The following is a 57,671-nucleotide window of genomic DNA, read 5'->3' as shown; positions in this document are numbered from 1 at the left end:
CTTGACGAGCCATATTTGTTTTAAGATAGTCCGCAAAAATGACTTGGTCACTGACCCCTGCAATTTTTAAAATCAAGGCAGCCGCCACCCCGGTACGGTCTTTACCGGCAAAGCAATGAAAAACAGTCGGCTTCACATCGGTTACTAATGCCGTCAAGAACTGATGATATCCCCGTTTTGCTGAATCACTGACGACCATCTGTTCATACGTTTCTAACATGCCTTGGCGAACGTGGCCTTCCTGCGTCAACATTTCGCCCAAACTGGCATTGTTAGCCGTCGCATCGGCTAAAATATCGATCACCTGATAATCAGCCGTTTGCCAAACTTGCTCTGGCTGTTGCTGCCGCTCATCGGCACTACGAAAATCCACGACGCGTTTGATGTTCAACGTATCAGCTAAATAAGATGTCTGTTCTGCTGTAAGATCAACCAACTGACCACTACGATACAAAAGACCAGGTTTGATTTCACCACCAGCTATTGTGGGATAATGCCCTAAAGTTCGAAAATTCGTTAAGGTTACTGTCATGACCTTCAACTCCCTAAATTTAAATAAAACCCACCATTTATTGTGATTCTGGTACGTGCGCTAAATATTTTTGGTGCACGTTTGTCACTCTTTCGAGTCGGCTTTCATTTTAACCGTTTGATTCAGCACCTTAGCTTGATCAAAATATTGAGAATTCCAATAGCTGCGAATCCCCCAAGCATAAAAGAGCAGGGCGCCGATAATAATGACCACAAAATCCCACGGATAATGGATCCAGTTCAAGCCATTAAATTCCTTACTACCGATCCAAGAAACGATGGAAATAAAGACTAGGTAAATCAGTAACCAAGCACTCCCTTTGATTTGCTCCCAAGTGTGGGCCCAGCCGGTGCGCCATTCAAAGTATAGATAGAACGGAAACCCTAAGAAAATGACTAAAATGACTTCAATAGTCGTTGGCCATTTTGCCCAGTAAGTTGCTAACGATGCCAACACAAATGCCAATGGTGCCATAAAACTCAAATGTTCCGACTTAATCGGCCGCTTGAATTTTGGCGCCATCTTCCGCAAAGAAACCACTGTCGTGGGTCCGGTCAAATAAGCAATCAAGGTCGACGTGGAAATAACCGCTGCTAACGTCCCCCATGACCGGAACACGGAAACCATCGCCATACTTAAGATAGCATTAACCAACATTGCTACGCGAGGGGTGCCATATTTTTCGTTGACCTTGCCCACAAAATGCGGAATATGGTTATTTTCCTCCATGGCGAATAATGCCCGAGCTGTTGACGCTACAAAAGAGACCCCTGTCCCGAATGGTGAAACGAAGGCATCCATGTAAAGTAGGACTGACAACCAATGAATCCCTAGCAAAATAGCCAGATCCGCAAACGGTGAATTGAAGTTGATGTGATTCCAACCATGCGCCAACATGCTTGGCTTCAAGGCCGTCACAAAAGTACTTTGTAAGAGAATATATAAAATTGCACTGATGGTTAAAGAAATCACGATGCCCCGGCCAATATTTTTCTGGGGATTTTTAATTTCATTACCCATATTGATCACCGTTTGAAAGGCATTAAATGAAAAGATGATCCCTGATACCGAAGTGGCCGCAAAAATTGGTGCTGAGCCAAATGGCATAAAAGCATGGATCGAGCTCCCATAATTACTAGGATGAAAGCTAGCAATCGTTAACATGATAATCGTTAATAGCGGCACACCGATTTTGAAAACTGAAATAAAGCTGGTAAACCGCGTTAATAATGAAACTGACCAGTAATTTAATAATGTAAATACGATGATAAAACCAAAAACGACCAACAAACCAGCATTAGTGATCGTGCCGTTTGCTAAAAAAGCATGAGTAAATTTTGCCCAAGACCAAGGCCAGGAGCTCATGTATTGTACGGCAGCCACAGCTTCGATGGGGATCAAAGTGATCAATGACACCCAATTGGCCCAAGCCGCAATGAAGCCAAGCAGCGACCCATGTGTGTATTGTGCAAAGCGACTCATGCCCCCAGACTCGGGAAACATTGTGCCTAATTCAATGTAATTATAAGCAATTACACCGATGACGGCCGCCCCGATCACCCAAGAAATAATCGCGGCTGGCCCGGCAACAGCTGATGCTTCCCAGGATCCAAAGAGCCACCCTGAGCCAATTAATGAGCCTAAACCTAACATGACCAGTTGAAACAAACCTATCTTATTTTTACTGTTATCCATATAACCTCCACCACTTATCTAAGTTGTTCCTGTTGACATACATCCATTCATAATTATCTTACTATTATTGTTGTCAAAATATAAATAATTCACACCCTAAGTTTAAAATTAAATAGGTTTTATGGTAACAAACTATATAAATAAGTCAAATCAGCTTATTTGTCCGTTTAAATTCGCCTTTAAATATTATTGGTGTTAATATGTAAAAAAATAATAAACAATTTAAACCTTTTTCAAGGATGTAATTTACACTTTCAGTAAGTTAACATTAAAATGGAGGATCTAACTATGCCAATTTATGAAGATGATCCCATTTTACGTCAGATCAAAGCTTTTGCCCAAGGCCTGGGTTATATTTTAACAGCTGGTAAGGGTGGCAATTCAGAAACCGAAATTGTATTTCCCGGGCAACAAGATGATCATTTAACCTATCAAGAAACTTTGCAAAAATCATTAGCGCAACATCAGTATCAAGTCAGTATCGAAAAACTCTTTCGGGTACGTTACGCCATAAGTGAGGAAAACTTTTTAAAATTAGGTCTTTGGTACGCCCAGCAGCTCAACCTATTATCAGCAGCAGAATTAAAGCAAGGTAACTTTAGCAAACAAGATATTCAATCTCTGTTAGATCGATTGCAAGCTATTCAGGAACAATAAAGTTGATCAAAATTTTAAAAAAGCATCCAAAGTTGATCTCTGGATGCTTTTTAATATGTGTCATTTAACCTATTTCAAAGAAACATCTTCTGCGGTCATTTTATATCAAAATAAAGCCAATGTCAGGGATGCATAAGAAAAGGATTAATTTGTTGTGGGTGGAAAGCCTTTAAAAAGATGTTTCATGATGTCTTGATGATTACTGTACAAACCAAACAAGGTGATTGTTTGATGTTCGTGATCGACCTGATAAGCCATTAACTTGTATGTTTCCTTCATTATTTCGTCCATCGCCTTATCAAAGTCCTCAAATGGGCCTTTCTTAGCTTCTTTCACATCTTCCAGAAGCTTAAGTGCAGCAGTGAATCGATCATATGTCTCTATATCTACAACGGCATACTTACTATGACCATTTTTTGTAAGGAAAACTGGATTATTTGGTGTTACTTCGCTCAAGATTTTGTTGTAATTTCTCAATTCTGAAACGGGTTTGGCGAAATACCTACTTCGCCAGTTTTATGGCTGGTGCTGTAGTTTCGACTATGATTCAATGGCTAATCCAAGATTGCCCAGAATCACCAGCAGAAATGGGCAAGATCTTAAATCAGATGTTTGTTTTTTAATCTACCGACGGAGTGAGATAAGGATATTGTTTTTGGTGTACATTTAGGAAAATCGTTCATAACTCAAAAATGTGGCTGGGACAAAACTAACGTTTTGTTTTCAGCCACTATTTGTTCGTGAACAATTAAATTTTAAACGTGTTCTAAAAAGCAACACCCTCACCTAACAATGAATGACTCAAATGGAAAGCCCATCATTTTTCGCAATTTTTGTCAGTATTCAGGTGCTGAACGCCTTTTGTTATACTCTTTTTGACTATTCACTTATTGATGTTAAAGCTTTGGCACCAATATCGTTACGATAAATGAAGGGTGCTTTAATTTTTTCTTTCAAACTTGCATATAAATGTTGCCGGCAGGTTTGAATGTCTTTTTGGGTCGTCGTAAACATCAGCACGCGACCACCATGACTGACTAATTGACCATTCTGTGCTTGTACGCCAGCATAGGTCACGGTGATGTCCGCAGGCAGGTCTGTTAACTTTGGCAGCGGAATAGCCGCCATCGGCTTTTTAGGATATCCTGAAGCTGCTACCACAACGCCTAGCGTATAACCTGCTGCTGTCCATTGAATAACCGGTTGATGTCCTGCTAATAGTTCATGGATCAAAATATAAAAGTCACTTTTTAACTGGGGTAACAGCACTTGAGTCTCAGGATCACCCAAACGCATATTATATTCAATCACTTTGATCCCGGTCGTCGTCAACATTAACCCGGCATAAATCGTTCCAGTGATCGGCTGACCTTCAGCTTTCATGCCGGCAATTGTTGGCCGAATCACTTCATTTAAGGCACGTTCACTTAAATCGTCCGGCATCTGCGGTAAAGGACTATAAGCCCCCATGCCACCTGTATTTGGCCCTTTATCCCCGTCCAATAGCCGTTTATGATCTTGTGACAGCGGTAGCGGCACAAGATTATCATCATGCACAAAACACATAAATGAGAATTCTTGACCAATTAAGTAACTTTCAATAACAACTTGCTGTTGGGCATCCGCTTGATATAAAGCTGTCAATAAATCTCGAGCAGCCATAAATGTGTCCGCAATCGTCACACCTTTACCAGCCGCTAAACCATCTACTTTGATTACCAAAGGAAAAGTTTGCTTGCGGCAATAAGTTAAGGCGGCATCTAAATCCGTAAAGACAGCATAATCTGCTGTTGGAATATGGTATTTACGCATAAATGCTTTGGCAAAGGATTTGGAACTTTCTAATTGAGCTGCCGCTTGTGTAGGTCCAAAGATAGGTAACCGTTGAGCTTGAAAGGCATCCACGATTCCGGCACTTAAAGGTACTTCGGGCCCAACAAATGTGAGATCGATTGCTTGGTGTTGGGCAAACTGGATCAACCCAGGGAAATCCATTTCATCAATGGCAACCGTTTGGATACCATCATGGAGCATACCAGGATTACCAGGGGCACAGTAAACATCCGTCACCTGTTTACTTTTGAGAAACTGCTGACAAATTGCATGTTCACGACCACCGGCACCAATAACTAAGACTTTTGCCATGAGGGCCTCCTAATTAATGTTTGAAATGGCGCACGCCAGTAAATACCAAGGCCACACCTAATTCATCAGCTTTTTTGATAGAATCTTTATCTTTGATACTACCACCAGGCTCCACGATAGCTGTGATCCCATGGGCAGCAGCATAAGCGACACTATCGTCCATCGGGAAAAATGCGTCCGAAGCTAAGATGGCATCTTTGAAAGCTGGTTTGGTTTGCGCTTTTTCAATGGCAATTTTTACAGAGTCGATCCGATTTTGTTGTCCAGCGCCGACACCCAACGTTTGGTCTGCCGTGGTAACAACGATGGCATTGCTCTTCACATGTTTGACAACGGTTTGACCAAATTGCAAAGCTTTCATTTGGGCTTCTGTCGGCTGCTTCTTGCTGACAACTGTAAATTGATCAATCGTTTCATGAGTTTGATCGCCTTCCTGCACCAGAATACCACCCATGATCCCTGTGATTTCGCGATCAGCAGCAGCTTTTGGTTGGCTAAAGTCTACCGTCAGTAAGCGCAAATTCTTTTTCTTCGCTAAAATGGCAAAAGCTTCATCAGTATAGCTTGGGGCAATAATGATCTCTAAAAAGAGTTCGTGCATTTTAGCCGCTGTTTGCGCATCTACTTCTCGGTTCAAAGCGATGATCCCGCCAAAAATAGAAATTGGATCAGATTCATAAGCTTTATCCCAAGCTGATTCCAAATTGTCAGCTTCACCGATCCCGCAAGGATTCATATGTTTCAACGCAACCACTGCTGGCCGTTCTGTAAATTCAGCGATGATCTGCAAAGCAGCGTTCGCATCACGTAAATTATTGTAAGAAAGCGCCTTGCCGTGTAATTGTTTTGCGTGCACCATCGAATACGCTGGGGCCATTGGATCCGCATAAAACGCCGCTTTTTGATGACTATTTTCGCCATAGCGCATACTCTGCTGCTTATTATAGGTCAATGTCAATGTTTCTGGTTCAGGGTCAGTAGTAAAGTAGGCTGCAATCAAGGCATCATAAGCTGCTGTGTGTCGAAATACCTTGGCAGCTAATTGCTGCCGAAAAGCAGCGGATAAACTATCTTCGCGTAAAGCAGTGATGACCGCCTCATAATCTTGTGGATCGACCACGGGTACGACCGCTGCAAAATTCTTGGCAGCTGAGCGTAACATCGATGGCCCGCCAATATCAATATTCTCAATGGCTTGAGCTTGAGTGACCTCTGGTTTTTGAATGGTTTCTTTAAATGGATAGAGATTTACACAGACAAGATCAATCGGTTGAATGCCTTGTTCAGCTAACATCTGCATGTGTTCTGGGTTGTCACGTTTAGCTAGTAGGCCACCATGAACCGCTGGATGTAATGTTTTAACCCGACCATCTAACATCTCTGGAAAATGGGTCACTGCTTCAATATTAATGGCGGGAACGCCAGCATCACTCAAGATACGTAAAGTTCCGCCAGTGGAAATCAATTCATAATCTAAAGCAACGAGGGCTTTGGCAAAATCAACCAGACCAGTTTTATCAGAAACACTTAGTAAAGCTCTTTTCATGAGAATTAGACGACTCCTTCTGTAATCAATTCTTTAACAACACGAGGATACAATTGATGCTCAATTTGGTGAATGCGGTTTTCTAAAGTAGCTAAGGTATCCGTTGGGTCAATGCGTACCGTCTCTTGAGCGATGATCGGACCTGAATCAACCCCGGCGTCAATAAAATGAATCGTGACACCAGTTACTTTAACACCAGCTTTAAAGGCGTCTTCGATCCCATGAGCACCAGGAAAAGCTGGTAGTAAGGCTGGGTGAATATTCAAAATGTGGCCTTGATAAGCGTTCAACAAAGTTGGGCCAACAATCCGCATATACCCCGCCAACAAGATCAGATCGATATGGCGCTGCTTGAGCGCTTGTAACATTGCTGTCTCTGCTTGCGACTTGTCAGCATACTTCGTGAAATTTACATAAACACTAGGTACACCTAGTTCTTGACTACGCTGATGTACGGCAGCCTGTTTGCGATCATAGATCAATAACTCAATCGATACATCTGAGCGCCAATGCTGAAGCTGTTGCACCAAAGCCACAAAATTAGTCCCCGTTCCGGAAGCAAAAATAGCAATTTTTTTCGTCATATTTGGCTGCTCCCCGTGAAGATCACAGCTGCTTCTTGGCGGGGTACCACTTGTCCCAATTGATAGTAGGTTTCGCCTTGTGCTTGTAATATTGCTTCAACTTCAGCGCGCTGTGCCGGTTTGACCACTAACACTATACCAATGCCCAAATTGAAAGTTTGTAACATATCTTTAGCCGATAAGTGCCCTAGTTTTTGTAACCAGGTAAAAATTTTAGGTACCTGCCAAGCATCTTGGTCGATCTGGACGGCTAATTGATCTGGTAGGATTCGTGGCAAATTTTCCACCAAGCCACCACCCGTGATATGAGCCACACCAGTCAATAATTGCTGTTGCAATAACGGTTGTAACAGCCGGGCATATATTCGTGTCGGCGTTAATAAGGCCGTTGTGACATCAGTTCCTAGTTCAGGAATATCATCGGTTAACTTAAAGTTGTGATCTTTGAATAAAATCTGGCGCACTAAGGAATACCCATTGGAATGCAAGCCTGAACTCGGTAAGCCTAACAAAATATCACCAGCCACGACGTGCTCTGGCAGCAAGCGTTGTTCTTTCTCTACGATACCAGTGGCAAACCCCGCCAAATCGTAATGTTTAGGTGCATACATATCTGGCATTTCGGCTGTTTCGCCGCCAATTAAGCTTAAATCGCTCAATTCACAAGCCTTTTTAATTCCCTGAACGATAGCGGCAACTTGGTCGGGATCAACTTGATGAATGCCTAAATAGTCTAGGAAAAACAACGGCTTTGCCCCTTGAGCCACAATATCATTCACACACATTGCGACTAGATCCTGCCCGATGGTATGACAGTTATTCGCCGCAATTGCCACTAACAATTTGGTACCGACGCCGTCACTACCAGATACCAATACCGGTTCTTGGTAGCCACGAGGCAGCGCATAGAGGGAACCAAAACCACCCACACCAGCGAGTACATTGGCGTCTTGAGTCGAAGCGGTCATTTGCGCGATTTTAGCGACAGCAGCATCACCAGCAGCAATATTCACACCAGCAGCAGTATAGGCATCTTGGGTCATTAGGAAACCTCCTGTTTCAGTCGTTTCGGTGCTTTGACATGTAATCGTTGTAATTCTGCTTGTAATTCGGCTTCAAAGTCATAAAGCGGCGTTGGGTAGTCACCATTAAAATATGCCACACATAAGCCGCCATTCGGTGCAGTCGTCTTTAATCCTATCGCCTTGATCAAACTAGTCACGCTTAAAAAACCTAATGATTTAGAACCGAATGTTTGATTCATTTCTGGAATCGACTGATGGGCTGCGATCAAATCCTTGGTCGATTGAATGTCGATGCCATAATAACAAGGAAACTTCAAAGCCGGTGAAGCAATGCGTAAATGTACTTCTTTGGCACCTGCTTCAAGCAGCAGCCGCACAATATATTTACAAGTTGTGCCGCGAACAATCGAATCATCTACTAACACAACCCGCTTCCCCGCAACGACCCCACGAACAGCGGAAAGCTTCATCCGCACACTTCGTTCTCTTAGGTCTTGATTAGGTTGAATAAACGTCCGGGCAATATACTGATTTTTGACCAGACCCATTTCATAAGGAATTCCACTGGCTTCAGCATAGCCCCAAGCAGCCGATAAAGAAGAATTCGGCACACCGACCACAATATCAGCATCAGCTGGTTGCTCTTTAGCCAATAATCGGCCCATAGTTTTGCGCGCGTGGTGAACGTTGACCCCATGGATATCTGAATCTGGCCGGGCAAAGTAGATATATTCCATTGAACAAACGGCCAGTTGTGTTTCTTTCGTGTAATAATCGACCTTATAGCCCGTATCGTCAATAATAATTAGTTCGCCAGGTTGAATATCGCGAATAATTTTTGCATTTACTGAGTCTAACGCGCAACTTTCACTAGCCACGACGTATGCTCCAGCAGTCGTTTGCCCCAAGATCAGAGGCCGTAACCCATTGGGATCAACAGCCGCATAGAGCTTTTTCTCGGTCATCAACAGAAAAGCAAAACCGCCTTTAACCGTACGTAAGGATTCCTTCAACTGATCTAGAAAAGCCGTATGTGAGGAACGCCGAAGTAAATGAATCAAAATTTCCGTATCAGAAGTGGTATGAAAAATGGCGCCTTCATTCTCCAAATGTTCTTTTAGACTAAACGCATTAGTCAAATTGCCATTATGTGCTAAGGCCATGTCACCATTGGAAAATCGAAACATTAAAGGCTGAATATTATCAAAATTTTTACCGCCAGCAGTCGTATAGCGCACATGCCCGATCGCTGCCCGGCCCGTCAGTTTTGCTAAGTTTTTAGGATCATTGAATACCTGGCTCAACAACCCTAGGCCCTTGTAATTGAGCAGTGTGCCTTGATCATTAGACGTAATGCCCGCACCCTCTTGGCCTCGATGCTGTAGGCTATGCAGCCCGTAGTAAGTAATATTACTGGCATTATCGGCACCCCAAATACCGAAAACGCCACATTCTTCATTTAAACTTCTTACTTCAGCAGACATGGCAAACTCCCTTCAAAAATCCCTTTAGCTTTAGGTAAATCGATAGTAGCTGTTTGGCTGTCTCCAGCAATGGTTACTTTTGTTCCACGTGAAACGTGACCAATTAGTTCAGCCTGTTTGACTTGAGCTTCGAAAGCTAGCCGCTGCTTAGGATCTACCGTCACAACAAAGCGTGACTGTGTTTCAGCAAACAGCCAAGCAAATGGGTGTTGCCAAGTGAGTTCAAGCCCCAATTCAGTTTTAGCCGCAAAGCAGCTTTCCAATAACGCCGTCATCAAGCCACCTTTAGAGACATCATGGGCGCTTTGGATCAAACCGGTTTTAATCGCTGCTAAAACAGTAGCTTGTATGTCCTGTTCATAAGCAAGGTCAAATGGGAATAGCTTACCGCTAATGGCGCCGGCCTGTAATTTTTGGATTTCTGAGCCATTGAAATCGTCCTTAGTTTGACCGATCACATAAACGAGATCATCTGCTTTTTTGAAATCGATCGTTGTAATGTGCTCTAAATCTTCGATCAAGCCCACCATACCCACAACTGGCGTTGGGTAGATTGCTTCACCGTTGGTTTCGTTATAAAGTGAAACATTCCCAGAAATCACAGGGGTCTTGAGCATTTCACAAGCTGCCGACATACCAGCAGCTGCCTCAGCAAGCTCATAAAAATGATCAGGCTTTTCAGGATTGCCAAAATTCAAGCAGTCTGTAATTGCCAAAGGCTGGCCGCCAGTGGCCACAATATTACGTGCCGCCTCACTTACAGCAATCGCTCCGCCAACTTTAGGGTCTAAATAGAGATAACGCGCATTGCCATCCATCGTCATTGCTAAAGCTTTACGGGTACCACGAATCCGTAGCGCGGCTGCATCGCCGCCTGGTTTGACCACTGTATTGGTTTTTACTTGAGAATCATAAGTTTCATAAATCGCCCGTTTAGATGCAATCGTTGCTTGGCCGAGTAACTGATAGACCGTTTCAGCAAAATCTTGGATCTCCGGTTGGAATTGAGTAGTTGTCGGATTTTGTAAATGTGCCGGTAACGTCTTTTCCCGCTCATAAACAGGGGCATCATCCACCAACGCAGTCACTGGCACATCCGTTACTAAATGACCTTGATGATATAGCTGATACTGTTTACTTTCGGTGACATAACCGATCTTGACGGCATCTAATTCATATTTAGCAAAGACATCAAAAATTTCTTGTTCATAACCCTTGCGCACGCATAAAAGCATCCGTTCTTGAGACTCAGATAACATCATTTCATAAGGCGTCATGTTAGGTTCACGTGTTGGCACCTGATCTAGATTTAAAATCATCCCTGTCCCAGCCTTAGAAGCCATCTCCGCTGAAGATGATACCAGCCCCGCAGCCCCCATATCTTGAATCCCTACCAAAGCTGCTTGATGCTGCCGGATCACTTCTAAACAAGCATCCATCAATAATTTCTCCATGAATGGATCGCCGACTTGGACGGCTGAACGATCACTTTCGTTGTCATCGCTGAATTCTTCTGAAGCAAACGTTGCTCCATGAATGCCATCACGACCAGTTTTAGCGCCAACATAGATAATACTGTTTTCTTCACCGCGCGCTTGACCCACTTGCATATCGGCTTGATTCAAAATACCAACACACATTGCATTCACTAAAGGATTGGCCGTATAAGAAGCGTCAAAGGTCGTTTCACCGCCAACTGTAGGAATCCCAATACAGTTACCATAGTCAGCAATCCCTTTGACTACTTCTGAAACCAAATATTTCGTCCGTGGATCATTCAACTCACCAAATCGCAAACTATCCAAAATAGCGATGGGCTGAGCACCCATAGAGAAAATATCGCGAATGATCCCGCCGACACCTGTTGCTGCACCCTCATAAGGCTCCACGGCTGACGGATGATTATGACTTTCCGCTTTGAAGACAACTGCTTGACCGTCACCAATATCAACGATACCCGCCCCTTCGCCAGGGCCCTGCAACACTTGTGGGCCAGTTGTGGGGAATTGTTTCAAAACCGGCTTTGAATTCTTATAAGAACAATGCTCACTCCACATTACCGCAAACAAACCAGTCTCCGTATAATTTGGTAAGCGATCTAATAACCGACAAGCACGTGTGTACTCCTCAGTCGTCATACCCCAGGATTGATATAATTTCGTTGCTTGAATTTCTTTTGCCGTTGGCTCAGTCATCGTTGATTCGATCATAACCGGACTCCTTTAATTGAATTCACTCAAATTTGCTGTCTATTGCAACAAAGAACTTAATAAACGCTGCCCGTCAGTATTGCCTAAGATAGCTTCCACCGCACGCTCTGGGTGAGGCATCATCCCTAAAACATTGCCACGTTCATTGCAGATCCCTGCAATATCAGCCACACTACCATTGGGATTATCTTGATAGCGAAAAACGATTTGATGATTTGCTTCTAACTGTGCCAACGTTTCTGCATCACAGTAATAGTTACCTTCGCCATGAGCCACAGGTAACGTGATCACCTCATCTTTTTCAAAACGGTTCGAAAAAGGCGTGTTAGGATTAGCCACTGTCAATTGAACATCTTTACAAATAAAAGCTAAATCCTTATTCTCATGCAATGCTCCTGGTAATAAGCCAGCTTCCGTTAAAATCTGAAAGCCATTACAAACGCCCAAAACTAAGCCGCCGTTATTGGCAAAATCAATGATTGCCGGCATAATCGGTGCAAACCGGGCAATGGCCCCCGTTCGTAAATAATCGCCGTAGGAAAATCCACCTGGAATCAAAACCGCATCAATGTCATTTAATTGAGTAGCTGTATGCGGTACATAGGTCACTTCAGCTTGTAATTGGTCTTGCACGGCATAATACATATCCGCATCACAATTAGAACCAGGGAAAACGATCACTGCAAAACGCATTAGGCCATCTCCACTTCTTCGATTTCGTAACGATAGGTTTCCATATTGACGTTGACTAACAATTGGTCACATAAGGCTTTCACAACGGCATCAACATCTTTCGTATCTGCCGCAAGCTGCAATTCAAAATATTTGCCCATGGTGACATTTTCAACTTGTGAATAGTCCATCCGATGTAGAGCCGCTTTGATGCTCTCGCCCTTGGGATCAAGAATCGAAGGTTTATAAGTCACATAGATTTTAGCTAAGTACATTGGCATTTTGCTCCTTATCTTCAATACGATGTAAGACTTCCTGATAGGCTGGGATCATATCCCCTAACCCCTTGCGAAAAATATCTTTATCTAAGGACTGCTGGGTTTTTTTATCCAACAAGCGCATATTATCTGGGGACAGCTCATCAGCCAAAAGGATCTCTCCTGAACTAGTCAAACCAAATTCCAGTTTGAAATCCACTAGTGTGATCCCCAATTGATCGAATAATTGTTTCAAAACTTGATTAACTAATAGGGCTTTGGTTTTCAAAGCTTCAATTTGTGCTTCAGTGGCAATCTCCAACGCCAAGATCTGCGCATCGTTGATAAAGGGATCATCTAACGCATCACTTTTGTAATAAAATTCCACGATAGGCCGATTAAATTGCATTAGGTGCGGTACCGCGAATTTGGTTTCGAAATGCCCAGAAGCCAAGTTACGCAAAACTACTTCTAAGGGAATCATTTTAACTTTATGTAGCAATTGTTCTGTCGCTGAAACCTGCTTAATGAAGTGTGAGGCAACCCCGTTGGCCTTTAAATAATTGAATAAATGACTCGTGATCTGATTATTCAACGTCCCTTTATGGGCCACATTGACCTTCTTTTTGCCATTTAGCGCCGTGGCTTGATCCTTATAGACCGCTAAAATAACCTCAGGATCTTCAGTGGCATAGATTTTTTTAGCTTTACCTTCATATAGTAATTCTGTCTTAGTCAACGTTTGGCACTCCTTTATCTTGTTTTTCAAATGCTAAAGCAGCTGTGATCAAGGGACTGAGTTCTGGCCCTAGAATCGTCACATGACCTAGTTTGCGTTGCGGCCGAATCTCTGCTTTGCCGTAGTCATGAAAATGCCACTCTGGGTGCTGTGGTAATTGCTGCCGGGCAAGACTTAACTCTTCACCCAACAGATTAAACATTACAGCTGGTTGTATTTGCCGAATTTCTGGAATCGGCAACCCACAAATACTGCGAATGTGGGCTTCAAATTGAGAAACATTGCAGGCTTCAATACTATAATGACCAGAATTATGGGGCCGTGGCGCGAGTTCGTTGACTACCAGTTGATTGGCTTCAGTCACGAAAAATTCGATACCTAAAACACCGCGCAGCTCTAACCCTTTGGCAATCGTGGTGGCCGCTTGAACCACTTGCTGCACGATCTCAGATGATACGCGGGCAGGGACAATGCTGCGATGCAAAATGTGAGCCGAATGCTGATTTTCTGAAAGCGGAAAAACACGAACGTTCCCTGTTACTGTACGGGTCACCATAACTGAGACCTCTTTAGTAAAATCTAACCGCGCTTCTAAAATACAAGGTGTTTGGGTATACAGTTCCTGGGCAGCTGCATAATCACGAGCTGTATTAATATCAACTTGACCATGCCCATCATAGCCGCCACTCGTTGTTTTCAAAATTGCGGGCAAACCAACAGACCTGACAGCCGCTTCAAAACTATGGTCATCATTCACAGCCGCAAAGGCAACCGTGGGTAACTGATGTTGGCGTAAAAAATTCTTTTCATTTAACCGGTCAGATGTAATAGCTAATAGGTCAACACCTTGGGGCAATTGTCGGCTTGAAAGTGACTTAAGAGTTGTCGTAGCAACATTTTCAAACTCATAAGTCAAGACATCACAACGCTGGATCAGTTCATCCATAGCAGCTTGGTCTTCATAGGCAGCCACGATTTGAAAGTCGCTGACTTGAGCTGCGGGTGCATCTGGTGTTGGATCCAGAATGCCCACTTTGTAGCCCATACTTTTAGCACTTAAAGCCAGCATTTGACCAAGTTGACCGCCACCGATAATTCCAATGGTAGCAGGCGGTAAAATCACATCATTATTCAACAAGCTGCTCACTGCTTTCTACTGAGGATTGATGTTGGGTCTGACGAAATTCAAGTAGGCGCTGGGTAAGAGCTGTATCCGTCACACTTAAAATTGAGGCAGCCAATAGCGCTGCATTGCGGGCGCCTGCCGAACCGATCGCTACGGTTGCGACTGGCACACCTGCCGGCATTTGTACGATGGACAGCAACGAATCCAGGCCATTTAATGTTCGTGTTTTTATTGGTACCCCGATCACTGGCAACGTAGTCTTTGCCGCGATCATCCCGGGTAAATGTGCCGCACCCCCAGCACCGGCAATAATCACTTTAAGCCCATTATCACGAGCCTTATCCGCAAAATCCATCATTTCATCGGGCATTCGGTGGGCTGAGATAACTTGCTTAGAAAATGGCACACCAAGTTCAGTTAATTGTTCGGCTGCCAATTTCATCGTATCCCAGTCAGACTTTGATCCCATCACAATTGCAACAGATACCACCATCACGACCTCTTTTCTAATGTTTGTGTTTTCAGTCTAAAGGTCAACTTAATAATTGTCAATAGTTTTTACAAACATTATTACATTAATTTAATTATAATGTTCGTGTTTTGTTAAAATACCCGATTATCGCTATACTTTAAGCATCATTACTGTCCTACATAAATCCACGATCCCCTCAGGAGGAAAAATATGAGAACAATTTTAATTGCCGACGACAACGCTGACCTCCGCTTATTGGTCAAAAAGCAGCTATCTGAGCAGGGTTATACCGTCTTGACAGCCAATGATGGCGCCCAAGCCGTTCAAGTTGGCACGCAAGAACCGATCGATATGGCTATTCTAGATGTTATGATGCCAAAAAAAGATGGCTTCGCTGTCACCAAAGTCATCCGCACGCAAAAAAAGGAACTGCCTATTTTAATTTTGACCGCTAAAAGTGATATTTTTGATAAACAGCAAGGTTATGAAGCTGGGGCTGATGACTATTTAACGAAACCCTTTGATATCCGTGAATTACTATTTAAAATGCAGGCTCTTTTCCGCCGTTACCAAGGTGATACCCAAACAAAGCTTACCGTGGGCGACTTGGTTTTAGATATCAATAACTACAGTCTGACCAAGGGAGATCAAGAGTTGTTCTTGCCCCGTAAAGAGTTTGAAGTGTTAGAAAGTTTAGCGCAACATCCCAATCAGATTTTTAACCGGGATCAATTACTGACTAACATTTGGGGGGCAGATTACGAAGGCTCTGACCGTACCGTAGATGTCCATATCAAACGGCTGCGCGATCATCTTGCCGATGATCAAACTGTGCGTATCGTTACTGTTAGAGGCTTAGGTTATCGCCTCGAGGTGCAGGGATGAGCATATTTAAACGCAGTCTTTCCCACAAAGTTATTATGTGGACCTGTCTCATTTTGATTTTTAGTTTTGGCATTGGTTTCTTGGTAGCCAATCAATACTATCATCACGTCCTAAAGCCCAAAAATGATGCTAAAATAACTGCCATCGCTAAAAATGTCCAACGCTTTTATAACCACCTTCCTAAAAATGAAGGTCCGAATTATCTTAAAAGTGTTGCCAAAACTGGTTATGATTTAGCTGTTTATACGAACAAAGCCCAGCCCCACTATTACGGTGAACCCTTTCGCATTGCTCAGCTTAATGCCAGTGCCCGTGAACAAGTCCAATCTGGTCATGTTTATCATGGGATTCGTCAGTATGACCACGGCCCACTCATCACCGGCTTTTTTGCCAATGATATCCATAATACGATCGGTGTTCCTTTAAAAAATAAGCAAGCCCTCTTCATTCGACCTAATGCCAATGCCCAGTTTGGTGAACTCCGCGGCTATCTTGTGTTGATCGGTGTGATCAGCAGTCTTCTAGGCCTTTTCCTATTGATCATCGTGGCTGAACGGCGACTAGTTCATCCGCTCAAGCAACTGACACAGGCAACCAGTCACATTGCTAGCGGCGACTTTCAAGTTCATTTGGCCGACCATGGCAGCGATGAAATTGGTCAATTAACCACTAGTTTCAAAACTATGACACAGCAATTAGCGCAAGTAGAGCGCAGCCGTAATGAATTTGTGGCTAATGTCTCCCACGACTTACAATCCCCTCTAGCCGCTTTAAATGGCTACGCTGACCAGTTGGCCGATGCGAAAATCAGTCCCCAGCAGAAAGCACAAGCTGTTGAAATCATCCGCTCTGAAACCAAACGGCTCTCAGCTTTAACGAAAAACCTCCTATTGTTAGCAACTCTAGATCAAGAAGCTACTTTGGACTTTCAGCAAGCCATTGAGCTAGATCAGCAACTACGTGAAGTTATTCGAACCTTTTCCTATCAATTAGATGAAAAAGATCTTTTCGTGGATGCCCGCTTAAAAAAGGCGACGATCACGGGTAATCAGGATTTACTATTTCAAGTTTGGCAGAATCTGCTGACTAACGCGATCCGTTACGCGCCAGCTGCGAGTGACATTGTCGTTCAATTAACGACGACCGCCAATGCAATTGCTGTGGCGATCACCAACTTTGGCCCCCCAATCTCAGCCAATGAGCAACAAAAGATCTTTGACCGCTTTTATCAATCGGATCAATCCCGCGCGGCTCGCAATCATAGTGGCCTAGGGCTCGCCATCGCCTATAAAGTCATTCAGCTCCATCATGGCCAATTAATTGTCTCCAGCACAAAAGCTGCCGGGACCACCTTTACGGTGAAATTTCCGCAAAAGTGACAACTTGTAACATTTCGTTCATATTCAGTTAACATTCCCCCGTTATATTAGAATCATCGAAGGCCAAGCGAAAACGTGAACTAAGCATGGCACAAACCAACCAGTCAAACGCAGCTTGGTTATCATTGGATTCAATATATAGGGGGAATTGTTATGTTTCTTGCTTTAAGAGAATTAAAACAACAAAAATTAAGATATGGTCTCGTGGGTTTAATTATCTTTTTGATCATTTTCTTGGTACTCTTCATTACCGGATTGGCTAATGGGCTGACCAACGACACCACTTCCGCATTAGAAAAAAGCCCGGCCGAAACCTTTGTTTTACAAAAGGGCTCTGAAAATCGACTTAACCGATCTAAAATTTCAACGGCTGATGCCAAGAAAATTCAGGATCAAGTCGGTGGTACCGCAATGAACGTCCAACAAACCACCGTCCAAACTAAAAATAATGCTGATAAGAAAACGGACGTGGCCTACTTTGCTATGAATGCCAACAGCAGCTTTGTACCTACAGCCACCAATGGCAAAACTTTAAGCAATCAAAAAAACGGCATCATCGTCAGCGATAAATTAAAGGAAAACGGCTATAAAGTCGGCAGTGTCCTCAAAGATAGTATTTCTGGTAAGAACATGAAAATTATTGGTTTCGTTAATAATCTTTCCTACGCCCATACGCCGGTAGTCTACATGTCCACTAAGCTCTACCAAACAATCAGTCCGCAAATGGCCCAAGGTTTGACTTACAATACAGTCGCCACTAAAAGTAATGCCAGCAATCTAGACTTGACTGGCTTTACCAAGTCAGCTAAAGCAACGATTATCGACAACATTCCGGGACATTCTGCTGAAAGTGGCTCTTTGACCATGATGATCACGTTCTTATATGTCATCTCCATCGTGGTTCTAGCGGTCTTCTTCTATGTCATTACCATTCAAAAACTAAGAGAGTTCGGCACGTTAAAAGCCATCGGGACATCAACCAGTTACCTCGCTCGGAACTTGATCTATGAAATTGGTCTGATCACACTTGGCGCCATTGCCATCGGTAGTCTCGTTATCTTCGGCCTCAGTTACGTCATGCCAAGTGGGATGCCATTCATCATGGGTGGCTCAACCATCGCCTTCACGGCCGGTATCTTTATCGTTGTCGCCGTCATCAGTTCACTTGTATCCCTTGTTAAAATTGCCAAAGTTGATCCCGTCAGTGCCATTGGAGGTAACGCCTAATGAAAACAATGAATCAAGATATTCAAACTACAAATAGCTTAAGCATGAACCATGTCATCAAATATTATCAAGATGGTCAAAGTAAAATTGAAGTCTTAAAAGATGTCAGTCTTTCCGTCAAACCAGGTGAATTTGCTGCAATCGTTGGCCCTAGCGGTGCTGGTAAGAGTACCTTGCTTTCCATCGCCGGTGCACTCCTGACCCCATCCGAAGGGCGAATTACCCTTGCTGGTCAAGAAGTGACCGAACTTAGTGCCAAAGCACGAACCCAATTACGGCAAAAAGAAATTGGCTTTATTTTTCAAAACTCCGAGTTGATCCCCTACTTGACAGTCGAAGATCAGCTCCGTTACGTCACTAAGCTGGCTAAACTTAAGGTCAGTGATCAAGATATTGTCAACCTCTTAGATCACTTGGGCTTACGTCATCGCCTAGACAACCTGCCTGGCCAACTATCTGGTGGTGAACGCCAACGGGTTGCCATCGCCCGGGCCTTCATCAATGATCCCGCCATCATTTTGGCTGACGAACCTACCGCTAGTCTAGACTCTACGCGCGGTCGACAAGTCGTTGAAATGCTCGCCCAAGAGACCCATACCAATCATAAAGCTGCAATCATGGTGACCCATGATGAACGCGTGTTGGATCTAGTTGACAAAATCTATGAAATCGAAGACGGCAAGTTGACGTTAAGATAGATAGGTTATGGTCAAATATAAAAAAACAGCTAACATGAAACGAACAATCATTTTGTGTTAGCTGTTTTTAGTTTTAAACGATGCGTTTTCCTTTGATGACCTACGCACGTGACAACATTATTGTGTTGACTTAATAATTTGCCATTCAACCTCGCCTTTATACTGCCCTAGTTTTTGTGAAGCCTTTTGTGCTCTCAATTGAAAATCCCCTGGTTGTATTTGTGAGGTGAAGTCATAATCCTGATAGGCATTATCGCTGCTATCGGTTTGTCCTGTTGGCCGCGTCAAAACAAAACCATTCGTGATAGGCACAAAATCACCACCATGATTTTTGATGAACATAATATCACCAGTATCGGCCTGCAAATGCTGGCCATTATTACTCATATTATTATCTTTATACTGAACGTTCAGGGCAAATGTCGGGGTTGGTTCATCACTCTTGACAACCAATGCACCGGCTGTTTTTTCATTCGAATAGGCTGTCTGTGACCCCACAACATGCTTCCCAAAATCAATTAGGCTTGGGACTTGCGTGATCGATGTCGTAGTGTAATACAGCCGCAAGCGCGCAGACTGATCTGGGTAGGTGGAAGCGTCAGTTAAATAATCCCCTGAAAAAGTCGCATCATTCCAGAAATACTTCCCCACATCTGGATCTGTGTTCCGATTAAACACCCAGTCACTCGTAGGTAAGGCTCGCTCAATATATCTAAAGGCTACATATTGACCCGGCTTAACACTAACGTCCGAACCAAGATTCAAATTAACCCCTTTTGGATCAGCGGCACTATAAGAGACCATCGGCACTGGCTGCCAAGCATCAGGGTCAATATGGCTATCATTTTGGATTTGGTACTGTGCAGAAACCGATAATTGGGCATTCAAGAAGTTCATTAATTGTGAATTGCTTTGCGAACCCGTTGCTATTTCTAGACCACCTGTTTGATTCAAATGCTTGGTATTATTTTCGTCTGTCTGGATCCCCACATTTGTATATTGTGTTAAATCACCGGTCACTTGCGCTTGTAAAAGATAACGGACAGGTACTTCGCCCGCATTCAAATCGCTTAGTGCTTGTAAAATAGTCCACTTGCTGTCATCACTTTCTGGACTTGAAGGATTATTACCGGTATAAACTTGATTTTGCTGTTTAACATTCGTGAACGATCCAATCGGAATCGAAACTTGTGCTTTCGCAGTGTTGGTTGTCACTTGAACCCCATTGATCGTGGCTGTTGCTTGATTTTCAATTGTCTTGTAACTTTTACCATTAATCGTTGTTGTTGGTAACGTACGCCAATCATCGTTACTAATATTTAGTTTTCCGGGAATAACCAAGGTATACAATTGGTTATAGAATGATGCTTGACTCACATCTTTGGCCGTCGCCGTAATTTGATTCTGCTGCACGCTAATATTGAACAAGTTTGAAACATTTTGTCCATCGACCGACTCAACTTTTACACCGCTAGGATCAACTGTGACATAATTAGGTACTGAGTCTTTGAGGCTATAATCACTGTAATAACCACTATTATTCTCAAAGGGAACCGTCTGCTTCACTTGAAAAATAGGGGTATTCGTCAGCGGTGTGTCATTTGTTAGACCAACTGCTACTGGATCAGGTGTGGCAATATTTGTTAAAGCAGAAGATTCGAAGTTGATTCCGGCTGCAGTGTTACCTCCAGTGTCTTTTCCAACCGATTCATAACCATATTGAAAATCAGGCTGATTCGAGTAAGTGACGGTCATTTTGGTTTCATCACCATCAGAACCACCCTTTAGATCACCTGAAAATCCGGTTGGATCCATACTATTGTCAAAGAATATGTGATAGCCATTATTAGCATCTGAACCGGATTGTTTTAAATAAAAAAGTTTATCGATATAACGCTTATTAATCAATAATTTCTTCAAATTATTGATCGTTCCAAAATTCCAATAACCGGAGATAGTTAGTGGCTTCCCACTATCATCATAGTAAGCAACATCACTATTAATGCGCCACTTAGTAGAAAAATTATGGATCCGTAAAGATAAGAAACTTGTCCCATCGACCCCAATGCCACCTGCGCGGGATGGATCAGCTGTATCGGTATTACAAATCACATGTGCTTTAATTGTAACGTTCTTACCATTATAAAGACCAACATTGGTATAGGTTACAGTTGCCCCAAAAGTGGTCACACTATTATTTGCTGGCCTGATCAGCAACATTTTCCCTTTTTGGCCGCCATAGCCATCATCACCTGTATAAGATACATTTGAATTTGCATCAGCCACATAGGAAACTTTGGTACTGCTGGTATATATCGGCCGAAAATAATGATCTTTGTCAATAAACGTACCTTCCCCTATTTTAGATAACCCCTGTGACCCAGGATATTGGTCGATCGTCGCTGGGGCTGCAGCCGCTAAAAGCATTACTTTATTTGATAATACTGAATTTAAATCAGACGTTTGCAGCATTTGTTGGTGGTTTGTCTGACTGTTATTGAGTTTATCAAGAATATTGGTTGGGATATCTGCAGATGTCGCGGCCTGAACGCGTGTACTAGAACCTAGTAGAATTAATAAGAAAAATATGATAACAGCAAATAAGCCCACACTTGTTACGCGTATACTACCCTTTAAAGTATTCATAATCTATTCCCCCAAAAGAATATCTTCAAATAAACTAACCGCTAGATAATTTCAACTCATTCTAAATTTATGTGATAAACCGATAGATATAACTATATTTATTTTAAACCAATTTATGAGTACTTATGTTCAATATAGCAACGAAATTATTACTAATATTGAGTTTTCTGGAGAATTGGTTTTTTATTCTTACTGCGGAACATTCCTATAATTGTGCTTTTAAAAATTACCACCTATTGGCAAGTAGAAATTTCTACGATGCTATAAGTCAATATTTCCCATTGTTTAATAAATTTTAGGTAAAAAAATAAGGTGCCGGTAGACTGACATCCACCAACACCAAAAAGTATAGAACTTCATTTAGTAAGCCCCATCAGAAGACAAGACCGCATAAAATGTTTTAAAAAATATTTTCAAATCAAATGCAAAGCTATAATCATTAATATAAATCAGATCTAATTCCACCATTTGTTTGAAGCTCAATTTGTTTCGCCCAGAAACTTGCCATAAGCCCGTGCATCCCGGTTTAACTTGGAGTCTTTTCATATCTATCAAGCTATAATTCCTTACCTCACGAACTAAAGGCGGTCTTGGCCCAATAAAAGACATATCACCCTTCAACACATTCCATAATTGGGGTAATTCATCCAAGCTATACTCCCTAATGAAATGACCAACGTGGGTTACCCTAGGGTCATGTTTCATTTTAAACATGGCACCGTCAACTTCATTATACTTAATTAATTTCTTAATTTTTTTATCTGCCCCAACAACCATGCTGCGAAACTTATACATATTAAATCGTTGCCGCTTAAAACCAACACGAACCTGTGTATAAATCACTGGACTTTTAGGATCTTCAATTTTTATAAGCACTGCAATAATTAGAAAAACAGGCGATAGGATGGTTAATCCTGTAACTGCAATAGCGATATCAAAAATCCGTTTCCCAATCCTACGATAAAATTGATGCTCCAATTCAGTGTAACTGGTATCTTTGTCAAAATTCACGTCCCTTTGCATCTCAATCCTCCCCAAAGTACTATCAAGTAATTAAAATGTTGCTTTACAAAGTAGTTATTAACCAGTTAACTAGTTCATTTTCTTCCTTAACACCTAAACAAAACTACCTTATTTTAACATTTAAATAAATATTGTGAAACTTAAGCAGCCACTAATGATCCAAAAGTCTTATAATACAGATTATACACAAAAAACAAGCTGAGAGAATCCATATTTTGATAATTTTCTTTTATTTATATCAGCATAAGGTTGGATGCAAGACAGTATTAAAGTACTTTACAATCGATTAATTTACCCACTGAAAGCTGTTAAAAAATCTCACAACAATCATGATTCAAACTTACGGTGCTTCTTATTAAAAAAGTTAACCGTACTGACAAGTCCTAAGAAAGTCCAAGAAGCCACTGAAACAGCCGTACACAGTCGCTCCCAAGAGGAGTCGATATACTTTAAAACAACTTTAGTTCTTTTGTCAGCTGATTTGAACTGGATAGTTCCGCGATTAGAAATATTTTCTTTATTAATTTTTTTGTGGTTAATAAGAACCTGGTCATTATGTATGTAGACCAAGGGTAAATCTATATAAGTTCCAATCTTATTTCCACTCAAAATATATTCAATCTTGTTTGGAGAAACCTTTCTTTCCTTTTCAAATACACTAACATATTTATGATTTATAACTACTTTATTATCCATAATACTAGGACCATATGAAACTGCTGCGTTAGGAAAATAGTCTAAAGTTGAACCATTCCAATAACCAAAAATATTTTCAAAATTTTTATCTGTTAGTCTATACTTTATTGGTAAAATACGTCTACTCTGTTCAAAATTTGACAATTTGGAATAAGGCTTGACTTTACTTTTATTTGCACTTAATTGGTTAAATTCACTTCTTTGCTTCAAAATAGATCGTCCATGCACCATAGTCACACAAACGGGAACAAAAACTAGACAAGTGATTGAAACAAGGGTTAATAGTGGGTACTGCTTTCCCTTATTAATACGTTGTATCAACATCACACCTAGTAGTGATGCATAAGAAGCAACAAAAACTGTTGAAATACCTAATAACCGATATGGAAATTGTAGAAACCCAATTGGCGTACTATTAAATAGCCCCCACGGTACTAATGAAGTTGTCAAAACGACAAGCAAAGCACCCACGATATAAATAAACCGCTCTTTTACGGAAACGTATTTAATAAAAATCCACCCAAAAAGAACAACAAGCATCAATACCGGCCCAATAATTGCCCAATCAGCAGCATCTACTTGTGCAAACTTATTTCCGTAATAAAACGAATAGGTAAATGCCCTTTCTATCGACTCATATGGTCCTTTTATTAGTACAAGGCCCTTAAATGGCATATGTAGATCATTCAAATGTCTTTGTTCAAGCATTGGTCCCCAGAAAATCATACTTAAAGATATATTTAGTAACACGGACCAAAATAAACGCTTAAACCTTTGAAATTTATCTTGAATTTTCCAAAATAGCATAATAAATAACAGAGCCAAAATAACTATTAGAATAGCAAATGTCAATACATGTGTAAATAATACCAATGAAACAGAGATACTAAGTAGCTTCCAATAATGCTTATCTCCCCATAATAATTCATAAAAACTAAAAAATACTAATGGTAACCAAGTTAGACACAATGCTTCTCCTAAGACGAACTGGTCAAACATATCATGAAATCGGTAGGCACTAAATACATATATGACAGAAAATATAATTGCCCGAACTTTGTTACTTGAAAATTTCACCATTGCATAATATGACGTGATGAATGTTAAAACTGTGTACAAATAAATACCTGCATAATAAGCAGACACACCGCCAGGAATTATAAACCTGAGTAATGCAAATGGATAAGTTCCAATCCATGGATAGAAAAAATTAACACTCCCTCCTACCTGCCTAAAAGTAAATGTGCTGATTCTTGGTATAATAACGCCCCTTCTTAAATCTTGATACAATTCCTCAATACGCCCCAAATGAAATGGCAGATCTCCACCATAAGCATTCAGAGCATGCGTTTTTACAAATGGATATAAATATATAAGGGACAAAATACACCAAAAGGATAATAAGAGAAAATAATATATAATCTTGTGTTTATTGATGTTACTTCCAATGCTAGCTAATTTAAAATTCAATTAATGTTTTCCTCCCAATAACTACGTAATAGTCTTTCGAATATTGTTTTTAATTATAAACTTCTGCTTTACCTTTTTCTCTATTTTAATTTGTTCAATAGGTTCTGAATCGTCATTTAATAGCTTTTATTAAGTGTCATTGATATTTAATAATAATTTAATTAAAAGCGTTGTTTTGATATCCCGTTTTTCTAACATTGCACTGCATATAAACGATTGATAAAATTAAGATATACAATCATAAATATAAGCATCTTACGAGGTAAATAATTATGACTTTTTATGACATTCAAAATAATAGCAATACCAATGGTACAGCACTTTTCCAAGAAATCGTCCTCAAAACGAGTAGTAATGGAAAACCCTTTGCCAGCGGTTTTTTAGTGACTAAAGAAAAACGCATTCCCTTTAAAATCTGGGATGCATCAGATACTGCGCTAACTTTCAATAACAAAGTTGTCGACTTCAATGGGAAACGTAGTGACTACAATGATACCGTTCAATTCACCATTGATGAAAATAGCCTTAGTTTAAGTGATAATCAGAATTTAGCAGACTTTCTCCCTAGCTCCTATTGGGATATCACAACTTTAAAAAAAGATATCCGTTATTTTGTAGAAAAAATCACTGATCCGGATTACAACAAAATCGTCAACGATTTGTACAAAGAAGTCGCCCAAGATATTCCTGATCCCCTATTTGATATGCCTGCAGCAATTAAGATGCACCATGCCTTTATTGGTGGACTGTATACCCATGCCATATCAATGTGTTTCGCCGCTGAAGGCATTTTAAAGAATACAATTTATAAAACTGATATTAACGAGAGTCTGCTTTACGCTGGGATCTTGTTACATGACCTTGGCAAAGCTTATGCTTATACTAATAGTACAGATCATGAGGAAAGCAAGGCTGGGAATTTATTAGAGCACATTGCTATTATAGACGGTTTAATCGTCAGCGAAGGCATTCAAACATTTGGCTTAAGTTATGGCGAACTACTTAAAAATGAAAAGTTCCTACTACTTCGGCATCTTGTTTTGTCACATCATGGCCGTTTGGAATGGGGCGCTGCAATTAAACCAGCAACACCAGAAGCTACATTACTACATCAGCTGGATCTAATGGACTCACGTATGGAAATTATGCGTGAGGTTTATGATGACCAAGAAAGCGGAAGCTTTAGTGACAAAGTGTTTGGTTTGGATGGGACTAGGTTGTATAAAAACAGATCTAGTGAAGTGTAAAATAACTCTGCTACTTAAAAGTTAATCCCAGATTATTCACTGTATGTATATAAAAAGCGCTACTCGTTAAACCGCGCCGTTGTTTTTCATTATAGTGCTTCCCCTAAAGGGTGAAACACAGGTTTCCTAAAATGTTACGATTTAAGTGTCCATACCACATCACAAAACAAAGAGGGAAACACTATGAGTAGCTTTCAACGGACGGCCTTAAATTTTAAATCAAAAATTATTCTGAACTCGAGTAGTCAATTCTCATCATTTGGTAATTTCACTAATAAAGCTCGGACGATTCTCAGCACATTAGCAAGACCATGATCCATGATCAATTTAAGTCGGGGACACCCAGGATTAAAATTACTTTTCCGAATTTTAAATAATGTTCAAAACCTATGACTCGATCTTAAAAAATTATCCAGTGAGGGCTTATATAGCTTACCCTAAAATCCCAACCGATATGATTTATTTTAATTTCTATAAATTATGCGTTATTTATTTTGAAAAATAATTTTAATTTATCATTCAAAGCTAAAAAATAGACCAATTTCGGAGAAGTCTCAACTATTTTGTCTACCTCATGCCACCCATGAATAATTCAGGTTATTGCATCTACATAATATTATCTATGAATACCCTGAGATTCAAAGAAATTATTTAATTAATTTGAATGCTTTCTTGAGCATATATATAAAAAGTAAATTATCTTGATTAAGTATTCTTAATATTTTATCAAAAGTAGACGAACTCACTTGACTAATCAATCCCCATAATCTTTCACAGAGAAAATCTGATTTCCACCTTGATGAATGATTTTCTTTAAGTAATAAATTCAACTTCTGAATTATTAATAGCCTTGATTGTCTTTGTTTCGCATTTCGATTGCTTACCGTCATAATTGAGTTTGCTCGCATTCTATGTATTAAGTAATCATGCTCCAAAAATCCGATTAACTGACAGTTAATCAACAATTCGGGTGTAAACAATTCATCCTCATTTAAAATATTAGGCATGAATTGAATATCATTTTCGGTTAGAACTTCTCTTTTAATAAAGAAAAACCAAGGTGGTATTCTAGCTTGTCTAGAAAAAAGTTCGCAAAAACTCTTTGAATCATAGATTTTATTTGCTTTAAATAAAGTATTTTTAAAATATTCTGTTTGATCTCCCACACTTGCTTTAACACTCATATCTTCATAGTACAATTTACAATTAAAGTGAACAACATCAAGGTTATTCGCTTCAGCAAAGTTAAAACAGTCATCTAACATATGATCAATTAATACGTCATCTGAATCAAAAAAGTAAATATATTTTCCCCGTGCAATTTTTAACCCTGTATTTCTTGCAACAGACGGTCCTTCGTTTTGCTGACGTATTAATTGTGCATAGTCAAGATTATGAATTTTCCTCTGAATTATCTGAACAGTCTGGTCTGTACTACCATCGTCAACAAAGATTACTTCTTTATTTTGAAAATTTTGAGCTTTCAAACTATCGATGGCTTCACTAATGTATGAACTTACATTATAGCAAGGTACAATAATTGAAACATCTATCATTTTCCCCTCCAAATATACTAACATTAGATATATAACTATATATTAATCTAGAATTTCATTTTTATCTCTACTAATTCATTAAAGATGGTGTGATATGGTAACGTCGCACCATAGTTATTAATATATATTTGTTGAATAAATATTGCAATATACATTATGATGAACAGAAAACTCATAGATATATAATTTGATTTACTATCAACTTTTCTAAGCAAATTGGGTATTAATACCATTTGAATTGGCATAAACATCCAAATAATTCTTGCAGAGAGAGGTATTTGAGCGGATGTTATACAAACTAGCAGTGCTAAAGCTTCTAAATAGAATGACACGATATCTAAGCGAGATAGTGCTCTTAACTTACTTTGTCTTGACAAGACGATAACCGAAAAAATATAAACAATGGCGTTGCAAATTAAAAATACTGTTGTCAACTTACCCGTATCAAACCCTGAATTAAAATAGCCCACATATAGGTTTAAAGCGCTCAAAGTATAAAAAGTTAGTTTTCGAATCACATAAGCCAATGGTAGTGCACTAACCAATAACAACGATGTTAATTTCGGTTTAAATTTAAGATAGGTAATTAAATAAATTGGCACAAAAATCACTGCCGATTTATGAAAACCACACGCAACTATAACCCAAAATAAATATATAAATAGGCGCCGTTGAACTATATATTTTATGGCATACAAAAACACACAAATTGCTATTGACTGCCGCATCATGTTTAAGGACGTATTATAAAAAGTGATCGTAATAAATATGAACACACCCCATGCAATCGAGGTGGAATTGTCATCAACAAATTTCAGTATAAAAACTAGTAAAATCAAGTGAGTGAATACATAGAGCCATTGATAGTTATGTAGTATAACAACTGAAAAATAAGCAATAACTCGATACAATGGTTCAAATCCAGTGTTATCACCCGATAACATTCTTGGTATCTGATCGTTGATATATGACTGATAGTCTGTTCCAACGTTAAAACGAATGGCAGCCGGGATAAGTAAAATTAAGAATATAATTAATAATAATAATAATTGACCTGCTTTTCTGCTAGTATCCGTGGTTTGTATAATAGAACCATCATTAATATTCATCGTTTCTTTTCTTTGGCTGTCTATGATCATACCTAAAAATGTGGCTGAAATTAACATTATGATATATATCACCTTAACACCTCCTTATGTTCGAAATAATTTATAGTAAACATTATTTACGATTCGAAATGGCAGAAACCCTAACTTTAATAGTATCAGGGACAGTTTATTTGTTTTACTGAAGTAACTGTCTTTCATTAAGATTTTCCCATTTCGAAACAATTTATTCTTTAGTTCGTTGATAATCTCCGAGTATTTTGAAAAGTTATTTAACAATGCAATGTGCCCGAGGCTATTGATATATATTTCTGCTAAACGCCGATTGCCACCTTGAATTAGTCCCGGAAATCTATGACAAACGTCCGCAACCATCTTTTCTTCTCCAACAATTAAATCTAGTCTTTTTTCAGAGAATGGCTGCCGTACAATCGAATCATCTCGTTTTAAATAAATATACTTTGCAGTAAAGCCTACAACAATGGCATTTGCCGCAAGGATCAATTTATGCGTTACATACTCATCTTCAAATTCAACTTGAGCAGGATAACTGTATTTTTTGAACAAAGCTGTTCTTATTAATTTGCTATGTGCTGATATATCTATATTTAAAAGCTCATTTTTAAACATTTTGTCGAAGAATTTTTTTGAACTTAAAATTTCTTCATTCCAATCTCGACTTACATCAATCGTACGTTTCTTATATACGATTCTATCTGGACAGGCACCGATATCATATTTACCATTTTGGGTTAGGCCAACTAGATATTGAACATAGTCTACCGTTACATAATCATCTGCATCAATGAAAGCAATATACTCACCGGAAGCTGTTGCTACCCCAAGATTTCTCGTCTTGGCCCTACCTTCATTTTCTTTTGTAACAACTTTTATCCTTGAATCTTTTTCTTGATATTCTCGAATGATAGCTAACGAGTTATCGCTAGAGCCATCATCAATTAGAAGTATTTCAAGATTAGTGTAAGTTTGGCAAATTATAGACTCCACACACTTCTTTAAGTAAGCTTCCATATTATAAATAATTACTATAACGCTAATTTTAGGATTCATCGTTATCACCAATATACATGAAATGATTATTTAACAAAGTACTGTAAAATGTGACTTCTTTTGTTTGTGCTATGTAGGCCTTTAAATCAAGCTTAAAAATGGTTGTTCCCGTACGTTCAACTCGTTGAAATTTTTCTCTTGAAAAAACATCATTCCCATGGACCATAAAGAAATTATAAAATTCATTATTTGATTTAACACTATTGAGTAGATTTTGAATCGTTGGTTGTGTTTCACAACCTATTTCTATAAAATAATCAATTAAAAAATAATCTATCATCTCTTCATTTTGGTGCCAATAATTAAGAAACGCATGCAATAATAGATAGGCAAGTGGATTGTGAGCTTGTGTTCCCATGAAAAAAGCAGTCCACCTACCATTTGGAATAAAATAACCATTATTATAGCCACTTGTTTTAATAGTAAAGAAAGCTTCATTTTCAATTTTCTTTGGAATGTTAGTCGTAAAAATCGTGCTGTCTGCCCACAAACCACCATAATGGTACAGTAAATATGCACGACATATATCCGAAAAGTGTGTAATTGTTATTTGACCATTATCTAACTTTTCCCAAATATAGCTAGGTAAATCAAATACATAATCATGGACATTTTCTGAAGTAATAATTACAAATCGCCAGTTATTTTTACGACAACATCGAGCTATAGAATCAAAACAAGCTTGAGATAAATCAGGTATGTTATCTGTGCCTTGCCACCACATTGACCAAACAGTGAATCTTTTATCAGAGTTTAAAGGTTCATCAGGAATATAAGTGGGTACATACTCCTTTAAGTTATCTAATATTACCTTATCTCTTTTTTTAAAAATATGCGACTTACTATTTGCAAAGCGATTAGGTACTCGTGATATAAATAAAGATAACATTTGATAAAAAATAATTTTTGTTGGAATACGTCCAATATTGTTAAGATTTCTCGATGCCATTCGACTAATTTTTTTTATTGTGAAAACGACTTTATTCATTTACTAGGCTCTCCTCAAAAAATCAGCTATTCGTTTAGGCCCTAGCCAAATAAAATCTGCCAAATGGTAATATCCTTTTATATACAACATCGATATATAATATTTCAGTTTATTAGAAGTTCCCTTATGCCGGTACATAACCACTCGCCAATTTGGAAACTTTTTCGTAAGATCCGTAATGAAAAATTCTATGATTGTATTTCTTGATTTTCTATCTCTTACTGTTGTAAATCTTCTCAATATAGAATTAACAATATAATGTTCAATATAGAGATTTTCTACTTCATTTAGTTTTTCCTTTAATATCCCTAACTCATCCATTCGTGCGTAGACATGATCACACATAGGTTTAATATCAAAAAACCTAGCAAAGTCTTTTGTATGAGTTTGGGAATTTTGATTTTTCGAATGATAATAATATAAATCCTCATCTAGATATGCTACATGTTGTGCTTTTGCCATCACTATTGGGATAGTTCCTAAATCCTCATACCAATAATTTTCTAAAAAGCGTTCGTTTTTCCATAACTTTTTACGATAAATCTTGTTTACAGAAGATGTCGAAGCTGTGTCTAATGTCGTTCCCCATTTTGTAGATCTCGAACCTTTATCAGTCACATTCACAATGTTGAAAACCACTACATCCACGTCATTTTCGACAATTGCAGTGACACTTGATTTCACAAAGTCTTCTCGAACATAATCGTCACCATCTACAAAAAGAACGTAGTCTCCTCTAGCTTTGTCGAGTCCAATATTTCGAGCGTGAGCTTGTCCATGGTTTTCAGATTCAAGAACAAGTATGAAATTAGATAAATCAGTTACTTCATTTTTTAAAATCTGACGTGAATTATCGGTAGATCCATCATCAACTATAATAACTTCATAGTTTGAATAATTTTGATTTTTCAAAGAAGTAATACACTGCTGCAAATAAGGTTGCACATTATAAACTGGTACAATAATAGATACTACCGGCTCTTTCATCAATTTTGTCTTATTTTTCATACATCAACGCTGCCTAAATTTCCGTAGTAGAAACTTACCGCCCTTTTTCACCCAATTCTGGTGCTCCATAAACATATACTGGCACTCTGTATAATTCTGGTTTGTGGTGTAAAGCCAAACATCTAATAAAAGTTCACTAATAAATCCAAAAACGCGTTGCTCATAAGGGGAATAGTTTGAAATATCAACTTGTGCTTCCACCCTTGCTAAAACATCAAAGAGCCAGTAAGAGTAGGCTTCAAACTGCGGTCGCTTCATCACAAACATATTGAACATGTGGGCTGAACGTGCCTGCATTTGCTGATCATAGGCTGCGAGATAACGTGGGTAGTCTTTTTCAATGACCTGCCGTGTTACCGCTAACGGTGTACTATGATGTGCATGCACATAGTGAGACTGGTTGGTCTCAATATAATAGTGTCGTTTATTAGGTACAATGATATCGTGACCATGCAATAATTGATTTAAAGACCCTTGTGTTAAAATACTTTGAAACTTGTTTTGCGTTGCCCGCTTTGCACTTGGATCACGAAAGTAGCGTCGATAATGGACTAATCCAACTGCATCTACGTTATCAAGATTATGCCAAGCCCAATACTGCGCGGTCAATTCATTATAAAATGGATTTTTCAAAGAAATATTGGCCCCTGTATCATCACCGAGATAGGGTAATGTTACTTGATCACTTTCATGAAGCGCCTTACCCACAAAAATCGGAAGATAAAGTTCTTTATCTTCCGGCATTTGGTATTGTTTGTGGGCGGCTACTAAAATTTTGACATTCACTTTGGACACTCCTAAATTCACCAACTCATTGAAACAATAACGATGTTCTATGACGATGTTGATGTTCAATAATTACGTAGTTACAATCAACTATAATATTGGCTTTTTAAAAAACCAAAATTTCTTTTGCTGTCGAATTCGATAAATATCTGGAGAAAAAATACTTTCGCCATTTATAATTCTGACTGCATTTTCTTGATATTTAGCAGCTAATTTCCCACCAAATTGCTTCAACTTCTTAAAAGCTTCAGTCATTTTATAATTTCTACCTCGTAAGTTATGGGCATCTGAAGCGAAAACAAACCCCAAGTTTGCTCTAACAATCTTTTCTGTGAATCGCTGTATTTTTTTACCAAAGACACCCACAAAACTACTTGCTGTTAATTGGGTAAGACACCCCAGAGAAACTAGCTCATACAGTTGATCAGGATTCTCTAAAAGTCCACGATTTCGTTCAGGATGAACGATCACTGGCACAATCTCTCGGGCCAATAATTCATCAACCATTTTTACCGTATAATCTGGCACAGAATCATGCGGTAATTCTAACATCAAATAATGGTGATTTGCGTCAGCAAAAAGAATATCTTCACGGTCAATCGCTGTCAATAAGTCCCCTGTCAAATGAACTTCTTGCCCTGGAAACAATTTTAACGGAACATTAGCTTGATTTAAAGCTTTCTGCAACTTATTTGTCAACTGACGTACATCTTTGGGATGATTCATGTAAATCCCATTCATATGATGCGGCGTCACGAGAACATATTTGATTCCCTGAGAAACAGCAACTCTAGCTAACGCGATTGAATCTGCTAGCGTTTTAGCGCCATCATCAACACCGGGCAAAATATGACAGTGCAGATCCACAAGTATCATTTGTCACTAGTCCCGTAATAGCCCCCATAATAATCACCGTAATAACTATCTCCAGTATCAGCGACCCGATTCATAACGACACCTAAAATTTGGGCGTGCACATTCTCTAAAGCTTCTTTAGCGTGAACCACAGCACTTTTATTTGCTCTACCTTGAGGGATGACAATAATTGTCCCATCGGTCTTGGTGCTTAAAATCTGAGCGTCGGTCACCGAGCCGACTGGTGGGGCATCGAAAATGATAAAGTCAAAGTTCTTCTTTAAGTCCGCGATCACTTGATTCATTTTTTTGGTATTCAGTAACTCTGACGGATTTGGTGGAATAGGTCCTGAGGGCATCACATATAAATTATCTACCTGGGTGCTATGTAATGTTTCCGTATAATCAAAGGGGCCTGAGGACATTAATAATGTGGTTAATCCGTGCATATTGGATACATTAAAAGTACGATGCACTGTTGGCCGCCTTAAATCAGCATCCACTAACAATGTATTTTGGCCTTGATTGGCCCAAGTAACAGCCAAGTTTGCACTGACCGTTGACTTACCCTCTGACATCTCTGCGGAAGTTACCATAATCGCATCAATGTCGCGATCTACCTGTGAAAATTGCACATTGGTGCGAATCGTACGAAATTGTTCAGCAATCGTTGATTTAGGATCATCGATCGTTATTAATTGAACACCAACACTTTGTGCCGGGCTATCTTTATGTTTCTTATTCAAATCTACACCGCCCTTTATTCCTTAACTCGTTTATCCTTGGATCCAGCCTTATGATCAGTAGGTATACTAGCTTCCGGCTTATAGCTTTTAACCGTATCAGGAATTTCAAAGACAATCCCCAAGTTTGGTAATTTCAATGTATCCGTAATAAAGGCGGTATCCTTAACCGTCTTATCAAAATACTCTCGCAGAAAAGCTAATAAAACACCTAAAATCACACCAATAATTAAGCCAACACCGATATTTTCTTTTATTGCTGGCGAAACTGGGTTCGTATTCGGTGTCGCACGAGAAATAATTGTTACATTGTTAACGCGCATAATTTTATTAATTTTATGCCGAAAAACAGTCACTGTTTCATTGGCAATATCAGAGGCCAGATAAGGATTCGCAGAAGTAACATTTACAGAAAACACCTGTGAGTCTCTTTTACTGGACACGTTGATCATAGATCCCAGTTCACCCGCACTACCATGAAAATCATTTTTCTTATGTAAATTAGTAGCTACGTCATTCAAAATAATTGGGTTGGTAATAATATCCTTATAAGTACTGATCATTTGAATATCAGCTTGAGCCTGGTTCAATTGAGCATTGGCGTCATCACTATATTTCCGATTAACAAGCACTTCTGAAGAAGCAATATACTTTGGTGTAATCAAAAAGTGCGTTCCCAATCCTGCAATGAGCCCACCTAACAGGGTAAAAATAACGATTATTTTTATGCGTTTCCTAAGGATGCCTAATATTTGTTCTACATTGATCACTGTGTCTATCATGCTGCCTAAGATACCTCACTTCTATGAATTCTATTTTTTCGTCGTACTTCACTGATCACAATGCAACCCAAACCAAACGCCAAACTGATGAGTCCACTAATGATAAAGATCCAGACAAATGTATGTAAATAAGTGGTCACTAAGCGATACAGCCCTTTAGTACCGATGCCTAAGCGGTCGATCACTTGACTGCCCAATAGCATGTATGGCGCAATGATCAGCATTAGCCCATTGCCCGTCAGACAATAAGATAGATAACGCCACATGCGGTGAGCCAGTTTGACTTGTTTCTTTAACACAGAACCTAACACCAAGCAAAGAAGTAATGTTCCTAATAAACCAAGTAATACATACTGCTTAATGGCTTGAACATTTTTTCCAATTTGAATGAGGTAAGGGACCTGAACACTTTGGGCATATTGATCTACGGATTTATTGACATACTGTTCAACAGCATGTCTTGTTGTTTGATTCAGTGGCAAATGCTTCATACGGGCATAAGCATAAACTTGAGTGCGTAACTGTTTTTTAATATGGGTGGCCTCTAATTTAATACCCGCACCTGCATAAGCACGATCGATGAACGTATTAATGTCCTGTTGAACATTATACTTGCTGGGCACACTTTTGAGAACCTTTTTCGGAATACCTGAGCCAGCACCTAAATTTGAGATGTTTTGATGGGCTTCTGATGTTACAGCTGACACATAACCAGAATGAACTACTTGTTGATGCATAAATTTAGGATTGAGCAAGGTAAATTGAACGATAGTCAGGACACTAAATGTGAATAAAAAGAACGTCAAGACGAAGGCTAAGATTCCCTCCCCTAGATGTCGTAAGGTTCGCTGCATTTTTTAACGCCGCCTACATTTTAATGATTGGTCCAGATTGCAAAGAACCATAGACCACTAACCGATCTGGCGTCAAACCTACCATATTGATCGGATAACATGTATACAAAATTAGTTTCGGCTGCCGACCACTTAAGTCAAAGGCCTGCGCATCATTGTATTTAGCCACTAACTTTTTAGTAACGCCATAAGTATATACGCCATAACTGGTCCGAACCACGATCTGTTGGCCAACTTGCACCTGATTTAGGTTGTGCATCGCCGTGACATTATGTCCAGCAACCAAAGTCGTACCACGTTCGCCGGGAAAGCGACTGCCATTATACATACCCACGCCCTTGGCTAATTGCTGCTCACCATCGCCAAAGTACAGGGGTTGTTCTAGCCCAACCGCTGGAATCGTCAGTTGGCCAAACTGATCCCCATAAGTAGGTAACTTTAGGTGATCCATTTTTAACGTTTGCTGCTGATTTGCTGTGACCAATTTTAAGGACTTCGTGGTTTTTTCAGCACTAAATTTAGGCGGTCGATCCAATGTGATCAGATGCACCGTATTATGTACGAAATCCAAAATTGGTCTAGCCGCTAAGAAGAACACGCCATAACCAATAACTAAAAACAGTAATGGCATATAGAAATAAGCCATTATCCTTTTAGCATGTTGCATTAAGCATCAACTCGCTGATTCTTTCTAATTAACCCGTAACCCAATCCGGCAACAGCCAAAATGGCTAAGAAACTAATTATAGAAATAAGATAGTCATTGCCCGTTTGTTTGACAATAGTGCCCGTGCCGTTACTGCCATTGGGAGATGCTGGTTGGTAGACCACATTACCCGCACGATCAGTTAATGTCGGCATTAAACTACCATCAGTTCCGTTAGTCCCGTTAACACCATTGGCACCAGTTTCTCCGGCAACGCCATTAGTCCCATTCTTACCATTCGTGCCATTACTACCGTTAGTGCCATCAGCACCAGGTGTGCCATTGGCTGCATTACCAGCGGTATCATTTGGAGTATCCGCACCTGTACCCGTAGTATCATTACTACTATTGCCCGCGGTACCTTGGTTGAACATTACGGATAAGCCTAATGCTCGGGCTGCTTTATAGACAATGTTACGGATCTGCGTCTTTTGATCAGCACTCAGTTTTTCAACAGCTTGCGTATAAGTTCTAGCATCGGGTGCTGCACTTTCAACAATGCCACGTACTTCGTTGATCGCATTATTGGCAATGTTAGCTTGATCTTGCGTTACTGTGGTTTTACCACTGTTCACGTAATTTCTAACTTGGTTCAAATCAGAATCATTGACCTTCAACTTACCACCATTCGCACCATTTTCTAAATTCTTGATAATCGACTGGCCCGCGCTATTACTGGCTGCCGATACTTGCCCATTCAGTAACCCAAAACTAATGCAAGCAACTACCGCCAGCACAAAACCCATCATAAATCTCTTCATATTCCATCCTCCCATATTTATAGACTTATAACTAATAATAGCAAAATAAGAAATTTAAATACACCAGATATGAAAAAGAATCCTATTTCAATTTAGAACTAGGATTCTTGAGTCGCATGATTTCTATTTAATTTAACTGATTTGATGCACTTTCAGCTTCAGCGGCTCTACGCCTATTGCCTGCCAAGCATTAATAATCGCCTCATAAGCTTTCTGCGTCTGGTCTACTAGGGCAATACCACAATCGCCCCCACCAGCACCAGATGTTTTAGCCGCGCCCTGATGTGTCTCGGCAATATCACACATCTGTTTCAAAAGCCGAGTTTCAATAGCCACATGACTCATCTTACCTAGTTGCTGTAATATTTGTCGATTCGCTCTAATTTGCTGCTGAATCAAACCAAGGTCATTCGTTTCGAACCCGACAATTAACTGTTCCACACAACGCTTTGAATTTGTAAGAAACTGTTGGTAAAGTTCTGGTTTTGAAGCTGTCGCAACTGTGATTTTATCGACCAACCGTGAAGTAGAGGCTGGCGACCCCGTCCAACCAATTAAGAGCTTTAAATTCGCTGGCGGTGTCAACATTTTAACGGACAGTCCCGGCCAATCCATCTTTAGCAAAGCCGTTAATGTTGCTTCGTTACGCTTGATCCGCAACCAATCTTGATTAAAGGAACGATAAGCGATCCAACCACCATAAACACTGGCAGCGATATCACCCAGCGAGCCATTGCCTTGTACATCCAAATGAGCGATAGCCGCTAATTTATAAATTGCATCTTTGTCTAAATTTAGCTGATAGAACTGGCTGATTGCTTTGATTGTCCCCACTGTAACTGCGGCGGAACTACCCAAACCATATTTTCGACCGTCTTGAGCATCTAATTCAGAATTAATTTTTAAATTAAAAATCTTTAGGGTCTTGCCCATTTCTAAAGCATATTGCTCCGTGATTCGAATGGCTGAAAGAATATAATGAAAAGGATTGTCACGATTATCAAATACCATCTCGTCCCCATCGCGCCGCCACAGTAGGGAGTTCTCTTGATATTGCTTTGATTCGATACTGCCAACTTCGCGGCTTTCTGCGATCGTTACAGTCACAAATTGATCCAACGCAACGATCACTGCGGGATACCCTGGTTCTACCACTGCATATTCACCGGCAATATAAAGTTTGCCTGGCGCTTGGATTGTAATCAAACAAAAACCTTCTTCAAAGAATTAATGACTTAATCAAACACCATCATATTCTATCAATTTTAATGATTACCATGCAACTTTTATTCAAGAGCGCGAGAAAGGGTGGTCAGCGACTGAGCACTAACAAGAATGGCGATAAATGGTGTACTTCCCATTTGAGACATTTGATGTTAGGTGAAGTCGTTAAGTCGTTACCCTTACGAGCGCGTTTAGAGCGTGAGTGAAGTTGTTTAGCTTTGGAGCACTAACCCGAATTGTGCCGATGAAGTGCTAGCTTCAGCAAACAATTAGGGTTAGGTGACAAAGTTAGCTTTACGAGCGCGTTTAGAGCGCGAGTGGGTCCGATTTATTCCGGAGCAGCAACCTAGATTTACGTAATGGGTAAATTTTTCCACACAAAAAGGACCAAAACAAAATGCAGCTTGTTTCAATCCTCTCAATCAAATTTAGACAATACTTTTAAATTCTAAAGTGGCCAACGTCCCTTTTTGAACATCGTACTTAAGTTTGCATCTTCAAATAAAGATTTATCAACGACGGCGCGCTTCAAGACTTTAGCCATGAAACCCTTATATTTGCGTTGCTTAGCGCCAACTTGGGCAATGCCGTCTGCCCCACCTAAAGAAGCAACTGTACCGATCGACTCATAGGTAAAGGGTTCCAAAGCACCGCCTTGAATAGCAGAAGCAATATTTTTAGCGGCTAAGTTACCTTCCCGAGTAGAAATCTGTGCCGTTGTTGGATAAGGTCGATTGCTGCTTGGATCCATTGCTGCAGAAACATCACCAACAATAAAGACTTCCGGATGTTCCTTTAAATTCAATTTATCCGTTACAACGACTCGGTTCCGTCTTTGTTCAAAGCCAGATTCAGCAATCACGTCACTCCCAGAAACACCGACAGTCCAAATAATCGTGTTACCGTAGACCCGCTTTTCACTTTCACCATCGCCATAAACCACTGCATTTGGTTCGATTTTCGTGATCTTAGTCCCCGTCATCATATTGATGCCGTGATCTTGTAAGTATTCCATCGCATAATTAGCTAGTGACTCATCAAACATTGGTAAAATCCGTGTTGCCATTTCCATAGAAGTCACTTGAATATCTGGCGTATTATATTTTGCTTGTAATTTTGGCACTGTGTGTGTCAATTCACCAAGCAACTCGATGCCAGTAAAACCGGCACCAGCCACAATAATACTCAAATCTTTGCGATCTTGCGATTTCGCATAGTTAGCCACATGTGCCTCGATCGTTTCAAAGATCTTTTCAGCTGAAGGAATATCTTCCAATGGCAATGCATTTTCATCTGCACCAGGTAGACCAAAACTTTCTGAACGGAACCCTAATGCAACAACCACATAATCATAGGCTATGGTATCATGATCCACAAAATCAACTGTTTTAGCATCAACATTGACCTTTTTGACTTCAGCTTGAACAAAATTCACAGACTTAGGTAAAATGCTGCGAATATCAAACGTAATTTTATCGGCTGGCATCGTTCCAGCAGCCACTTCGTGCAATTGTGTTTTTTCGGCATGGATCGTATTCTTATCTACCAACGTGATCGTTGTATTTTGGGGTGCAAACTTGCTCAACGTCTTGGCAGCCCGAATACCAGCATACCCCGCACCTAAAATTAATACATCAGTCATTTTATTACACATCCTAGTTCTTAATTTTATTCCTTACTTAATTATAGCAATTAAGCTTATTTTCACAAAGTATCAGCTCATAAAGCGTACCAAATTACCTGTTAATTTCAAAGTAAAATGGTCTATAATGAGAGTATTTTAATGGAAAGAAGGCCGATCATGGCATACATTGGTATCATAATTTTAATTTTAACGACAACCACGCTCTTAGCCCAGCTAGCTCAGCGTATCAACGTACCGAGCGTGATCGGTCAATTATTAGCCGGGATTCTCCTCGGTCCCGCAGTTTTAAATTTGATTCAGCCAACTAATTTAATTCAGACCTTTGCTGAAATCGGCGTGATCATTTTAATGTTTGTCGCCGGCTTAGAGAGCGACTTACAGCAATTATTCAAATTTTTAAAACCTGCCTTATCAGTTGCCATCATTGGAGTGATTTTTCCCGTTGTTTTGATGGGTTTAGCCAATCACTTTTTTGGTTTCACAGCAAAAGAATCATTACTAGTGGGCGTTGTTTTTTCAGCTACTTCTGTCAGTATTTCCGTTGATGTTTTGAAAGAGTACAAGGCGCTCAATACCAATGAAGGTGCAACAATCTTGGGTGCGGCCGTTGCCGATGATATTATCGGTGTTCTCTTATTAAGTATGACCATTGCCATTATGGGCGGTGCTGGAAAAAATGCTGATCAACCGCTCTGGTTTATTTTATTACTTAGCTTAGCTTTTTTTGTCGGTGTTGTATGCCTTGTCCGCTATTTAGCGCCATTACTGATGACTTTGAGTCTGCGCATGAGTGTGAATTCCGCCCCGATCATTACCGCTTTAATTATTTGCCTGGGAACGGCTTTCTTAGCTCAAATTGTTGGTTTAAGTGATGTGATCGGTGCCTTTTTTGCTGGCGTCGCCGTTGCCCAAACTGATGCTAAAAAAGAAATTGATGCTAAAATTGAACCTATTGGTTATGGACTATTCATCCCCTTCTTTTTTGTAAGTATTGGCCTCAATATGCAGCTTGACTTAACCTGGAAAACCGGGCTTTATATTATCTTATTGACTATATTAGCTATCCTAACCAAACTCTACGGCTGTGGCTTAGGCGCACATCTAACTGGCTTTGACCATAATAGCAGTTTAATGATCGGAGCCGGTATGATTTCGCGCGGGGAAATGGCTTTGATCACGGCGCAAATCGGCCAACAGGCACACTTAATTCCTGAAGCTTATTATTCCGCATTGATCATCGTGATCTTATTAACCACCCTGATCTCACCCATGGTTATTAAACACTATCTTAACTTAAAAGAGTGTGACAAAAGGCGATTAACGACCGAGCACTAACAAGAATCACGATAAATGGTGGTTTTGCCATTTGAGGGATTCGTCGTTAGGTGAGGGCGTTGCCTTTGGAACACGTTTAAGAAATAGATGACAAAAGGCGGTTAACGACCGAGCACTAACAAAGAGGTATAAAAAAATCCTTGATTATCATTTCAAGGATTTTTTTATATAATTTATAATTTACTTTTGATCCCACACGTTATATAAAATGTTGGTTTGTTCGCGGTCAGGGCCAACAGAGAAAGTGGCAACGGGAACACCTACCAACTCTTCGATACGTTTGACATAGTTACGCGCATTTTCTGGCAAATCAGCTAATGTTTTAGCACCAGTGATATCTTCATCCCAACCCGGTAATTCTTCATAGATTGGTTTGCATTGTGCTAATTCTTTCAAACTAGCTGGATAATGATAAATCTCTTCACCATTACGCTCATAGGCTTTACAAATTTTAACTGTTTTGAGTCCTGTTAAAACATCGATCGAATTCAAACATAGATCTGTAATACCAGCCACACGCTTAGAATGCCGTAAAACGACAGTATCAAACCAGCCAATTCGCCGAGGCCGCTTAGTCACAGTCCCATACTCATGTCCAGCATCACGGATATAATCGCCCTCTGCATTCAACTGTTCTGTTGGGAAGGGTCCATCACCAACACGAGAAGTGTAAGCTTTGGCAACGCCAACGACACGATCAATTTTAGAAGCGCCAACACCACTACCAATAGTTACCCCACCGGCAGGATTGGAAGATGTTACAAATGGATATGTCCCTTGGTCAATATCTAACATGACACCTTGAGCACCTTCAAACAAAACATTTTGCTGTTTGTCAATGGCATCGTTTAGTACAACCGATGTATCTGTCACATAAGACTTGATTTGTTGCCCATAGTCATAATATTCCTCTAAGATTTCGTCATAGTCTAATGGCTCGGCATCATACATTTTAACGAACTCTTTATTTTTTTCGGCCACATTGAATTTTAAGCGTTCTGCAAAAATCTCTTTATCCAATAAGTCCGCGATTCGAATGCCAACTCGAGCTGCTTTGTCCATATAAGCTGGTCCAATGCCGCGGTTCGTGGTCCCAATCTTTTGGTCACCCTTACTAGCCTCTTGTAAACGATCCAATTCAATATGATATGGCAAAATCACATGGGCACGATCAGAAATACGTAAATTTTTACCTTCAATACCCTGTTGTTTCAAACGTGCAAGTTCTTCGACGATGGATTTAGGATTCACGACTACACCATTACCAATGACGCTCAGCTTATCTGAGTACAAAATACCTGAAGGGATCAACCGCAATTTATAAGTTTGACCCTCAGATTTAATGGTATGCCCAGCGTTATCGCCACCTTGATAGCGCGCGATTACATTAGCGTCTTCACTTAAGAAATCCGTGATCTTCCCTTTACCCTCATCGCCCCATTGTGTTCCTACCACAACAACAGATGTCATATGTACACCTCATTTAGATTTTAGATAGATAATTGACACATACAAAGTATATTCTACCAACTTTTACAACACAAATAAAGCAGAGCGTGACAAAGGGTGGTCAGCTTCGGAGCACTAACGGAAATCGCGCAGACATGGCGATAGCCATTCCAGAGATTTAACGTTAGGTGACGAAGTTACCCTTTGGAACGCGTTTAAATCCAGAGTGCGAGTATCATCGGGTAGTTTTCGAGCATCAACCTAGAATGATACAGTGGGTGCATTTCCCACAAATCATTCGTAGTTGTGGGATGAAATTGGTCCACGAGCGCATTTAAAGCGCGAGTGAAGCTGGTCAGCTTTGGAGCTCTAACCCGAATGACACAAAAAACCGATCAACCGCTAAATCCTGACAAGAAACATTAGGTAAAAGCGCTGATCGCTCCATATTTTATTCATTATGATGCCTGAACTCGGCCTCTAACAAATAACTATTCAAATAATCAAAAGCAATTTCTAAACAATCTTCTAAACGGATGGTCACTGTACTAGGTGCCGGCTGCTCAGTACGTTCATCTAATAGCTGTAACTCAAATTGAGTCCCATCAAACTGACTAGGATAACCCAAGTAACTATTTTCAGCATCACCGTGATAACGAATCCGAATAAGATGGCCCTTGGTTTGCGCATAATAAATAATATTTGACCACAGTAACGCCTCGTGAATTGGCCAGGGCTGTTTTAAAACCGGCTGAACCAGCAAGCCTCTTTTTTTATTGGCCTGCTCATAAAAACCAATGGTATGAATATAATCCGAAACAGCTGAGATCTCCGCGATTTCAGAGAGACGGATCAGGACATAACCACCAAATTGGCCGGTCATATCAAGTAGCGATAATAAAACACTATCTTCTAGAAGCCGCGTCACATAACCTACAAAAAAATTGTTTGTAACATCTTTGGGCTGCATTGAAATTAAAATAGCATCTTGACGTGCTTTTTCCAAAAATGTAGGTAGGAGTTCACTAGTCTTAATACGAATCAAATTTTGGTGTTGCGGTTTTTGCGCATATAACTGCCGCCCCAGATATAAATCTAAACCACCAAATTCAACCACATCGATCGTGATGGTATCCATCGTGATAGCTTTAGACTTTGCATAGTTGAAACGATTAAAATAATCGAATTTTAACGTATCTCCTAGGCTCTGGATCACACCTTCGTAATAATCATCTTCATCAGCTAAAGCCAGCAAGATCAATTGCTTTTCCTGATAGGCCAAAGCTAGCACTTGGTCCAGTAAAGGCACATAGGGATCAAAGTTCAAATGTCGGTGCAAGAAGCTTGGTTGCAACAAATGCTCTTGCGCCACGGTTTTAATTCGAAAAGCCATACTGCTCAGATCTGGACTATCTGATTCAACTTCAGCAATTGCCCGTAATTGAATAAAAACAAAGCCATCCTTAATGCCATTTTCATTTACTGTGGCTAAGACAACCCCATTTTCGTCTAAAGCGACAACCGTCCCAGTATAAAAATCATCACTTTCCAATTGGTAAATATTGATCAAATCTAAGGTTTCTTTGGCTTGAGCCAATTCTGAAAAGATATCTGACATGATTGCCTCCCTTATCGATAATTTTAAGATCAAGCAGGTTCTTGACCATAAGCAATTGACGAAAACTTATTATAGGACTTAATGAACAATAATTTAACCGTGCCACGAGCGCCACTACGGTTCTTTTCAATAATAACTTCCACTTCACCCACATCTTGATCTTCGTCGCTTACCGGCTCAGAAGCTTGAGTATAACTATTGTCATCACTATCTTCTTCACTATCGCGGTAATAGTCTTCCCGATATAAAAACGCAACAATATCGGCATCCTGTTCAATAGAACCGGATTCACGAATATCTGATAATACCGGCCGTTTGTCCTGGCGCTGTTCTACACCACGGGATAGCTGGGATAACGCAATGACAGGAACATGCAGCTCCTTAGCCAATTTCTTGAGCTGCCGTGAAATCGCCGAAACTTCCTGTTGCCGGTTTTCTTGGCCGCTGCCTTCGATCAACTGTAAATAATCGATCACGATCAAACCCAGATTGCCCTTTTCTTTAGCTAAGCGCCGACACTTCGCCCGTATCTCAGCCATTTTAACTCCGGGCGTATCGTCGATATAGATCGATGCTTTAGATAAACTTCCCATGGCAACGATCAGGTTATTCCATTCTTCATCATTCAACTGACCGGTTCGTAAATGGTTCGATTCGATACTGCCCTCGGCACACAGCATTCGATTGACCAGCTGTTCTGCCCCCATTTCCAGACTAAAAAGTGCAATGGTGTTATCCGTTTTAGTCCCAATATTTTGGGCAATATTCAAGGCAAAAGCAGTTTTCCCCACACCTGGACGAGCAGCCAAAATAATTAATTCATCCTCATGCAGGCCCGCAGTAATCTTATCCAATTCCCGATAGCCTGTTGGTAGGCCGGTAATATCATCATTATTTTGGGAAAGATTATCGATATTTTTTAAAGATTCTTGCAAAACATCACTGATCGACTGAAACCCAGTATTACCCCGTTGCTCAGAAACCGCCAAAATATCACGTTCAGCGTCGTCTAGTAACGTGGTAACGTCGTCTTCGTTCTCATAACCCTTACTGACGATTTTAGTCGCCACATTGATCAATTGCCGCGTCATCGCTTTTTCTTTCACGATTTTCGCATAGTAAGTCACATTAGCTGCGGTGGGCACAGCAATCGCCAATTCAGCTAAATAGCTAATACCACCAATATCTTCCAATTGATTTTTACCATCTAAAATATTTTTGATAGTTACTGTATCAATAGCTTCGTTCCGATCATTCAGATCAATCATAGCTTGAAAGATCAATTGGTGAGCTTTCTTATAAAAATCTTCTGGTTCTAAATATTCCATTGCTTCAACTAAAGCATCACTGCTTAAGAAAACTGCACCTAAGACAGACTGTTCTGCTTCGTTATCTTGGGGTGGTACCCGATCATATAGTGCATTATCCATGGATAAAAATTTCTCCTACTAAGTAAAACATAAAGGGTCTTAAATATCTTTTTATTTTATACCAACTGTCTCAAAAATGATATTTTTGAAGTTCTTGGATCTCTTATCAAAAAAACGACTTATTTTCGGCCTCTAATTTATTTACACGAAATTCTGTGGCAAAAAACATCACCCTTTATCACGCAAAATTTTTGTGCATTGGTGCAGCTTGCTTGAACACTTCAATGATAAAAGTAAATATTAATAAAAAATTTTATTTCATATACCAATGTTCATTTTGGTAAAAATAAGATTATACTAAATATTAGAATATCGTTTTTTGTTTCAGTCATTGCGCATCAGGGAGAGAAGGCAAATCATGACTCAAACTTCAAAACATCGTACGTTTATTATCTTATTTTTATTGCTTTTACTCGCGTTGGCCATAGGCGGAACCAATGATCATGATAAGGTCCAAGCACAGACACCCACTAAGATCAGTACCGCTTATTTGGCCCAACAAGTCGTTCAACAAAACAATGGCTTGAATGCTTCCCAACGGCAAGCAACTTTGCTCAAAAAGATTGATCAGGCAGCTAGTTCGAATAACTTGACGATCTTGACTAATTATTTATCTGGTTGGTATGACATCCAGCAGAATTTAAATTCTACCCCCTTACAACCAGAATTTAAGAAAGCAGCTATTCCTTTCGTGGCCTTACTAATGGTAATAGGCATGCAGCAGCTTCAAAAACAGCAGACCGATGCCTATACAAACTTTGCTGCCGTTAATAATTTCAGTAAGTTAAAATTAGCAACAGGTCCCAGTAATATGACCTACGCCTCAGATAACAACAATAAAGTTAATTATGATTATTCAAAATCTTCCGGGGTCACAACTTGGAATGATGTCAATTATGGCGCGGAATATTTACCTAAAAGCGGCTTAAAAGCTTCGAGTAAATATCCAGGTTCTGAACCCAACAGTGTTGATTACAGCGAACCCGTCGATCCTACGACTGGCTATGCCCCTGTCTACTTAAACACAGTTCGCACAATGAAACATGTGCCTGAAGAGAAATCATACTTACCCTATACATGGATTCAGGACGGCGATAATGCCTATGACCGGCTATCTCGGATGCATATCTTATATGCCACTGGGGTAGACTTGGGTCCCCTAAATATCGGGGATGGTGAATTTAGAACCGGTTATACCCGGGGCACGAATGCCAACTCACCTTATCGGGGCGGTCGAATCATCATGTCGGGTTTCCTACCATTAACAGCCAATATTAGCTTGGGTCGCGCACTTTCGTATTCAGATTTTAACCGCGGCAATTATGGCTCCATGGTTCAACTCCAATTACCGGTAGGGGTAGATGCAGCAGCCTTCCTAAAATGTGGTGATTGGAACTCGACTGGCTCCTCTTCGACTTTTTTACCAAGTCATTCGGCTATTACCAACGTTCCAATTATTGGACCAGTTGTTCAGGCAATTTATTCTGGTATTAACCAACTCCTAGGTGGCTTGCATCTTGGGGTTTTCTCGTTCCCACTACAAATGTATCCTCAATATGCTGCCGTGGATGCTGAAGACCCAAGAGAAATTTACATTCCAATTGGTGGTACGAGTATCGGGGATTCTATCAACGCAGCGAATGTTCGCTGGATGCCTTCAGATGATACTTTAAATGGCATCGGCAATATTATTAATAGCATTGAAGGGTTTTTAAAAAAGTATAGTGGCGTCCCACTTGTTGGTAAAGTTCTCGATTTCGTTCAGAATGCCTTAAATATTTTAAACAATGCGCTAAAGGTCGGGGGTAAAACTTTGGCCGCTGCTTGGCAAGGATTTTGGGATGCAGCTTTAGCTGTTGTCTTGCCCTCATCCTTCATACTCGGCTTTAACTTGGCAGGGATTGTTTCTGGACATGGCTGGTTTGATTTATCACGTTACACCGGTAATTGGAGTACGGCTGAGATCAACGCCAATAAGACCTACTTCAAAGACAAGACCCTAAAGGCAGAATATCTTAAGGCGGCTGATGACTCGCCCAACAAGGTTTTAACCCGGGGTACTTTACCGCCAAATACTGGTAATCATTGGAATCAATACTATAACGCCTATATGCAGTCAGATATGCTGGCGCCCAATGCAACGTCCTGGTTAGATAATTCCAATGGTTGGTATTACGCCCAAGTTAGAAAAGGGGCCACAGGTCATAAAGTTCCCGTTAAAAAGAATAATGACCTCTACACTTGGAGTTCTTACTTCTCACCGATCGATCAAAATCATGACCCCCGCGATAATGGCATCTATGATCCAACCAAATCATTTAATCTCAAAGACCAAGTCTTCGATGGCTCTAATCCCGATGATACCGAGGAATTTCCCGAAATTACCCAAGTCGGCACACCTAATAGTGACAATGCTTTAAAGTGGACATTCGCACCGATTCCAAGTACAACGCCTGCTTATATGAAGGCGCTGACTGGTCCGAATTTCTCTGATCGGCGGGTCGATATGGACTACGATGCTAAGCAGACACCATTTATAGCCATTGATGGCTGGCATTCCAGCGGCACCATTGGTCAAGGGACGGTTTTACCAGACAGTCAAAATCAGTCTAGATTTTTCCGGGTCATTGATTATTTCCAAAAGGCAGATATTACAAACGATACAGGTACAATGCTACTGCCATTAACGGCGCAAAATCCAGATAATGATGGCTTCGTTCAACCTAAAGAATTTGATGCCTTTATGAATACCCACTTTAATCGTGATGTCAAAGTCTTTTACAATGGTCAGGCCCGCTCAGATGATGACTTTTCAAAGGGCACTAATAATGCGGCAACCGTTCAAAATGGGAACGTGATCAACGGCAGTTACATTACTGTAAAGCAGAAGGTTGCAACGCCGACGATCAAATGGACAAATACACCTGCTGTTGGCGGTACTAAAGCGACCACTAATTTCCGTGGTTTGATTTATTCACCTCATGCTTGGCAAGCACGGTTACAATACCGCATCACTGCCAGCGGGGATGTTCCTGGCTCTTGGCAGGCGTTTCCGGCTACGAATAGTCTCAATAGTCAATTTGCTTATGGTCAAACGAGTGATAAATGGCATAATATGAAGCAAGAAACAGTTTCTAATTATGATGCCACTGGCTATATCAATGAAAAGGGCAGTAGTACGGCTCAGCCAGCCACCAAGTCGCAACAAACATTTCTTTGGAGTGATCAGTTGGATAACCCAATTCCAGATGGCACTATGGCGCAAAGTGATGCCCCTTTGGGTAGTGACTTGAACACTAATCGGACCAAACACTCAATTGAATGGCGATTACCTCTAAACTGGGCCAATGCCGGCCAATATCAGGTCGAAGTTCGCGCAATTGACAACTTTGGTGATGCTTCTAATGTTTTAAGTAATACGATTTCTATTGGAAGCAATTCTAAAGTTACCCTTAGAGATAAAGCCATCGTTGGTGGTCATGGCAGTACTCAATATGCCGATCTTCAACTTAACAATGGTCAGCCGCTAGATCGTAGTACCAGTCCTGTTTTTGTTGGCGATCACGGTGATAATACAGATCCTCAATTAGATCCCGATAAATATGAGTTGGCAAATGATCAACGCTTTGCGACACAATACAAACAATTGAAACAGGATTTCCATCTTGAATATATCAAGATTCATGCCAATAGTTCTGATGTGCTTAATAACCCCAACTTCAAAGCTATTTTCAAAGATGGGACGACAATCAGTGATTCCGCACTGCAAGACAAACAGATCAATGTTGATCAATTCAGCAAATCTGGTGACTTAACCCTCAATCTACCAAAGAGTGACTATGTTTTAACTTACTACTACACACCAGTAACTTTAAGTTTAAGCACGCCTAAACAGATTGACTTTGGTTTACGAGCCTTACCAGGAACAGGTCGCTATGTATACGCACCTCGAGACAAACCAACCCAGGATCCCTTGGCGGTCAAGTCCCAGCCCTATGATGACAATACTTGGAGTTTAGGTGCTAAGATCGATCAGTCATTCAAACCTGCTTCAAACACGACGCCTATCCAAAATAGTAATGTCCTCTCACTAACCTACAGTAATTTAAATAAAGTAGGAAATAGTGCGGTTCAACTCTATACTTTCCTTGATAGCAGCGTTCAAGATTTCTTCACGCCACAAACCGCAGCAGCCGCCGACTATACTAAGTCTACCAGTGGCACAGGTGACAATACCGTCTACACCTACGACTTGTCTAGTAAATGGTATACTTCTCCGACAAGGCGCGGTTCCGATGAAGACCAAGCTAGAAATCAGCCGGGCCCGCTCCTGTTTACTTATGATCCAACTAGTACACTTAAATCAACTAAGTACGAAGGCTCCATGGATTGGATCTTAACTAACGCGATTCAATGACCCTTAAAGCTCTGCTCAATAAAAACACACGCAAGCATTAAGTTCAGACTTATCTTGCGTGTGTTTTTTATATTTAATCCTAAACTAACCTAACTTCAAATAGGCTGTGGTCGACTATTATTTTTGCTCAGTGATATGCACACGTATCTTAGCTTCCACACCAGGAAAAAGCTTGACTGGCACATTGGTATACCCTAAGGAACGAATTGGCTCAGGTAAGTCAATTTTGCGTTTATCAACATGCATGCCATATTGTTTTTCCAGCGCTTGAGCGATTTGTTTACTTGGCACGGAACCAAATAAGCGCCCATCTTCACCTGCTTTAGATTGCAACTGAACCACGGTTTTATCAGCTTCAAGTCTCGCTTTAAAATCCTGTGCTTCAGCTAGTTCTTCCGCTTTTTGCTTCTCTTCAGCGTGTTGCTTGCCCTTCAATTCACTCATTGCTTGAGCTGTCGCAGCCTTTGCTTTACCGCGTTTAATCAAGAAATTTTGGGCATAGCCATCAGGTACCTCTTTAACTTCACCACGTTTACCTTTTCCCCGTACATCTTCTAGGAAAATGACTTTCATATGAAGACCTCCTTAACGAGATTGGGACAAACCTAATATTTTGTTCCCGCTCGTTTATTTTAAACGTGTGCCAAAAGGCAACGCCCTCACCTAACTGCGGATCACACCAAATGGCAAGTCCACCATTTGGTGTGATTCTCGTTAGTGCTCGGTCGCTAACCGCCTTTTGTCTCACTCTCCGCTCGTTTTTATTATATCAATTTTCAGATTCATCTTGGTGCAAAATATCAATTAATTGTTGACGCACATCAGCAATAGAACTCTCAGCAATCTGAGTCGCTGCATTGGATAAATGTCCGCCGCCGCCCATTTTTTCCATGATTACTTGGACATTGAATTCACCGTTACTTCTTGCGGAAATACCAATTTTACCATCAGGCCGGACAACAATCACAAAAGAAGCTTCAATACCAGATAGTGATAATAATGTATCCGCTGCTTGAGCCGCAGTAACGGGATCATAGGTCTGATTCTCTTCCCCCACACACAAAGCAATATTAGGCTCGATCATTTCTACTGTATCAATCAAGTGGTTCCGTTGAATGAAATCATTCACATTTTCTTTCAGCAAGTTTTGTACCATGACACCATCGGCACCCACCGAACGCAAATAACTAGCTGCATCAAATGTCCGTGTACCTGTACGCAGCGAGAACGACTTGGTATCGACTGTGATTCCAGCCAACATCGCAGTCGCTTCAAGTTTATTGATCGAAGGCATATTCTGAGGCTGGTATTCAAACATCTCTGTAATCAGTTCACAGGTAGATGAGGCATAGGGTTCAATATAGACCAACATCGGATTTTCGGGAAACTCTTGGCCTCGGCGATGATGATCGATAATAATGGTTCGTGCCTGCAGCTGCTCATAAAGCTCTGGACTAATAGAAATCGACGGCTTGGAATGATCCACCATGATCAGCAAACTATGATCAGTCGTCATCGTCAGCGCATCTTCTGGAGATACCAAGCTTTGTTCGATCTCAGGGAAGTCAGCCATATCACTTAGCAGCCGCTTCACATCCGTATGCACATTGGCTGGATTGACCACGATATGACACAGCTTATCATTCATCTGGGCGATTCGACGAATGCCCATGGCTGCACCCATAGCATCCATGTCTGGTGCGGCATGCCCCATCACAAAAATCTGATCCGCCTGTCGGAAAATATCTTGGATCGCCTGGGCAATCATTCGTGCCCGCACCCGGGTCCGTTTTTCCATTGGGTTGGTCTTCCCACCATAGAATCGGGCATCTTCATTAGGCGATTTGACAACAACTTGGTCCCCGCCACGCCCCAGAGCCAGGTCCAAATTATTTTGAGCCGTATTTGCCAAAGTCGCTAAATCTTGATCTCCATAAGCAATTCCTAAACTTAAAGTTACAGGATAATTTTTTTGCGACGTTTCTTGGCGAATATCATCTAAAAAGTTAAATTTATCAGCTTCCATTTCCCGTAAAGATTTTGCGTAGGTGATCAAAATATAATGGTCATCATCGACACGCTTTAAGAATGCCTGAAACTCATTAGCCCAGCTAGTTAATTTATTCGTGACATAATTATTCAAATTGGCAATTTCTTGATCATCCATCGACTGAGTTACTTCATCGTAGTTGTCGACGAAAATCTGTCCAATGACGATCTGTTCATCTTGATAGCGATCTTCAATTTTAGCATAGCGGGTAATATCCAATAAATAGACCACCCCTAAGCTCTTTTGACTGATGATTTCAAACTGGTTATCGCCCCAATGAACAATTTGAACCTCTTCAGAAGTTTCGCTAGTCTGAACGATTTTACCCAGTTCTTCATCAACTTCTGAAATGGTTCGGCCTAAAATTTCAGCATCACCCAAATATTGTTGAATATAGGGATTAGCCCATTGAATACGCTCGTTTTCATCATATAGCAGGATACCAATAGGCATCTTGATCAATGCTTCCTGTTCCCCGCGTTTGATCCGATAAGACAAATTTGAAACATACTCATTGGTCCGTTTATTGACCCGCAAACTGCCGAAGTAGATAGCCCCAAAAAGAACCACAAATAGACCTAACAAAAGTAGGCCGAGTAATAGACTTTTAATCAGTGTTAGCACGGTCGCAATAACCGCCACTGCCAATATAATTATACCCATGATCTTAACATCGCGATCCCTAAAAATACCAGGGATCTCAAACTTTGAAGCGAATTTCTTCATATCAAACTCCAATTTCTAGTGATTTTCCGCGTATTTTTACGAAAAAATATTAAGAAACAATTAATGGACATATTTTAGCATAAAGTACTCGATAGGTGAAACGCCACCATTACAGCCAGAACATAAATAGCGTCAAAAAAACGTGCGATAAAAGGCATTAAGCAAGGGCATTTTGGATCCCTTTAAGCCTAAAAATGACTGAGACAAAACTTGAATTCTGCCTCAGTCATAAAAATGCTAATCTTACTTTATTCTGTTTGCTTAATTGACACCCTTGAATTCATCATAAACTAGTGCCGTCTCCGCCGTTTTGTCCGTGCACCAAAGCTTAGCACAATAATCACTAGCAACAATAATACAGCTAAAAGAATATACCAAATCATGTTGCCGTTTCTTGCCGGCGTTTGTGGTTGATTCAGCTTATGCACTTGATTATCAGAAATTGTAAAGTTCCGTTTTAAGCGCCACGTATAGTCGCCAGCCTTTGCATTTACTAAAGCGGTATAATTACCAGCCGTCAGCTTGGATTTTGGCGCATCAATATTAAAATTAAAGTTTGTATTTGGTGCCATTTGATAATTGCTGACTTTGCGCTTCAAAATGACCTGCTGCTGTCCGAGTTTTTTGATTTGTGCATTCAAACTAAGTTTACCAAATAATATCGGCTGACTATTCTGAATATTCAATTGGATCGTTGCATTCCCATTTTGAATAGCCGGTTTAACAGTCCTTAAATTAAGCTTAGGCGCAACTTTTTTACTCGGATCTTGACTTAATTGCACGCCAACAACCATTGCAAATTTGGAATTAATCCCGAATTGTGATTTGTTTTGATTACTAGAACTTGTCTGATCCAGTGCATAAATAGCCCCTAATATTTGACCTTTAAACCCATTTTGAGGTATTTGATACTCAAAAGTTACTTCTCGGCTGGTTTTAGGTGCAACACTAACGGTGACTTGCTTCGAAAATAATTCTGGCAAAATATACGTTGCCGATGAATCTTTCTTTTTATTACTCGGACTATAATTGATCTGTCCTTGATCCGTAGTCGTTGCAGCCGTTGGTTTCACTAAAATCTTCTTGGTTTTCGTAGCACTCAAATTTTGCACCAATACGGCTAACTGTCCCCTTTGTCCAGGCGTCACTTTCAATGAAAAATAGCCTAAATGCTGATCGACTTGATTCTCTGGATAGACCGGTGCAATAGTGTAACCAGCACCCTTATCTGCCGCCTGCGTTTCTGAAACTAACCCAAAAAAACTGAATAATAAAATAAATATAAGGTAGAAATATCGTTGCTTTTTCATTTAGATCACCTCTACCTAAATGTAAAACGTTTTCTAAAGATATACAACTTTAAACCTCTTTAAATCGATCCTTTTTCATTTATTTAGGCGTGATTACATATACAACCTTGGGATAAAAGACCAAGTTAATTGGCAATGTCATCGCTGCATCTCCATCAATTCTGACCCGAATCTGGGTATCATCATCTACCGTAAACTTCAATTGATCGGCTGTGAAAACAGTTGTCCCCTTCATCTCTTTCAAACGGCCAGTAAAAAGATAGTAAATATAGGCGGGAATCTTTGTAAAAGCAAAATTGTGGAGCATCATTATTTTGAAATTAGATGTATCTTTAGCTAAATACTGATAGCCAGCAATATAGTTACTCGTCGTAATCAAACAAGTCCAAATCTTGTAATGCATTGTTTGATTATTTCGAGTTAAAGCTATGCGATAGGCATGCTGACTCAATAAGCCTTTAAGCCCCTTCATCACGTAAATAAATTTACCAAAGCGTCGTTTTTCTTCTTGACGGACATTATTAGAAATATCTGCTAATGTCCCAAAAACCAACGAACTAACAACTGCCTGTTCATTGCACTGACCCAGATCTACCTGACGAGTTTTTCCGGTGATCAAGGTATGAATCGCATCGTCAATATCCTGAGGAATGCCTAACGCCTTTGTAAAATTATTAACTGTGCCCCCAGGAATAATGCCAACTTTAATCTTGGTCTTTGTTTTTAAAATTGCTGTCATTGCTAAATTGATACTGCCATCACCGCCAATACAAATTAGCGCAGCTGCCTCTGGAATCGCACGTTCTAATTGTTGTAAGGCATCGTCAGCATCTTGACCAACTACAAATACAACATTAATTTTCTGTTGTTCTAAAGCCGCCTTAACTTTCTGTGCAATTACTTTAATCTCAGTGTTACCAGCATTAGGATTATAAAAAACCAAATAGGTCATTATCAATCACCTCCATCGTGAACTAAAATGCAGTGATTCTTTGTGGGGATAGACTTCAAAAAAGATAACAGGAGTTGTAAAATTAACCTAACTAACTATCTTAGGGAATGGACGTTAAAAATGACAAAAACAAAACCAGCTCTAGATTTAAAAATCCGCAATAATCTATTTTTCATCCCATTTATACTCTATTTTATCTATAATTTCCTGCAAACCACAACTTTTGTAGATTCAATGCCTGTTTTAGACACGCAATTATTAGTTTTATTTGGTTTCTGTGTTGGGGCTAAAGCAATTATTTTTGATCACTATACCAAGCAGTCTGCTATTTTTGCCATTTTATTTTTTGTTGTCTCTGTAATTGTATTTTTTGCTTCACACTATGCACTAACTATTTTTATTTGTTTGGGTATTATCGGTGCACGTCAAATTGACTTTCATAAAATTTTAAAATGGATCTTGATAACTAGTGCGGCCTTAATGATTATCGCTTTTTTAGCTTCTATGTTTGGTTTGATTCCTGATCTAACTTACAGTCGAACGGGTGCCAACGGTAAATTACTACATTCCTTTGGGATTATTTATCGGACTGACTTTGCCGCTCATCTATTCTATCTAGCGGCCGGGTACACTTACTACAAAAAAGGTAAATTAAAAGTTTATGACTACCTGGCATTTATAATTGCCACTGGCGTCATCTATTATTTCACTGATACTAGAACCGATGCGGCTTTGATGGTATTGCTCATCATTGGTGCCGCGTTATTACAATTTAAAGTGACGCGCAAAATCATGAATAAGCTGCTTTCTATTAGCTGGCTAGCAATTCCCATTCTAGCAATTTTGATAAATGTCTTGACTTATTTATCACACCCGAATAGCAAATTTTTTGACACTGCCAACCGCCTACTTTCTGGACGTTTAGTTTACGGTAAAATTGGCTTTACCAATTATGGCTTATCCCCTTTTGGTAAGTATATCCCCATGCAAGGTTGGGGGACTGTAAAGGGTTATGAAGCAGCTCGCGGTAACGGCACAATTAATTATTTCGTCTTAGATTCCTCTTACGTGCGCATGCTGTTATGTTACGGTATAGTTCTTTTCGTCATTATTTTACTGCTCTATACTTGGAAGACACGGGCATTTCTAAAACAACAACATTATCTATTTGGCTTTATCATGTTACTCATCGCCCTCAGCAGTTTTGTGGATCAGCATTTTTATGAATTCACTTATAACTTCTTACTCTTCACCCCATTTGCCTATTTACCACAATTAAAGGGCGCACTTAATCCCGAACTTGAAACATCTGCAGTATCAGCTGAAACTGCCCCTGATCCTACAAATGAACCAACTGCTGAAACACCAACCCAAACAGATACAAATTCACCAGAACCATTACAGTCTTTACCATCTGATATTAAATTCAAAGCCGATTCTTATTTCAAAACGATCAATCGAGATGACTTGAAAAAAGCGGAACAATCGAAAAATAAGACAGCAGACGATGCGCCAGATCCAAAAGAAGATCATTCTAAGTAAATATCCATAATACAACTTTAATGTAATCAAATAGTGGCTGAGACAAAACTAACGTTTTGTTTTCAGCCACTTGTTAATTACGAATATTTATTGCTTAAACGTGTTCCAAAAGGCAACGCCCTCACTCAACGACGAATGACTCAAATGGAAAGTCCACCATTTCTCGTAATTCTCGTTGGTGCTCAGGCGCTGGCCGCCTTTTGTCTCACTCTATTCCTACGATTAGTCAAGTGTTAATTCCAACTAAATCATCTGTTAATGAATCAATGTCTATTGTATAAGGTTTGCGTCACTTGAGTATGCTTCACCCCCATGGGGGTGAAATTAGGGTAACTCAAATAC

Annotated in this window: 48 protein-coding genes (1 of these 48 running past the window's edge); 10 read left to right on the top strand and 38 right to left on the bottom strand. The window is 40.1% G+C overall.

The genetic code is table 11. The features are described from left to right. A protein-coding gene (locus FHQ08_RS04125) for a tyrosine-protein phosphatase (RefSeq protein ID WP_230913131.1) crosses the window boundary here: on the bottom strand, positions 1-532 show its 5' portion. It extends 215 nt beyond the left edge of the window; the window shows 532 of its 747 coding nt (coding positions 1-532); its start codon is at positions 530-532; its stop codon lies off the left edge, out of view. Between the two features lie 84 nt (positions 533-616). Next, complete coding sequence (locus FHQ08_RS04120; protein ID WP_269073863.1) at positions 617-2,227, bottom strand: APC family permease; 1,611 nt, start codon at positions 2,225-2,227, stop codon at positions 617-619. Between the two features lie 288 nt (positions 2,228-2,515). Between FHQ08_RS04120 and FHQ08_RS04115 the strand changes: the two genes are divergently transcribed. Beyond that, complete coding sequence (locus FHQ08_RS04115; protein WP_230913130.1) at positions 2,516-2,884, top strand: DUF6483 family protein; 369 nt, start codon at positions 2,516-2,518, stop codon at positions 2,882-2,884. 144 nt (positions 2,885-3,028) lie between these two features. Here the strand turns inward: FHQ08_RS04115 and FHQ08_RS13160 are convergent, their stop codons facing one another. Then, positions 3,029-3,340: a hypothetical protein gene (locus FHQ08_RS13160; RefSeq protein ID WP_330166065.1), complete on the bottom strand. Its 312-nt coding sequence runs from the start codon at positions 3,338-3,340 to the stop codon at positions 3,029-3,031. Between FHQ08_RS13160 and FHQ08_RS13290 the strand changes: the two genes are divergently transcribed. Further along, positions 3,325-3,507 carry a TetR-like C-terminal domain-containing protein gene (locus FHQ08_RS13290; RefSeq protein ID WP_407929179.1) on the top strand — a complete coding sequence of 61 codons (183 nt, stop codon included), beginning with the start codon at positions 3,325-3,327 and terminating at the stop codon, positions 3,505-3,507. The two genes, FHQ08_RS13160 and FHQ08_RS13290, sit on opposite strands and share 16 nt — an antisense overlap. Before the next feature lie 256 nt (positions 3,508-3,763). On the opposite strand, the gene purD is transcribed toward FHQ08_RS13290, so the two are convergent. Genes purD through purE form a run of 11 tightly spaced genes read right to left on the bottom strand, consistent with a single transcriptional unit; the run spans position 3,764 to position 15,165 of the window. Beyond that, positions 3,764-5,029 (bottom strand): phosphoribosylamine--glycine ligase, encoded by a 1,266-nt coding sequence (purD, locus tag FHQ08_RS04100; protein WP_230913128.1) that lies wholly within the window; start codon positions 5,027-5,029, stop codon positions 3,764-3,766. Between the two features lie 13 nt (positions 5,030-5,042). Beyond that, the gene (gene purH, locus FHQ08_RS04095; protein ID WP_230913127.1) at positions 5,043-6,575 is read right to left on the bottom strand and encodes a bifunctional phosphoribosylaminoimidazolecarboxamide formyltransferase/IMP cyclohydrolase; all 1,533 of its coding nucleotides are present in this window, start codon (positions 6,573-6,575) and stop codon (positions 5,043-5,045) included. 5 nt (positions 6,576-6,580) lie between these two features. Then, entirely contained in the window at positions 6,581-7,159 is a 579-nt protein-coding gene (purN, locus tag FHQ08_RS04090; protein ID WP_230913126.1) for a phosphoribosylglycinamide formyltransferase, read from the bottom strand. Then, positions 7,156-8,202, bottom strand: a complete 1,047-nt coding sequence (gene purM / locus FHQ08_RS04085; protein WP_230913125.1) for a phosphoribosylformylglycinamidine cyclo-ligase — start codon at positions 8,200-8,202, stop codon at positions 7,156-7,158. The genes purN and purM overlap by 4 nt, the downstream gene beginning before the upstream one ends. Continuing rightward, positions 8,202-9,668 (bottom strand): amidophosphoribosyltransferase, encoded by a 1,467-nt coding sequence (purF, locus tag FHQ08_RS04080; RefSeq protein WP_230913124.1) that lies wholly within the window; start codon positions 9,666-9,668, stop codon positions 8,202-8,204. The genes purM and purF overlap by 1 nt, the downstream gene beginning before the upstream one ends. Further along, positions 9,653-11,878, bottom strand: coding sequence for a phosphoribosylformylglycinamidine synthase subunit PurL (gene purL / locus FHQ08_RS04075; RefSeq protein ID WP_230913123.1), 2,226 nt, complete (start codon positions 11,876-11,878; stop codon positions 9,653-9,655). Before purL ends, purF begins: the two co-directional genes overlap by 16 nt. Positions 11,879-11,917: 39 nt before the next feature. Then, a complete protein-coding gene (purQ, locus tag FHQ08_RS04070) occupies positions 11,918-12,571 on the bottom strand; it encodes a phosphoribosylformylglycinamidine synthase subunit PurQ (protein ID WP_230913122.1) in 654 nt (217 codons plus the stop codon). Beyond that, on the bottom strand, positions 12,571-12,825 hold the full coding sequence (gene purS, locus FHQ08_RS04065) for a phosphoribosylformylglycinamidine synthase subunit PurS (protein ID WP_230913121.1): 255 nt from the start codon (positions 12,823-12,825) through the stop codon (positions 12,571-12,573). The genes purQ and purS overlap by 1 nt, the downstream gene beginning before the upstream one ends. Then, the gene (gene purC / locus FHQ08_RS04060; protein ID WP_230913120.1) at positions 12,812-13,546 is read right to left on the bottom strand and encodes a phosphoribosylaminoimidazolesuccinocarboxamide synthase; all 735 of its coding nucleotides are present in this window, start codon (positions 13,544-13,546) and stop codon (positions 12,812-12,814) included. Before purC ends, purS begins: the two co-directional genes overlap by 14 nt. Further along, complete coding sequence (gene purK, locus FHQ08_RS04055) at positions 13,539-14,684, bottom strand: 5-(carboxyamino)imidazole ribonucleotide synthase (protein WP_230913119.1); 1,146 nt, start codon at positions 14,682-14,684, stop codon at positions 13,539-13,541. Before purK ends, purC begins: the two co-directional genes overlap by 8 nt. Next, positions 14,674-15,165 carry a 5-(carboxyamino)imidazole ribonucleotide mutase gene (gene purE, locus FHQ08_RS04050; protein ID WP_230913118.1) on the bottom strand — a complete coding sequence of 164 codons (492 nt, stop codon included), beginning with the start codon at positions 15,163-15,165 and terminating at the stop codon, positions 14,674-14,676. Before purE ends, purK begins: the two co-directional genes overlap by 11 nt. A 189-nt stretch (positions 15,166-15,354) precedes the next feature. On the opposite strand from purE, the gene FHQ08_RS04045 reads away from it, so the two are divergent. From FHQ08_RS04045 to FHQ08_RS04030, 4 genes are all read left to right on the top strand, one after another. Beyond that, on the top strand, positions 15,355-16,029 hold the full coding sequence (locus FHQ08_RS04045; protein WP_230913117.1) for a response regulator transcription factor: 675 nt from the start codon (positions 15,355-15,357) through the stop codon (positions 16,027-16,029). Then, positions 16,026-17,408: a sensor histidine kinase gene (locus FHQ08_RS04040; RefSeq protein WP_230913116.1), complete on the top strand. Its 1,383-nt coding sequence runs from the start codon at positions 16,026-16,028 to the stop codon at positions 17,406-17,408. Before FHQ08_RS04045 ends, FHQ08_RS04040 begins: the two co-directional genes overlap by 4 nt. Positions 17,409-17,561: 153 nt before the next feature. Continuing rightward, complete coding sequence (locus tag FHQ08_RS04035; RefSeq protein WP_230913115.1) at positions 17,562-18,635, top strand: ABC transporter permease; 1,074 nt, start codon at positions 17,562-17,564, stop codon at positions 18,633-18,635. Further along, positions 18,635-19,333 carry an ABC transporter ATP-binding protein gene (locus tag FHQ08_RS04030; protein ID WP_230913114.1) on the top strand — a complete coding sequence of 233 codons (699 nt, stop codon included), beginning with the start codon at positions 18,635-18,637 and terminating at the stop codon, positions 19,331-19,333. The genes FHQ08_RS04035 and FHQ08_RS04030 overlap by 1 nt, the downstream gene beginning before the upstream one ends. A gap of 117 nt (positions 19,334-19,450) precedes the next feature. On the opposite strand, the gene FHQ08_RS04025 is transcribed toward FHQ08_RS04030, so the two are convergent. The 3 genes from FHQ08_RS04025 to FHQ08_RS04015 all read right to left on the bottom strand — a co-directional run bounded on the left by FHQ08_RS04025 (position 19,451) and on the right by FHQ08_RS04015 (position 25,168). Continuing rightward, positions 19,451-21,979 carry a hypothetical protein gene (locus FHQ08_RS04025; RefSeq protein ID WP_230913113.1) on the bottom strand — a complete coding sequence of 843 codons (2,529 nt, stop codon included), beginning with the start codon at positions 21,977-21,979 and terminating at the stop codon, positions 19,451-19,453. Between the two features lie 360 nt (positions 21,980-22,339). Continuing rightward, a complete protein-coding gene (locus FHQ08_RS04020; RefSeq protein WP_230913112.1) occupies positions 22,340-23,002 on the bottom strand; it encodes a sugar transferase in 663 nt (220 codons plus the stop codon). 327 nt (positions 23,003-23,329) lie between these two features. Next, positions 23,330-25,168 carry a glycosyltransferase family protein gene (locus FHQ08_RS04015; RefSeq protein ID WP_230913111.1) on the bottom strand — a complete coding sequence of 613 codons (1,839 nt, stop codon included), beginning with the start codon at positions 25,166-25,168 and terminating at the stop codon, positions 23,330-23,332. A 272-nt stretch (positions 25,169-25,440) separates the two neighbouring features. On the opposite strand from FHQ08_RS04015, the gene FHQ08_RS04010 reads away from it, so the two are divergent. Next, positions 25,441-26,415 carry a 3'-5' exoribonuclease YhaM family protein gene (locus FHQ08_RS04010; RefSeq protein WP_230913110.1) on the top strand — a complete coding sequence of 325 codons (975 nt, stop codon included), beginning with the start codon at positions 25,441-25,443 and terminating at the stop codon, positions 26,413-26,415. Positions 26,416-27,062: 647 nt separating this feature from the next. Here the strand turns inward: FHQ08_RS04010 and FHQ08_RS04005 are convergent. The 14 genes from FHQ08_RS04005 to FHQ08_RS03940 all read right to left on the bottom strand — a co-directional run bounded on the left by FHQ08_RS04005 (position 27,063) and on the right by FHQ08_RS03940 (position 40,497). Next, positions 27,063-27,971 carry a glycosyltransferase gene (locus FHQ08_RS04005; RefSeq protein WP_230913109.1) on the bottom strand — a complete coding sequence of 303 codons (909 nt, stop codon included), beginning with the start codon at positions 27,969-27,971 and terminating at the stop codon, positions 27,063-27,065. Positions 27,972-28,018: 47 nt separating this feature from the next. Continuing rightward, positions 28,019-29,152 (bottom strand): EpsG family protein, encoded by a 1,134-nt coding sequence (locus FHQ08_RS04000; protein WP_230913108.1) that lies wholly within the window; start codon positions 29,150-29,152, stop codon positions 28,019-28,021. Between the two features lie 12 nt (positions 29,153-29,164). Next, a complete protein-coding gene (locus FHQ08_RS03995) occupies positions 29,165-30,148 on the bottom strand; it encodes a glycosyltransferase family 2 protein (protein ID WP_230913107.1) in 984 nt (327 codons plus the stop codon). Beyond that, the gene (locus FHQ08_RS03990) at positions 30,138-31,136 is read right to left on the bottom strand and encodes a capsular polysaccharide synthesis protein (RefSeq protein ID WP_230913106.1); all 999 of its coding nucleotides are present in this window, start codon (positions 31,134-31,136) and stop codon (positions 30,138-30,140) included. Before FHQ08_RS03990 ends, FHQ08_RS03995 begins: the two co-directional genes overlap by 11 nt. Before the next feature lie 3 nt (positions 31,137-31,139). Further along, complete coding sequence (locus FHQ08_RS03985; protein WP_230913105.1) at positions 31,140-32,144, bottom strand: glycosyltransferase family 2 protein; 1,005 nt, start codon at positions 32,142-32,144, stop codon at positions 31,140-31,142. Between the two features lie 3 nt (positions 32,145-32,147). Next, a complete protein-coding gene (locus tag FHQ08_RS03980; protein ID WP_230913104.1) occupies positions 32,148-32,930 on the bottom strand; it encodes a DUF4422 domain-containing protein in 783 nt (260 codons plus the stop codon). Positions 32,931-33,020: 90 nt separating this feature from the next. Beyond that, positions 33,021-33,806 (bottom strand): tyrosine-protein phosphatase, encoded by a 786-nt coding sequence (locus FHQ08_RS03975; protein WP_230913103.1) that lies wholly within the window; start codon positions 33,804-33,806, stop codon positions 33,021-33,023. Continuing rightward, positions 33,803-34,531, bottom strand: coding sequence for a CpsD/CapB family tyrosine-protein kinase (locus tag FHQ08_RS03970; RefSeq protein ID WP_230913102.1), 729 nt, complete (start codon positions 34,529-34,531; stop codon positions 33,803-33,805). The genes FHQ08_RS03975 and FHQ08_RS03970 overlap by 4 nt, the downstream gene beginning before the upstream one ends. Before the next feature lie 14 nt (positions 34,532-34,545). Continuing rightward, positions 34,546-35,310 carry a YveK family protein gene (locus FHQ08_RS03965; protein ID WP_230913101.1) on the bottom strand — a complete coding sequence of 255 codons (765 nt, stop codon included), beginning with the start codon at positions 35,308-35,310 and terminating at the stop codon, positions 34,546-34,548. A gap of 5 nt (positions 35,311-35,315) precedes the next feature. Further along, complete coding sequence (locus FHQ08_RS03960) at positions 35,316-36,164, bottom strand: hypothetical protein (protein ID WP_230913100.1); 849 nt, start codon at positions 36,162-36,164, stop codon at positions 35,316-35,318. Between the two features lie 13 nt (positions 36,165-36,177). Next, positions 36,178-36,810, bottom strand: coding sequence for a class D sortase (locus FHQ08_RS03955; RefSeq protein WP_230913099.1), 633 nt, complete (start codon positions 36,808-36,810; stop codon positions 36,178-36,180). A gap of 20 nt (positions 36,811-36,830) precedes the next feature. Continuing rightward, a complete protein-coding gene (locus FHQ08_RS03950; RefSeq protein WP_230913098.1) occupies positions 36,831-37,631 on the bottom strand; it encodes a collagen-like triple helix repeat-containing protein in 801 nt (266 codons plus the stop codon). 132 nt (positions 37,632-37,763) lie between these two features. Beyond that, a complete protein-coding gene (locus FHQ08_RS03945) occupies positions 37,764-38,837 on the bottom strand; it encodes a phosphomevalonate kinase (protein ID WP_230913097.1) in 1,074 nt (357 codons plus the stop codon). Between the two features lie 466 nt (positions 38,838-39,303). Next, positions 39,304-40,497, bottom strand: coding sequence for an NAD(P)/FAD-dependent oxidoreductase (locus FHQ08_RS03940; RefSeq protein ID WP_230913096.1), 1,194 nt, complete (start codon positions 40,495-40,497; stop codon positions 39,304-39,306). A gap of 159 nt (positions 40,498-40,656) precedes the next feature. On the opposite strand from FHQ08_RS03940, the gene FHQ08_RS03935 reads away from it, so the two are divergent. Beyond that, positions 40,657-41,835 (top strand): cation:proton antiporter, encoded by a 1,179-nt coding sequence (locus FHQ08_RS03935; RefSeq protein WP_230913095.1) that lies wholly within the window; start codon positions 40,657-40,659, stop codon positions 41,833-41,835. Positions 41,836-42,015: 180 nt separating this feature from the next. Here FHQ08_RS03935 and FHQ08_RS03930 read toward each other — a convergent pair whose 3' ends face one another. From FHQ08_RS03930 to dnaB, 3 genes are all read right to left on the bottom strand, one after another. Beyond that, positions 42,016-43,305: an adenylosuccinate synthase gene (locus FHQ08_RS03930; protein ID WP_230913094.1), complete on the bottom strand. Its 1,290-nt coding sequence runs from the start codon at positions 43,303-43,305 to the stop codon at positions 42,016-42,018. 430 nt (positions 43,306-43,735) lie between these two features. Then, a complete protein-coding gene (locus FHQ08_RS03925; protein ID WP_230913093.1) occupies positions 43,736-44,902 on the bottom strand; it encodes a hypothetical protein in 1,167 nt (388 codons plus the stop codon). Positions 44,903-44,931: 29 nt separating this feature from the next. Next, entirely contained in the window at positions 44,932-46,332 is a 1,401-nt protein-coding gene (gene dnaB / locus FHQ08_RS03920; RefSeq protein WP_230913092.1) for a replicative DNA helicase, read from the bottom strand. Positions 46,333-46,690: 358 nt separating this feature from the next. Here dnaB and FHQ08_RS03915 point away from each other — a divergent pair, with 358 nt between their 5' ends. Further along, the gene (locus FHQ08_RS03915; RefSeq protein WP_230913091.1) at positions 46,691-50,749 is read left to right on the top strand and encodes a hypothetical protein; all 4,059 of its coding nucleotides are present in this window, start codon (positions 46,691-46,693) and stop codon (positions 50,747-50,749) included. A 117-nt stretch (positions 50,750-50,866) separates the two neighbouring features. On the opposite strand, the gene rplI is transcribed toward FHQ08_RS03915, so the two are convergent. The 4 genes from rplI to FHQ08_RS03895 form a co-directional block, all read right to left on the bottom strand. Continuing rightward, entirely contained in the window at positions 50,867-51,322 is a 456-nt protein-coding gene (gene rplI / locus FHQ08_RS03910; protein ID WP_230913090.1) for a 50S ribosomal protein L9, read from the bottom strand. 196 nt (positions 51,323-51,518) lie between these two features. Then, positions 51,519-53,525 (bottom strand): DHH family phosphoesterase, encoded by a 2,007-nt coding sequence (locus FHQ08_RS03905; RefSeq protein WP_230913089.1) that lies wholly within the window; start codon positions 53,523-53,525, stop codon positions 51,519-51,521. A 290-nt stretch (positions 53,526-53,815) separates the two neighbouring features. Then, a complete protein-coding gene (locus tag FHQ08_RS03900) occupies positions 53,816-54,835 on the bottom strand; it encodes a DUF916 and DUF3324 domain-containing protein (protein ID WP_230913088.1) in 1,020 nt (339 codons plus the stop codon). A gap of 79 nt (positions 54,836-54,914) precedes the next feature. Beyond that, positions 54,915-55,787, bottom strand: a complete 873-nt coding sequence (locus FHQ08_RS03895) for a diacylglycerol/lipid kinase family protein (protein ID WP_230913087.1) — start codon at positions 55,785-55,787, stop codon at positions 54,915-54,917. A gap of 120 nt (positions 55,788-55,907) precedes the next feature. Between FHQ08_RS03895 and FHQ08_RS03890 the strand changes: the two genes are divergently transcribed. Continuing rightward, positions 55,908-57,329 carry an O-antigen ligase family protein gene (locus FHQ08_RS03890; protein WP_230913086.1) on the top strand — a complete coding sequence of 474 codons (1,422 nt, stop codon included), beginning with the start codon at positions 55,908-55,910 and terminating at the stop codon, positions 57,327-57,329. The last annotated feature ends 342 nt before the right edge of the window (positions 57,330-57,671 follow it).

The sequence above is a fragment of the Agrilactobacillus fermenti genome (genome assembly GCF_021030645.1).
In the GTDB taxonomy this organism is placed as follows: Bacteria; Bacillota; Bacilli; order Lactobacillales; family Lactobacillaceae; genus Agrilactobacillus; species Agrilactobacillus fermenti.
Note: the sequence above shows the minus strand (reverse complement) of the source record. Positions and strands in the feature narration are given on the sequence as shown.

Bases quoted from the DNA above. Each gene is read 5' to 3' on its own strand.
- FHQ08_RS04025 (WP_230913113.1), bottom strand. From the start codon at position 21,979: ATGAATACTTTAAAGGGTAGTATACGCGTAACAAGTGTGGGCTTATTT.
- FHQ08_RS04045 (WP_230913117.1), top strand. From the start codon at position 15,355: ATGAGAACAATTTTAATTGCCGACGACAACGCTGACCTCCGCTTATTG.
- rplI (WP_230913090.1), bottom strand. From the start codon at position 51,322: ATGAAAGTCATTTTCCTAGAAGATGTACGGGGAAAAGGTAAACGTGGT.
- purD (WP_230913128.1), bottom strand. From the start codon at position 5,029: ATGGCAAAAGTCTTAGTTATTGGTGCCGGTGGTCGTGAACATGCAATT.
- FHQ08_RS04010 (WP_230913110.1), top strand. From the start codon at position 25,441: ATGACTTTTTATGACATTCAAAATAATAGCAATACCAATGGTACAGCA.
- FHQ08_RS03890 (WP_230913086.1), top strand. From the start codon at position 55,908: ATGACAAAAACAAAACCAGCTCTAGATTTAAAAATCCGCAATAATCTA.
- purM (WP_230913125.1), bottom strand. From the start codon at position 8,202: ATGACCCAAGATGCCTATACTGCTGCTGGTGTGAATATTGCTGCTGGT.
- FHQ08_RS03995 (WP_230913107.1), bottom strand. From the start codon at position 30,148: ATGAATCCTAAAATTAGCGTTATAGTAATTATTTATAATATGGAAGCT.
- purQ (WP_230913122.1), bottom strand. From the start codon at position 12,571: ATGCGTTTTGCAGTGATCGTTTTCCCTGGTTCTAATTGTGATGCGGAT.
- purF (WP_230913124.1), bottom strand. From the start codon at position 9,668: ATGTCTGCTGAAGTAAGAAGTTTAAATGAAGAATGTGGCGTTTTCGGT.
- purH (WP_230913127.1), bottom strand. From the start codon at position 6,575: ATGAAAAGAGCTTTACTAAGTGTTTCTGATAAAACTGGTCTGGTTGAT.
- FHQ08_RS03985 (WP_230913105.1), bottom strand. From the start codon at position 32,144: ATGAAAAATAAGACAAAATTGATGAAAGAGCCGGTAGTATCTATTATT.
- FHQ08_RS03960 (WP_230913100.1), bottom strand. From the start codon at position 36,164: ATGCAGCGAACCTTACGACATCTAGGGGAGGGAATCTTAGCCTTCGTC.
- FHQ08_RS03955 (WP_230913099.1), bottom strand. From the start codon at position 36,810: ATGGCTTATTTCTATATGCCATTACTGTTTTTAGTTATTGGTTATGGC.
- FHQ08_RS04120 (WP_269073863.1), bottom strand. From the start codon at position 2,227: ATGGATAACAGTAAAAATAAGATAGGTTTGTTTCAACTGGTCATGTTA.
- FHQ08_RS03925 (WP_230913093.1), bottom strand. From the start codon at position 44,902: ATGTCAGATATCTTTTCAGAATTGGCTCAAGCCAAAGAAACCTTAGAT.
- FHQ08_RS03900 (WP_230913088.1), bottom strand. From the start codon at position 54,835: ATGAAAAAGCAACGATATTTCTACCTTATATTTATTTTATTATTCAGT.
- FHQ08_RS03895 (WP_230913087.1), bottom strand. From the start codon at position 55,787: ATGACCTATTTGGTTTTTTATAATCCTAATGCTGGTAACACTGAGATT.
- purE (WP_230913118.1), bottom strand. From the start codon at position 15,165: ATGGTGGTATCTGTTGCAATTGTGATGGGATCAAAGTCTGACTGGGAT.
- FHQ08_RS03930 (WP_230913094.1), bottom strand. From the start codon at position 43,305: ATGACATCTGTTGTTGTGGTAGGAACACAATGGGGCGATGAGGGTAAA.
- purS (WP_230913121.1), bottom strand. From the start codon at position 12,825: ATGTACTTAGCTAAAATCTATGTGACTTATAAACCTTCGATTCTTGAT.
- FHQ08_RS04040 (WP_230913116.1), top strand. From the start codon at position 16,026: ATGAGCATATTTAAACGCAGTCTTTCCCACAAAGTTATTATGTGGACC.
- FHQ08_RS04005 (WP_230913109.1), bottom strand. From the start codon at position 27,971: ATGATAGATGTTTCAATTATTGTACCTTGCTATAATGTAAGTTCATAC.
- FHQ08_RS04035 (WP_230913115.1), top strand. From the start codon at position 17,562: ATGTTTCTTGCTTTAAGAGAATTAAAACAACAAAAATTAAGATATGGT.
- FHQ08_RS03915 (WP_230913091.1), top strand. From the start codon at position 46,691: ATGACTCAAACTTCAAAACATCGTACGTTTATTATCTTATTTTTATTG.
- FHQ08_RS04115 (WP_230913130.1), top strand. From the start codon at position 2,516: ATGCCAATTTATGAAGATGATCCCATTTTACGTCAGATCAAAGCTTTT.
- dnaB (WP_230913092.1), bottom strand. From the start codon at position 46,332: ATGGATAATGCACTATATGATCGGGTACCACCCCAAGATAACGAAGCA.
- purL (WP_230913123.1), bottom strand. From the start codon at position 11,878: ATGATCGAATCAACGATGACTGAGCCAACGGCAAAAGAAATTCAAGCA.
- FHQ08_RS03935 (WP_230913095.1), top strand. From the start codon at position 40,657: ATGGCATACATTGGTATCATAATTTTAATTTTAACGACAACCACGCTC.
- FHQ08_RS04020 (WP_230913112.1), bottom strand. From the start codon at position 23,002: ATGCAAAGGGACGTGAATTTTGACAAAGATACCAGTTACACTGAATTG.
- FHQ08_RS03905 (WP_230913089.1), bottom strand. From the start codon at position 53,525: ATGAAGAAATTCGCTTCAAAGTTTGAGATCCCTGGTATTTTTAGGGAT.
- FHQ08_RS03965 (WP_230913101.1), bottom strand. From the start codon at position 35,310: ATGATAGACACAGTGATCAATGTAGAACAAATATTAGGCATCCTTAGG.
- purN (WP_230913126.1), bottom strand. From the start codon at position 7,159: ATGACGAAAAAAATTGCTATTTTTGCTTCCGGAACGGGGACTAATTTT.
- FHQ08_RS04030 (WP_230913114.1), top strand. From the start codon at position 18,635: ATGAAAACAATGAATCAAGATATTCAAACTACAAATAGCTTAAGCATG.
- FHQ08_RS03990 (WP_230913106.1), bottom strand. From the start codon at position 31,136: ATGAATAAAGTCGTTTTCACAATAAAAAAAATTAGTCGAATGGCATCG.
- FHQ08_RS03940 (WP_230913096.1), bottom strand. From the start codon at position 40,497: ATGACTGATGTATTAATTTTAGGTGCGGGGTATGCTGGTATTCGGGCT.
- FHQ08_RS03950 (WP_230913098.1), bottom strand. From the start codon at position 37,631: ATGAAGAGATTTATGATGGGTTTTGTGCTGGCGGTAGTTGCTTGCATT.
- FHQ08_RS03975 (WP_230913103.1), bottom strand. From the start codon at position 33,806: ATGATACTTGTGGATCTGCACTGTCATATTTTGCCCGGTGTTGATGAT.